The 55,360-nt window shown below is 65.9% G+C and carries 56 protein-coding genes (2 of these 56 cut by a window edge); 14 read left to right on the forward strand and 42 right to left on the reverse strand.

From position 1 onward, the window contains the following. The 3 genes from nadA to J7I79_RS10345 all read right to left on the reverse strand — a co-directional run. A protein-coding gene (gene nadA / locus J7I79_RS10335; protein ID WP_214952889.1) for a quinolinate synthase NadA crosses the window boundary here: on the reverse strand, positions 1 to 264 show its start. Its footprint begins 1,053 nt before the window's first position; 264 of the gene's 1,317 nt are visible here — the first part of the coding sequence; its start codon is at positions 262 to 264; its stop codon lies off the left edge, out of view. Further along, entirely contained in the window at positions 261 to 971 is a 711-nt protein-coding gene (locus J7I79_RS10340; protein ID WP_214952891.1) for an NrtR DNA-binding winged helix domain-containing protein, read from the reverse strand. Before J7I79_RS10340 ends, nadA begins: the two co-directional genes overlap by 4 nt. Before the next feature lie 143 nt (positions 972 to 1,114). Continuing rightward, a complete protein-coding gene (locus J7I79_RS10345) occupies positions 1,115 to 1,585 on the reverse strand; it encodes an Lrp/AsnC family transcriptional regulator (protein ID WP_104175344.1) in 471 nt (156 codons plus the stop codon). A gap of 172 nt (positions 1,586 to 1,757) precedes the next feature. Between J7I79_RS10345 and J7I79_RS10350 the strand changes: the two genes are divergently transcribed. From J7I79_RS10350 to J7I79_RS10370, 5 genes are all read left to right on the forward strand, one after another. Beyond that, the gene (locus J7I79_RS10350) at positions 1,758 to 3,143 is read left to right on the forward strand and encodes an amino acid permease (protein WP_214952893.1); all 1,386 of its coding nucleotides are present in this window, start codon (positions 1,758 to 1,760) and stop codon (positions 3,141 to 3,143) included. Between the two features lie 358 nt (positions 3,144 to 3,501). Next, complete coding sequence (locus J7I79_RS10355) at positions 3,502 to 4,470, forward strand: thiamine pyrophosphate-dependent enzyme (protein ID WP_251042667.1); 969 nt, start codon at positions 3,502 to 3,504, stop codon at positions 4,468 to 4,470. Further along, complete coding sequence (locus tag J7I79_RS10360; protein ID WP_214952897.1) at positions 4,463 to 5,512, forward strand: alpha-ketoacid dehydrogenase subunit beta; 1,050 nt, start codon at positions 4,463 to 4,465, stop codon at positions 5,510 to 5,512. Before J7I79_RS10355 ends, J7I79_RS10360 begins: the two co-directional genes overlap by 8 nt. Continuing rightward, the gene (locus tag J7I79_RS10365) at positions 5,505 to 5,834 is read left to right on the forward strand and encodes a biotin/lipoyl-containing protein (protein WP_043482513.1); all 330 of its coding nucleotides are present in this window, start codon (positions 5,505 to 5,507) and stop codon (positions 5,832 to 5,834) included. The genes J7I79_RS10360 and J7I79_RS10365 overlap by 8 nt, the downstream gene beginning before the upstream one ends. A gap of 4 nt (positions 5,835 to 5,838) precedes the next feature. Next, positions 5,839 to 6,666 carry an alpha/beta fold hydrolase gene (locus J7I79_RS10370; RefSeq protein ID WP_214952900.1) on the forward strand — a complete coding sequence of 276 codons (828 nt, stop codon included), beginning with the start codon at positions 5,839 to 5,841 and terminating at the stop codon, positions 6,664 to 6,666. A gap of 28 nt (positions 6,667 to 6,694) precedes the next feature. On the opposite strand, the gene J7I79_RS10375 is transcribed toward J7I79_RS10370, so the two are convergent. From J7I79_RS10375 to J7I79_RS10385, 3 genes are read right to left on the reverse strand one after another with little or no spacing between them, the layout of a single operon-like run. Continuing rightward, the gene (locus tag J7I79_RS10375; RefSeq protein ID WP_214952902.1) at positions 6,695 to 6,985 is read right to left on the reverse strand and encodes a hypothetical protein; all 291 of its coding nucleotides are present in this window, start codon (positions 6,983 to 6,985) and stop codon (positions 6,695 to 6,697) included. 8 nt (positions 6,986 to 6,993) lie between these two features. After that, positions 6,994 to 7,299, reverse strand: a complete 306-nt coding sequence (locus tag J7I79_RS10380) for a hypothetical protein (protein WP_214952905.1) — start codon at positions 7,297 to 7,299, stop codon at positions 6,994 to 6,996. Then, positions 7,281 to 8,012 carry a C2 family cysteine protease gene (locus tag J7I79_RS10385; protein WP_214952907.1) on the reverse strand — a complete coding sequence of 244 codons (732 nt, stop codon included), beginning with the start codon at positions 8,010 to 8,012 and terminating at the stop codon, positions 7,281 to 7,283. The genes J7I79_RS10380 and J7I79_RS10385 overlap by 19 nt, the downstream gene beginning before the upstream one ends. 152 nt (positions 8,013 to 8,164) lie before the next feature. Here J7I79_RS10385 and J7I79_RS10390 point away from each other — a divergent pair, with 152 nt between their 5' ends. Continuing rightward, the gene (locus J7I79_RS10390) at positions 8,165 to 8,662 is read left to right on the forward strand and encodes a hypothetical protein (protein WP_214952909.1); all 498 of its coding nucleotides are present in this window, start codon (positions 8,165 to 8,167) and stop codon (positions 8,660 to 8,662) included. An 80-nt stretch (positions 8,663 to 8,742) separates the two neighbouring features. Here J7I79_RS10390 and J7I79_RS10395 read toward each other — a convergent pair whose 3' ends face one another. The 3 genes from J7I79_RS10395 to J7I79_RS10405 form a co-directional block, all read right to left on the reverse strand. After that, positions 8,743 to 10,077: an MFS transporter gene (locus J7I79_RS10395; RefSeq protein ID WP_214952911.1), complete on the reverse strand. Its 1,335-nt coding sequence runs from the start codon at positions 10,075 to 10,077 to the stop codon at positions 8,743 to 8,745. Between the two features lie 180 nt (positions 10,078 to 10,257). Beyond that, positions 10,258 to 11,712, reverse strand: a complete 1,455-nt coding sequence (gene hpaB, locus J7I79_RS10400; RefSeq protein WP_214952913.1) for a 4-hydroxyphenylacetate 3-monooxygenase, oxygenase component — start codon at positions 11,710 to 11,712, stop codon at positions 10,258 to 10,260. 72 nt (positions 11,713 to 11,784) lie between these two features. Further along, a complete protein-coding gene (locus J7I79_RS10405; RefSeq protein ID WP_214952915.1) occupies positions 11,785 to 12,324 on the reverse strand; it encodes a flavin reductase family protein in 540 nt (179 codons plus the stop codon). Positions 12,325 to 12,466: 142 nt separating this feature from the next. On the opposite strand from J7I79_RS10405, the gene J7I79_RS10410 reads away from it, so the two are divergent. After that, on the forward strand, positions 12,467 to 13,201 hold the full coding sequence (locus J7I79_RS10410; RefSeq protein WP_214952917.1) for an IclR family transcriptional regulator: 735 nt from the start codon (positions 12,467 to 12,469) through the stop codon (positions 13,199 to 13,201). 17 nt (positions 13,202 to 13,218) lie between these two features. Here the strand turns inward: J7I79_RS10410 and J7I79_RS10415 are convergent, their stop codons facing one another. From J7I79_RS10415 to J7I79_RS10430, 4 genes are all read right to left on the reverse strand, one after another. Next, a complete protein-coding gene (locus J7I79_RS10415) occupies positions 13,219 to 14,616 on the reverse strand; it encodes an MFS transporter (protein WP_251042642.1) in 1,398 nt (465 codons plus the stop codon). 120 nt (positions 14,617 to 14,736) lie between these two features. Beyond that, a complete protein-coding gene (locus J7I79_RS10420; protein WP_214952919.1) occupies positions 14,737 to 17,805 on the reverse strand; it encodes an AAA family ATPase in 3,069 nt (1,022 codons plus the stop codon). Continuing rightward, entirely contained in the window at positions 17,802 to 18,974 is a 1,173-nt protein-coding gene (locus J7I79_RS10425; protein ID WP_214952921.1) for an exonuclease SbcCD subunit D, read from the reverse strand. The genes J7I79_RS10420 and J7I79_RS10425 overlap by 4 nt, the downstream gene beginning before the upstream one ends. A 60-nt stretch (positions 18,975 to 19,034) precedes the next feature. Beyond that, positions 19,035 to 20,063, reverse strand: a complete 1,029-nt coding sequence (locus tag J7I79_RS10430; protein ID WP_214952923.1) for an MIP/aquaporin family protein — start codon at positions 20,061 to 20,063, stop codon at positions 19,035 to 19,037. Between the two features lie 208 nt (positions 20,064 to 20,271). Here J7I79_RS10430 and J7I79_RS10435 point away from each other — a divergent pair, with 208 nt between their 5' ends. After that, positions 20,272 to 21,393: an ADP-ribosylglycohydrolase family protein gene (locus tag J7I79_RS10435; RefSeq protein WP_214952925.1), complete on the forward strand. Its 1,122-nt coding sequence runs from the start codon at positions 20,272 to 20,274 to the stop codon at positions 21,391 to 21,393. On the opposite strand, the gene J7I79_RS10440 is transcribed toward J7I79_RS10435, so the two are convergent. Beyond that, positions 21,383 to 21,964 carry a DUF4395 domain-containing protein gene (locus J7I79_RS10440; protein WP_214952927.1) on the reverse strand — a complete coding sequence of 194 codons (582 nt, stop codon included), beginning with the start codon at positions 21,962 to 21,964 and terminating at the stop codon, positions 21,383 to 21,385. The genes J7I79_RS10435 and J7I79_RS10440 overlap by 11 nt on opposite strands. Before the next feature lie 102 nt (positions 21,965 to 22,066). Then, complete coding sequence (locus tag J7I79_RS10445) at positions 22,067 to 23,083, reverse strand: exonuclease domain-containing protein (RefSeq protein WP_214952929.1); 1,017 nt, start codon at positions 23,081 to 23,083, stop codon at positions 22,067 to 22,069. 139 nt (positions 23,084 to 23,222) lie between these two features. On the opposite strand from J7I79_RS10445, the gene J7I79_RS10450 reads away from it, so the two are divergent. Beyond that, positions 23,223 to 23,993, forward strand: a complete 771-nt coding sequence (locus tag J7I79_RS10450; RefSeq protein WP_214952931.1) for a VTT domain-containing protein — start codon at positions 23,223 to 23,225, stop codon at positions 23,991 to 23,993. A 100-nt stretch (positions 23,994 to 24,093) separates the two neighbouring features. Here the strand turns inward: J7I79_RS10450 and rdgB are convergent, their stop codons facing one another. The 6 genes from rdgB to clpS form a co-directional block, all read right to left on the reverse strand. Further along, entirely contained in the window at positions 24,094 to 24,768 is a 675-nt protein-coding gene (gene rdgB / locus J7I79_RS10455) for an RdgB/HAM1 family non-canonical purine NTP pyrophosphatase (protein WP_214952933.1), read from the reverse strand. After that, positions 24,765 to 25,523, reverse strand: coding sequence for a ribonuclease PH (rph, locus tag J7I79_RS10460; protein ID WP_104172370.1), 759 nt, complete (start codon positions 25,521 to 25,523; stop codon positions 24,765 to 24,767). Before rph ends, rdgB begins: the two co-directional genes overlap by 4 nt. Positions 25,524 to 25,608: 85 nt before the next feature. After that, positions 25,609 to 26,406, reverse strand: coding sequence for an MBL fold metallo-hydrolase (locus J7I79_RS10465; protein ID WP_104172369.1), 798 nt, complete (start codon positions 26,404 to 26,406; stop codon positions 25,609 to 25,611). Continuing rightward, positions 26,403 to 27,419 carry a glutamate racemase gene (gene murI, locus J7I79_RS10470; protein ID WP_396020188.1) on the reverse strand — a complete coding sequence of 339 codons (1,017 nt, stop codon included), beginning with the start codon at positions 27,417 to 27,419 and terminating at the stop codon, positions 26,403 to 26,405. Before murI ends, J7I79_RS10465 begins: the two co-directional genes overlap by 4 nt. A 112-nt stretch (positions 27,420 to 27,531) precedes the next feature. Continuing rightward, positions 27,532 to 28,098 (reverse strand): DUF2017 domain-containing protein, encoded by a 567-nt coding sequence (locus J7I79_RS10475; protein ID WP_104172367.1) that lies wholly within the window; start codon positions 28,096 to 28,098, stop codon positions 27,532 to 27,534. Next, positions 28,091 to 28,459: an ATP-dependent Clp protease adapter ClpS gene (clpS, locus tag J7I79_RS10480; RefSeq protein WP_028270073.1), complete on the reverse strand. Its 369-nt coding sequence runs from the start codon at positions 28,457 to 28,459 to the stop codon at positions 28,091 to 28,093. Before clpS ends, J7I79_RS10475 begins: the two co-directional genes overlap by 8 nt. Positions 28,460 to 28,496: 37 nt before the next feature. On the opposite strand from clpS, the gene J7I79_RS10485 reads away from it, so the two are divergent. Both J7I79_RS10485 and J7I79_RS10490 read left to right on the forward strand, forming a co-directional pair. Next, positions 28,497 to 29,825: a nicotinate phosphoribosyltransferase gene (locus tag J7I79_RS10485; RefSeq protein ID WP_311380560.1), complete on the forward strand. Its 1,329-nt coding sequence runs from the start codon at positions 28,497 to 28,499 to the stop codon at positions 29,823 to 29,825. Further along, positions 29,825 to 30,475, forward strand: coding sequence for an isochorismatase family protein (locus tag J7I79_RS10490; RefSeq protein ID WP_104172364.1), 651 nt, complete (start codon positions 29,825 to 29,827; stop codon positions 30,473 to 30,475). The genes J7I79_RS10485 and J7I79_RS10490 overlap by 1 nt, the downstream gene beginning before the upstream one ends. A 25-nt stretch (positions 30,476 to 30,500) precedes the next feature. Here J7I79_RS10490 and J7I79_RS10495 read toward each other — a convergent pair whose 3' ends face one another. The 8 genes from J7I79_RS10495 to J7I79_RS10530 all read right to left on the reverse strand — a co-directional run bounded on the left by J7I79_RS10495 (position 30,501) and on the right by J7I79_RS10530 (position 40,062). Next, the gene (locus J7I79_RS10495; protein ID WP_104172363.1) at positions 30,501 to 32,276 is read right to left on the reverse strand and encodes a DEAD/DEAH box helicase; all 1,776 of its coding nucleotides are present in this window, start codon (positions 32,274 to 32,276) and stop codon (positions 30,501 to 30,503) included. 207 nt (positions 32,277 to 32,483) lie between these two features. Beyond that, positions 32,484 to 32,819 (reverse strand): DUF3039 domain-containing protein, encoded by a 336-nt coding sequence (locus J7I79_RS10500; protein ID WP_214952937.1) that lies wholly within the window; start codon positions 32,817 to 32,819, stop codon positions 32,484 to 32,486. Positions 32,820 to 32,858: 39 nt separating this feature from the next. Further along, the gene (gene nagB, locus J7I79_RS10505) at positions 32,859 to 33,641 is read right to left on the reverse strand and encodes a glucosamine-6-phosphate deaminase (RefSeq protein WP_214952939.1); all 783 of its coding nucleotides are present in this window, start codon (positions 33,639 to 33,641) and stop codon (positions 32,859 to 32,861) included. Positions 33,642 to 33,691: 50 nt separating this feature from the next. Beyond that, a complete protein-coding gene (locus J7I79_RS10510; RefSeq protein WP_214952940.1) occupies positions 33,692 to 35,263 on the reverse strand; it encodes a transporter in 1,572 nt (523 codons plus the stop codon). After that, complete coding sequence (locus J7I79_RS10515) at positions 35,245 to 36,051, reverse strand: ABC transporter ATP-binding protein (protein WP_214952942.1); 807 nt, start codon at positions 36,049 to 36,051, stop codon at positions 35,245 to 35,247. The genes J7I79_RS10510 and J7I79_RS10515 overlap by 19 nt, the downstream gene beginning before the upstream one ends. Before the next feature lie 55 nt (positions 36,052 to 36,106). After that, a complete protein-coding gene (locus tag J7I79_RS10520) occupies positions 36,107 to 37,207 on the reverse strand; it encodes an NADH:flavin oxidoreductase/NADH oxidase (RefSeq protein WP_214952944.1) in 1,101 nt (366 codons plus the stop codon). Further along, positions 37,207 to 38,223 (reverse strand): tetratricopeptide repeat protein, encoded by a 1,017-nt coding sequence (locus J7I79_RS10525; protein WP_214952946.1) that lies wholly within the window; start codon positions 38,221 to 38,223, stop codon positions 37,207 to 37,209. The genes J7I79_RS10520 and J7I79_RS10525 overlap by 1 nt, the downstream gene beginning before the upstream one ends. Positions 38,224 to 38,274: 51 nt before the next feature. Then, a complete protein-coding gene (locus J7I79_RS10530; protein WP_214952948.1) occupies positions 38,275 to 40,062 on the reverse strand; it encodes a hypothetical protein in 1,788 nt (595 codons plus the stop codon). Positions 40,063 to 40,359: 297 nt separating this feature from the next. Here J7I79_RS10530 and J7I79_RS10535 point away from each other — a divergent pair, with 297 nt between their 5' ends. Further along, complete coding sequence (locus J7I79_RS10535) at positions 40,360 to 41,553, forward strand: AI-2E family transporter (protein ID WP_251042674.1); 1,194 nt, start codon at positions 40,360 to 40,362, stop codon at positions 41,551 to 41,553. A gap of 78 nt (positions 41,554 to 41,631) precedes the next feature. On the opposite strand, the gene J7I79_RS10540 is transcribed toward J7I79_RS10535, so the two are convergent. Beyond that, positions 41,632 to 42,432, reverse strand: a complete 801-nt coding sequence (locus J7I79_RS10540; RefSeq protein WP_214952952.1) for an alpha/beta hydrolase — start codon at positions 42,430 to 42,432, stop codon at positions 41,632 to 41,634. A 10-nt stretch (positions 42,433 to 42,442) separates the two neighbouring features. Continuing rightward, entirely contained in the window at positions 42,443 to 42,787 is a 345-nt protein-coding gene (locus J7I79_RS10545) for an ATP/GTP-binding protein (protein WP_214952954.1), read from the reverse strand. Between the two features lie 70 nt (positions 42,788 to 42,857). Between J7I79_RS10545 and nucS the strand changes: the two genes are divergently transcribed. Then, entirely contained in the window at positions 42,858 to 43,553 is a 696-nt protein-coding gene (gene nucS, locus J7I79_RS10550) for an endonuclease NucS (protein ID WP_214952956.1), read from the forward strand. Between the two features lie 300 nt (positions 43,554 to 43,853). Next, entirely contained in the window at positions 43,854 to 44,057 is a 204-nt protein-coding gene (locus J7I79_RS10555; RefSeq protein ID WP_011692441.1) for a cold-shock protein, read from the forward strand. Between the two features lie 177 nt (positions 44,058 to 44,234). Here J7I79_RS10555 and J7I79_RS10560 read toward each other — a convergent pair whose 3' ends face one another. The 11 genes from J7I79_RS10560 to atpB form a co-directional block, all read right to left on the reverse strand. After that, entirely contained in the window at positions 44,235 to 46,739 is a 2,505-nt protein-coding gene (locus J7I79_RS10560) for a phosphatidylglycerol lysyltransferase domain-containing protein (protein ID WP_251042675.1), read from the reverse strand. Between the two features lie 113 nt (positions 46,740 to 46,852). Next, on the reverse strand, positions 46,853 to 48,181 hold the full coding sequence (locus J7I79_RS10565) for an alpha/beta hydrolase family protein (protein ID WP_214952960.1): 1,329 nt from the start codon (positions 48,179 to 48,181) through the stop codon (positions 46,853 to 46,855). Between the two features lie 5 nt (positions 48,182 to 48,186). Beyond that, positions 48,187 to 48,618, reverse strand: a complete 432-nt coding sequence (locus J7I79_RS10570) for a DUF2550 domain-containing protein (protein WP_214952962.1) — start codon at positions 48,616 to 48,618, stop codon at positions 48,187 to 48,189. A 10-nt stretch (positions 48,619 to 48,628) separates the two neighbouring features. Continuing rightward, positions 48,629 to 48,913, reverse strand: coding sequence for a F0F1 ATP synthase subunit epsilon (locus tag J7I79_RS10575; RefSeq protein WP_104172348.1), 285 nt, complete (start codon positions 48,911 to 48,913; stop codon positions 48,629 to 48,631). 1 nt (position 48,914) lies between these two features. Next, a complete protein-coding gene (atpD, locus tag J7I79_RS10580) occupies positions 48,915 to 50,369 on the reverse strand; it encodes a F0F1 ATP synthase subunit beta (protein WP_214952964.1) in 1,455 nt (484 codons plus the stop codon). 81 nt (positions 50,370 to 50,450) lie between these two features. Further along, a complete protein-coding gene (locus J7I79_RS10585; RefSeq protein ID WP_214952966.1) occupies positions 50,451 to 51,344 on the reverse strand; it encodes a F0F1 ATP synthase subunit gamma in 894 nt (297 codons plus the stop codon). 76 nt (positions 51,345 to 51,420) lie between these two features. Next, positions 51,421 to 53,058, reverse strand: coding sequence for a F0F1 ATP synthase subunit alpha (atpA, locus tag J7I79_RS10590; RefSeq protein ID WP_214953126.1), 1,638 nt, complete (start codon positions 53,056 to 53,058; stop codon positions 51,421 to 51,423). A gap of 82 nt (positions 53,059 to 53,140) precedes the next feature. Further along, on the reverse strand, positions 53,141 to 53,968 hold the full coding sequence (locus J7I79_RS10595) for a F0F1 ATP synthase subunit delta (protein WP_214952967.1): 828 nt from the start codon (positions 53,966 to 53,968) through the stop codon (positions 53,141 to 53,143). Continuing rightward, positions 53,968 to 54,525 carry a F0F1 ATP synthase subunit B gene (locus tag J7I79_RS10600; RefSeq protein WP_104172343.1) on the reverse strand — a complete coding sequence of 186 codons (558 nt, stop codon included), beginning with the start codon at positions 54,523 to 54,525 and terminating at the stop codon, positions 53,968 to 53,970. Before J7I79_RS10600 ends, J7I79_RS10595 begins: the two co-directional genes overlap by 1 nt. Before the next feature lie 51 nt (positions 54,526 to 54,576). Continuing rightward, positions 54,577 to 54,795 carry an ATP synthase F0 subunit C gene (gene atpE / locus J7I79_RS10605; protein ID WP_011692451.1) on the reverse strand — a complete coding sequence of 73 codons (219 nt, stop codon included), beginning with the start codon at positions 54,793 to 54,795 and terminating at the stop codon, positions 54,577 to 54,579. 80 nt (positions 54,796 to 54,875) lie between these two features. Further along, on the reverse strand, positions 54,876 to 55,360 hold the 3' portion of the coding sequence (atpB, locus tag J7I79_RS10610; protein ID WP_104172342.1) for a F0F1 ATP synthase subunit A. Its footprint extends 316 nt past the window's final position; only the last 485 of its 801 coding nucleotides appear in the window; its start codon lies off the right edge, out of view — the gene reads right to left on this strand; its stop codon occupies positions 54,876 to 54,878.

Below are 55,360 nucleotides of genomic sequence, written 5' to 3' on the forward strand. Positions count from 1 at the left end.
TGCGTCCAGTTCGGCGTCGCTGGCCCTTTTGTATTCCTCGGGCAGCTGGCCCTGGCGCGGGGTGGCGGCAGGGGCAACATCGGTGCTCGAGGCACCCGGGCCGTATGCGGGCACACCGGCGAGGGCCTCGGCAAGATCGTAGTCCCATGGTCCGCGGGCCAGTGCCGGGCTGCAGGTGGCGGCGGCTCCGGTCGCCAGACCCAGAGCTTTCTGTTCGGCCTGTTCGCGAGTGATCAACTGGATTGCTGTGTTGACGCTGCTCATGGTGTGCTCCTGTTATCTGGGTCAAGGCCGGGGCGGCCGGTAAAGCGGTAGAGGCGGGGAGGGCGGTGCTTGCCGCCCTGCAGGTATTCGCCGGTTTCTTCGATCTCCGGCGTGGACTTGAGCTGCCGGCGGAAATTGGCGGGGTCCAGTTCGCGGTCCAGGACCGCTTCGTAGACTTCCCGGACCTGGGCGAGGGTGAAGTACTCCCCCAGCAGGTGGTAGGCAACGGAGCCGTAGGCCAGCTTGTTCCGCAGGCGCCAGAGGGCGTAGTCCACGATCGCGTTGTGGTCGAACGCCAGGTCTCCCAGGCGGTCCGCACGGAACCACCTGACGTTTTCGGACTCGTCGGCGAGCGCTGCTTCCGTAGGCTGCACCAGGGCCCAGTACACGATGGACACCACGCGCTGCGTCGGAGAGCGGTGGAGCCCGCCGAAGGCGTAAAGCTGCTCAAGGTAGCTGGGCGCCAGACCGGTGGTTTCCCGCAGGTTCCGCGATGCCGCGTCCTGCAGGGATTCGGCGTGGGTCAGCGGGCCTCCGGGCAGTGCCCACAGTCCCTTGAACGGCTCACGGATCCGGCGCACCAACGGAATCCACAGGGTGGGGCGGCCGGACTTCTCGCTGGGGCGGAGGGCGAAGATCACCGTGGAAATAGCCAGCGACGGCGGTGCGGCCTGCCGCTCGGCAACATTGGCTGAGCTTGTGTACACGGCGGTTCACCCGCTTTCCTCGCGCCCGGCGGCGCCTCTGGGCTTCGTCAGGCACCCGCCCGCCGGGCGCCTTAGGTTAGTTATAGTCAAACTGACTAGAACTAATGGTACGACTGCCGGGCCCGTAGGCAAAATGTTTCAGGTCACATTGCGGCGGCCGCTTCGAGCAGCGGCAGCGTCCGGCCCTCGAAATGCGTGTTCAGGACAATCACGGACGAGGACCTCAACACCGTCCTGGTGGCGATCATGGCATCCAGGACGCGCTGCAGGTCGGGGTTGGACCTGGCCGCGATCCGGGCCATCAGGTCCGAACTGCCGGACACGGTATGGATCTCGATCAGTTCGGGGATGCGGGCCAACGCTTCGACCACCGCATCATGCCCCAGGTCCTGGTTGATGGTGAGGGAACAGAACGCCACCACCGGGTAGCCGAAGTGGGCCGGATCCGGCTGGGGCACCCACGACCCGATGACCCCGCCCGCGGTCATCCGGTCCAGCCGCGACTGGACGGTGGCACGGGCGATCTTCAAAACCCGCGAGGCTTCAAGCACCGAGGCCCTGGGCGAATCCGTGAAGAACCGGACAATTTTGGCGTCCACCGCGTCCACATTCATCGAATTTCCTTCCAAGCTGGCCGGCCAGGTCACAAATCACCGAATAAAACGACGACGTACCTGCAAACTGCCACCATGCTCTCATGAACGGCGAGCGAAGAGACGTGCGGGGGCGGTAAATTCAAGTTGTCCCAAAAGGACCACACCACCGACCACAAGAAGGTTCGCAAGCATGACAATGAAGTCCACCGCAGTGCGCCCCACCACAAGTCTCGGGCACAGCATGAAACCCCGCCAGCTCACCATGATGGGGCTGGGAAGCGCCATTGGCGCCGGCCTCTTCCTCGGCTCGGGAGCAGGCATCCAGGCTGCGGGGCCTGCCGTGCTGATTTCCTACCTCGTAGCCGGCACACTGATCATCCTGGTGATGTGGGCCCTGGGCGAAATGGCCGCCGCCAACCCGAACAGTGGCGCCTTTTCCGTCTACGCCGAGAAGGCCATGGGCCGGACCGCAGGGGCCACAGTGGGCTGGCTCTGGTGGCTGCAGCTGGTAGTGGTGATCGCGGCCGAGGCCCTCGGCGCGGCCGGCCTGCTTTTCACCGTGTGGCCGGTTATTCCCATTTGGGTCCTGGCCCTGGCGTTTATGGCCCTCTTCACCGCCATCAACCTGGCGGGAGTGAGCAACTTCGGCGAATTTGAGTTCTGGTTCGCGATCCTCAAGGTGACCGCGATCCTGCTGTTCCTGGGTGTCGGCACCGCGCTGCTCCTGGGCCTGCTTCCGGACGTGGCGAGTCCGGGCCTGGCCAACATCACCGGAAACTTCGCCCCCGAAGGCCTCGGCGGAATTGCCGCTGCGCTGTTCGTTGTGATCTTCGCCTTCGGCGGCACGGAGATCGTGAGCGTCGCGGCCGCTGAAACCGAGAACCCGCGCCACAGCGTGGGCCAGGCCATCCGCACGGTGGTGTGGAGGATCCTCGTGTTCTACATCGGCTCCGTTTTTGTCATCGCGGCCGTCCTGCCCGCCACGTCCGATTCCCTGGCGTCGCCGTTCGCCGGCGTCCTCGATGCAGCCCGGATCCCCGGCGCCGGCACAGCCATCACCCTCGTGGCCGTCATCGCGCTGCTGTCCGCACTCAACGCGAACCTCTACGGCGCCTCCCGGATGATCTATTCCCTGTCCGAACGCGGCGAAGCCCCGCGCTTCCTTTCGAAGCTGAACAAGGCCGGGGTGCCGATGGTCGCTGTCGGCGTGTCCGTGGCCTTCGGCTTCATTGCCGCCGTGCTGGAGCTCCTTTTCCCGGAGCAGATCCTGCCGGCACTATTCCAGCTCGTGGGCTCCACCTGCCTCATGGTCTGGGGCTCCGCCCTCGTCTCGCAGCTGATCCTGCGCCGCCGGGCCGACCGCGACGGCACTGAACTTCCGCTTCGCATGAAGGGCTTCCCGGGCCTCACGATCTTCGGGCTGGTCCTGCTGGCCCTGATCTTCGCCGTCGGGTTCAGCAACGCCGATAGCAGCCGTCAGCTGGTGAGCACCATCATCCTGATCGCCGCGATCGCCGCAGCGTGCCGGATAGGTGCCAAGGTCGCCGCATCGCGCCAGGACAGCCCAACCCCGTAACTGCACCCCGGCCACGTCGAAGCCCAACTAGGTCGCAGTTAATGTCGTTATGAGCGCTCAAAACGACATTAACTGCTACCTAGTTGGGTGACACGGCCCGCGGACCGATCCCGATTCCATTAGGCAAATTGCTATCCGGTTCGGCTCCACTGCTGGCAGCTTTCGGCAATTTGGTCAATGATCCCTGAGCTGATTGCCCAGCCCTACGCGGGTGACTAGGGTCACAGCTATGGATACCCCGCTTTCCCCGACCGCCGGCAACCACGCCGTCCCGCCGTCGGAACCACACTCCGAGCAACCGCTCGGCCTTCCGACCGAGCCGCTGACCGCCGGCCAGCTCCGCGAACTGTATTCGCTGATGGCGGCCGTCCGGCACCTGGATACCTCGGCCATCGCCTGGCAGCGTCAGGGGCTCATCCCCGGCTACGCGCCCGAACTCGGCCAGGAGGCCGCGCAGGTGGGAAGCGGCTACGCCGTGGACACCACCCGCGACTTCGTCTTTCCCACTTACCGCGAAATGGGCGTGGCCCGGGCCATGGGAGTGGACATGGTGGCGTATATGTCCACGCACAAGGCCACCTGGCACGGCGGGCTCTACGATCCGCAGGAATCCCGGCTGGCGCCGATCCAGGCCGTAGTGGGCGGTTCCGTGCTCCACGCCGTGGGCTGGGCCCACGGCCAGACGCTGTCCGTCACCGCCGACGCCACGCTCGGCGTGGCCATGACCTACTTCGGCGACGGCGCCTCCTCCCAGGGCGATATCCATGAAGCCATGAACTTCGCGGCAGTCATGAAGTCTCCCGTGGTCTTCTTCGTCCAGAACAACGGCTGGGCTATCTCGGTCCCCACCGAACGCCAGGTGGCTGGCGGCTCCGTCGCCGCCCGCGCAGCCGGGTACGGCATTCCGGCGCTGCGGATTGACGGGAACGACGTCGTCGCGGTCGTCGAAGCGACCCGGAGCGCCTTCGCTCACTGCCGGGCAGGCAACGGCCCCGTGCTGATCGAGGCCATGACCTACCGGCGCGGCCCACACTCCACCTCTGATGATCCGGGCCGCTACCGCTCCCTCAACGAGGAGCGCGACGGCGCCGGGGAGGACCCGCTGGAACGGTTCCGGAAGCGGCTGCTCGCCGACGGCGTCGCCGACGAGGCCTTCTTCGCCGAAGCCCTCGCAGCAGCCAAGGCCGAAGAGGAAGAAATCCGTGCCGGCATCCAGGCACTCGGCTCCCGACCCGGCAGCGAAATGTTCGACCTGGTCTTCCAGGAAACCACACCTGCACTGCAGGCCCAGACAGCCAACTGGCGCGAGGAGTCCGACCATGTCTAACGCCATCCTTGAAAGCGAGGCCGCCATGGCCGATGGACCTCCACGCCGCGGAGTCGAACAGCTTTCCATGCAGCAGGCGCTGAACCGCGCCCTCGACGAGGTCCTGGCCGGGAATCCGAAAACGCTGATCTTCGGTGAGGACTGCGGGCGGCTGGGCGGCGTGTTCCGCATTACGGACGGGCTCCAGGCGAAGTACGGAAGCGGCCGGGTGTTTGACACCCCACTCGCCGAGTCCGGCATCCTCGGCATGTCCGTGGGACTTGCGATGGCCGGCTTTCACCCGATCCCCGAGGTCCAGTTCGACGGCTTCGCCTATCCGGCGATCAACCAGATCGTCTGCCAGATCGCCCGGATGAACTACCGCAGCCGGGGCACCATGCCGATGCCCATCACCCTGCGCGTGCCCAGCTTCGGCGGCATCCGCGCCCCCGAACACCACGGCGAAAGCCTCGAGGCACTCTTCGCCCACGTTCCGGGCCTCAAGGTGGTTTCGCCGTCGAACCCGCACGAGGCCTACCACCTGCTTAAGTACGCGGCCACCCGGCCGGACCCGGTGATCTTCATGGAGCCGAAGTCCCGCTACTGGCAGAAGGGCGAGGTCAACTTCGACTCAGCGGACCCGTCCGGCTCCCCCACCGGCGCCAAGGTCATGCGCGAGGGCCGGCACCTGACCCTCGTCGCCTGGGGTGCCATGGTGGCCCGCTGCCTGCAGGTGGCCGAGCTCGCCGCCGAGGACGGGATCGACATTGAAATCCTGGACCTTCGCTGGCTGAAGCCCATCGACGAAGCGGCGCTGACGGCGTCCGTGCGGAAGACGAGGCGCGCCGTCGTCGTCCATGAAGCGCCGCTGACCTCGGGGCTGGGCGCCGAAGTGGCCCAGCTGATCACGCAGGGCTGCTTCGACACGCTCAAGGCTCCCGTGGAGCGAATCACCGGCTTCGACGTTCCGTATCCCTCCGGCGACCTGGAAGACGAATACATCCCGAACATTGACCGGATCCTCTTTGGCATCCAGCGAGTATTGGAGTACCGCCGTGGCTGAAATTTCCTTCCCGCTTCCCGACCTCGGCGAAGGCCTGATAGAGGCGACAGTACTGGAATGGCTGGTTTCACCGGGTGACCAGGTGGAACGGAACCAGCCGCTCGTCGAGGTGGAAACCACCAAATCGGCTGTTGAACTGCCCAGTCCGCAGGCAGGTAAAGTGGTGCGTATCCACGGCGGGCCCGGCGACAAGATCAATGTCGGCGAGCCCCTGATTGTGTTTGAAGTGCCGGACAACACCGCCGGCATCGTGGGCACGGTCCCGAAGGAAGAGGCACCGAAGCGCCGGGTCCGCCTGAGCGCCGTACTTGATGAGGACTGACACCATGAGCGGCAGGCACACCGGCGAGCAGCACCACCACACCGTGGAGGGCACCGACCCCCAGCTTTACGTGGAGGTGCACGAGCCGGAGACCGACGCCGGGCTGCGCCCTGTCCTGCTGCTGCACGGATTTTCATCCTCCACCAGGCTCAACTGGCAGGACACCGGCTGGCTGTCCGCCCTGCTGGAAGCCGGCCGCCGCGTCATCACCGTGGACCTGCCCGGCCACGGCCGCAGCGGAGCCCCGGAGGACATGGACTCGTACAGCCCGAGCAGGATCCGGGCGGACCTCCTGCAGGTGGCGTTCGACGCCGGCGCCCGTCCTTTGCGGGACGGTGACCCGGTCAGCGGTGTCGACGTGATCGGCTACTCCCTGGGGTCCCGGCTCGCGTGGGAATTCGGCGCCACCCAGCCGGAACTGGTTCACCGGCTGGTGCTTGGGGGCCCCAACATCGCGGACCCGCTGGCCGCCTTTGACCTGCTGGCCGCGCAGCGTTACCTGGCCGACGGCACACCCATCGCGGACGAGTCCACTGCCGGGCTGCTGAAGATGGCCCAGGGGCTGCCCAGCAACAACATCTTTGCGCTGCTGTCCCTCGTGGAAGCGATCAAGGGCGAGCCCTTCGACCCGGCCGAAGCCATCCCGCACATGCCCATGCTGCTCGTGGCCGGCGAAAAGGACGACCGCGCCGCCACCATGCCCGAGCTCGCCGACCTGGGCGCCAAGTCAGGGGCCCTCGTGGAGCAGCTGCTGATTCCGGGCCGGAACCACAGCAACGTGATCACCAGCAGGGCGTTCAAGCAGGGCGCTATCGACTTCCTGAGCGTCTAGTTCACGGATGGTTCGCCGGCGTATGCCGTCAGAATGCTGGACCAGAAGGCGAAGGTTCGAACGACAGGACGACGACGTCCCGGCCGGAACCTGATTCCCCGCCCAGCCGGATTTCCTCCACCGTCAGGACGCCTTGGCCGAAAAGATCCACGGCGCCACCCGGTACGACATCGACATAGCGGTTTTCACTCTCGTTCCTGAGCAGGAGCCGGACGGTCAGCACACCGTCCGGCTGGCCGGCCTGGAAGATTCCCACGTGGACCCCCGCGAACGTCGGCTGGGACCCTTGGCTTGCGGTGATTTGCTGTACGGCATTCATGGCGCGCACTAGTCCTTCGTTGATGGAGCCGAGTAGACGGTGGCAAAGTTCTCTTTGTATTCATCTTCAGTCAGCCAGAGGTCCCCCGCCCGCTGGTGCCCGTCGTACTTCCCGCCGTCCGGCCCCCATGGGTTGAGCACATGGATCATGGTCTGCCCCTTCCTTTCTTCGACCCGGTCCACGATGTAGGCGTGATTGGGAACGATCCGGTTGTCATCAACCTCGTCGTCCAGGGGCCACCAGGTTCCGCTGACTTCCGTACCCAGCGCCACCGGACCATCAGCCAGCCTGTCCCTCAGCTCGTCGAGGCCCACGTCGCCGGTCTTGTCTGCACCTTTGCCGGTGATGGCCTCGAATAGGATCCGCCGTAGTACTCGGTTGCCGCCTTCTCGTAGACGGAAAGCCAGTTGGCGGTCCCGTCAGCGTCCTTGGCACCGAGTTTCACCACGCTGGGCTCCACCTGAATGTAGACGGGCTCACCATCTTTGTACATTTTGACCGTCCACGTGCCGTCGGGGTTCTCCCACATGTGATCGCGGATGAATCCGGGATCGTCCTTTGCGACGGCCCCAAGCGCCGCCAGCAGCCAGCAGTCCCCGATGGATCCCTGCGCCATATTGGTCGGATCCAACGCGTCATCGTCGAGCGGGATGTCGTCGGGCAGCGGCTCGTAGCCATTGAGGCCGTCCGGATCCGGAGATCCTGGCCGGTCGCTGTCGACAGTGGAGCGCTCACCGCCGGACGCGCCCGGGCCGCCGCCCGACGCCCGACTGGCGGTTTCCTGCTCCTGGGCGTTGGCCAACAGGACTTTCGCCTTGAGTTCCAGGCTGGAGATCGCGGAGGCGAGCACCTGGCTGTGCCCGGACCGCCAGTCCTCCCTGAACGATTGGGCGTCAGGACCACGCCACGGGGACTGCGCCACGGCCGTTCCGAGCTGGCTCTTCACGGCGGCCAGCCGTTCGCTCCCCCGCAGCATCGCCTTGGCCAGTTCGCGCAGCTGCGCTGTGTCTGCACCGTAGATCCCCATTGCGGTCCCTTTCCGTAAGTCTCGACGGTCCAGCCGGCGAACCTCCAGTATGGATGTGCTACCGGCGGCTCGCCATGGGTGGCCTGCCCATGGCACCGGCACTCCGGGCACAGTAGGTTGATGGGACCGACGTCAGCCAGGAGGCGCTATCGATGCAGGCACTACGACCATGGGCAGCTGCTGCCGCAACCCTTGTGTTGCTGCTTTCCGGCTGCACGGCCGCAGAGCCGCTGTCCATCGATGAGGGCGTGCCCCATTACCGGTCCCTGACCCGTGAGTTGACGGCGGCCCTCTCGGCAAAGTTCCCATCCGTTGAATGGAGCAGGGAGTCAACGGAAAGCCTGGAACTCGACAAAGACGGACGAGTTTGTGATTTTTATCCGGCGTCCTACAAATCCAAACAGAGCCTCGAGGCGGTCTCCCCCGCCTTCACAGAGGTCATGGCTACCGTGAATCCCGTACTTGAAAAGTTCCACTTCACCAAGGTGGAGAAGCTTTCGGATGTTCCCGGCGGCTGGACAACCGTCAAGTCAAAGGACCGGCATGGCGCCGAGGTAAACCTCTCAGCCAAGGGCAACACTCTGCTCGTGCTTGAGGCGCCGTTGAAGGCCGGGGACTGCGACGCGGACCTTCCGCCCTACGGGCCCTGAAGCACGGGAGCCGCAATAACCGAGAACGGCGGGCACGGACCGCATTCGGTCCGTGCCCGCCGTCGACTGTTCAGCGTGGCCTAGTGGTGGCTGCTGACGCCCAACGGGCGTCCCTTGGTCTCCTTGGCGAGGATGACACCCACAGCCGAGATGACGCACAGGATCATGATGTAGATGCCGATGGACCCGGTCCACTTGGTGCTCTGCATCAGGGCTTCGGCGATGGTAGCGGCGAAGGCGCCGCCCAGGATCGCACCGAAGGCGTAGCCGATCGAGATCCCGGAGTAGCGGACGTTGGCCGGGAACATCTCGGCATACATGGCCGACATCGGGCCGTACGACAGGCCAAGGCCAATGGTCAGGACGAACAGGGCCAGGCCGTACAGCATGATGTTCTTGGTATCGATCAGGGCGAACATCGGGATCATCCAGGCGAACACGATGCCATAGCCGATGAGGAACGTCTTGACCCGGCCGATCTTGTCGGAGAGCCAGCCGCCCACGAGCGTGAAGATCAGCCAGCCGAAGGACGCCAGGGTAGTGGCCAGCAGGATCTCCGCTACCGGCATCTTGAGCGTTTTGGTGGCGTAGGAGATGAAGAACGCGATCAGCAGGTAGCCCGCAGCGTTGTTGCCGATAAAGATCATGGTGGAGTAGAGCACGGACTTCTTGTGGTGTTTGATCAGCTGGCCGAGCGGGGCCTTGGCCTTCTCCTTGCGCTCGATCATTTCCTTGAAGACGGGGCTCTCGGCCACTGCGCGGCGGATCAGGTACCCGACCACGATCAGGACGATGGAGAGCAGGAAGGGCACGCGCCAGCCCCACGCGGCGAAGTCTTCCTTGGACATGCTCGTGTTGAGGAAGAACAGCAGGCCCGTGGCCAGGATCATGCCGACGGGAACCCCGATCTGCGGGTAGGCACCGAACAGGCCGCGCTTACTCATGGGTGCGTGCTCGACTGCCATCAGGGCAGCACCGCCCCATTCGCCGCCGGCGGAGAAGCCCTGGATGATACGGAGGGTGATCAGCAGGATCGGAGCCCAGACACCGATCTGGGCGTAGGTCGGCAGCATGCCGATCAGCGCCGTCGCCGCACCCATCATGATGAGCGTGAAGACCAGCATCGCCTTTCGGCCCAGGCGGTCTCCAAGATGACCGGCAATGATCGCGCCGAGCGGGCGGAACAGGAAGCTGATGCCGATCAGCGCAAAGGACAGGATCTGCGCCAGGCCGGGGTTGGAGTCGTTCAGCGGCGCAAGGAACAGCGGCGACAGCAGCGTTGCTGTCAGCTGGGCGAAGATGAAGAAGTCGTACCACTCGATGGTGGTGCCGACCAGCGTGCCCGCGAGGACTTTGCGTTCCTCATGCTTGCTGCTGGGGCCCGCCTCTGAATCGACGTGTGAAGTTGCGGTCATTGGAACTCCGTGGCTGGGGGCAGTGACACTGCCTGAGGTGGTTTGGGCCGTGCGATTTACTGATCGAACGGTCAGTTGGTATGAGGATACTCGAATATGTGACAAAGCGCACTCAATTCTTTGCGGAACCCCCGTCGCCGCCCTCAGCGGCGGCGTCCGGGCACGCACAATACCGTCCTCTCAGTCCTCCCTGTTGAGGAATTCCCGGACCCGGGCACGGACGGGCTCCCGGTCATAGGTATTGACGAGGGCGCCGGCCATCCGGACGGGATCCCCGAAGAAGAAGTACTCGTAGAGGGACTGCCGACCCGAGAACCCTGAGATGGACGCGTCGAACGCCAGCTTGAACAGGCGGACGCGCTCAGGGCCGGTGAGCGTCTTGCCCTGCAGGTACGTGTCGATGTCCGCCCTGGCCTCGCTGTTGACATCAGCCTCACCGGGCAGCGCCATGAGCCCCGACGCCGAGAACTTCCGGATGATCTGCGGGAAGCGCTGGGCGATCTTGGGGTACCAGTTCCTGGCTGCGTTCAGGGTGGACCACTTGGGCAGCATCATGCCGGCCTCGTTGAGTTGGGCGTCCGCCTCGGACGCCCGGACCAGCGCCTTGCCGATTTCGACGTCGATGATGAGTTCCGCGATGTCCTCCTGGATGTGCTGGAAGCCGTCGATGCCGATCGAATCGGCGAGCTCGGACGCCAGCCCGAGGAAGAACTCGCTCTTGGCGATAGTCCGGGTGACCACTTGGTGCGTCATCAGGGCACCCGCGCCGGTCTCCGTATAGAAGGCATTGCAGAGCTGCGGGTTGCCGAGCATGAAGATCCGCTCGCTTGGCACGAACACGTTGTCGAAGATTGCGACGGCGTCCATCTCCTCATAGCGCGAGGCCAGCGGTTCGTCGTGGGTGCTGCCGCCGTTGTACAGCGAGGTGCGGCAGAGGTAGCGCAAGCCCGGCACATCGTTGGGGATGGCGAACGCGAAGGAATAGGGGGCATCCTCTGGGGTGCCTCGCAGCACAGTGGACGGGAAGACGAGGAGTTCATCGGCTATCGGGGCGATGGTGGCCAGCATGCGGGCGCCGCTGACCACGATGCCGTCATCCCGCTCCTCGACGATGTGCGCCGTCAGCTGCCCGCCCATCTGTTCGGAGCCCGAGACGGAGCGGTTGACCTGCGGCGGGATCAGCGTATGCGTGGCCAGGACGTCATTCTCACGCGCCCACTCGTAGTACTTCCGGATATTTTCGCCGAATTTGGGGTCGGCCTGCGCGAACCATTTCTCTGCGGTACTGAGTGCCGTCAGGGCAGAGTTCATATAGTCTCCCGAGCGGCCGAGGAAACCGTTGGACGATTCGGCCCACGTGGAAATTGCCCTCCGCCGGCGCTGGAGGTCCTCAACCGTCCTGGGCACCAGGAAGGATGCGTTCACCAGATCGCCAGTGGAGGGCGAGGCGTACGTCAGGGCTTCCTGGTATGCGGGGTCGTGCTGCATGTCGAACAGCTTCGCGTAGGACTTGGCCACGTTGCGGAACGCGGGGTGCTCGGCGATTTTCTCGCTGACCACTTCCCCGTCGATCACCACATGGGGCGTCAAGGCGTTGAGCTTGTCCAGGTACTGCTGGCCGGTGCGGATGCCCATTGTTGTTCCTCCAGTCGTCGTTGAGCTGTAGTGGGGTTAGTCAGTGGCCCACAAGGTTCGGGGATGGCAGCGCTACAGAAGGTCCTCCATGCCCAGCTGGCTCTCCGGGATGGTGGTGAAGGCGCTGTTGGCGAAAGCCAGGGCGTCTCCGTTGCGGTAATTGAAATCCACCACCTCGCCGAGATACAGGGTGTGGTCGCCTCCGTCGTACTCCGCCCATGGCGTGCACTCGAAGTAGGCGAGGACGCTGGACAGCCGCGGCGCTGTCCCACCTTCCACCCACCGGGGTTCGGGCCCCGGGCGGCCGGCGAAGTGCATGGCCAACTGCCGTTGTTCGGCGCCCAGGATGTTCACGGTAAACGGACGGCCGGCCAGCTCATCGTGGGCCTTGGCGGTCCGCGCAATACTGACCAGGACCAGGGGCGGCTCCATGGACACGGACATGAACGAATTGACGGTGATGCCGTGGCGCTTGGCGGCGCCGTCGAACGTCACGATCGCGACTCCGGTGGCAAACCTGCCGAGGCTCCCGCGGAAATGGTGGGACCGCGGGGCCGATGTCCTGCCCATGACTTCGGGAGCCTCTCCCGGGCGGGGCCTGGCAATCATCATTGATTCCTTGATTTGGCTGTTCTATATTTGAATTGTTCTATAGTTGAACATATAGTTCCCATATGGAACGCTAGCCCAAAGTGAGGCGCAACACAAGACCCTCCGGGCAGGGCGCCACAGTTCCCGGCCTAGGATGGACAACATGACTCAGACCGCAGGCGCCGGCGCACAGGCTGCGCCCGCGCCGGCTTCCCCGTCCCAGACTCTTTCGCGTGGCATCCGCGCACTGGAAATCCTGGCGGAAGCCGAGCAGCCACTCACCATCGCGGAGCTCGCGGACGCCATGGGTGTCCACCGTTCCGTGGCGTACCGGATCCTGCGCACGCTGGAGGACCATTCACTCCTGGTCCGGGACGACGCCGGCAGGGTCCAGCCCGGCCCGGGCCTGGCCGTCCTGGCGAGGGGGGTTTCACGCACGTTGCAGTCGGCGGCATTGCCTGAGCTGACCCAGCTTGCCAACAGCCTGAACATGACCGCCTTTATCGCGGTGTGGGACCACCAGGATTGCATCACCCTCGTGACGGTGGAGCCTAGGCACTCGGCCGCGACAGTGGTCCAGCACCCCGGCTCGCGGCACCCGATCAGCGCCGGAGCCCCGGGCATCGCCATCCAGTCGGCGCTCACGGAACAGGACTGGAAGCTGTTGGCACCGGACATTCCCTACCGGGCCGAGGCGGCGGAAGCACGAAAACGCGGCTATGCGGCAAGCCACGACGAAGTCATTGCCGGGGTTTCATCGCTGGCGTCCCCCATCAACGTGCCGGGCGGCCGCCCCGCATCGGTCGCCGTCGTCTATATCCGCTCAACGCAGGATCCTGCTGTGGTGGCGGCCGCCCTGACAGCAAGCGCCGCCCGCATCGAGAAGCAACTGCTGTAAGGCGCCGGGCCGGCGCCTTACTCAGCGGCTGCCGGCGTCGCCTTCCTGCGCTGGCGGATTACGACGGCGGCGGCCGCCCCGAGCAGGAACAGCGCCGCTGCGGCGCACACCGGTACGAGGAAAGCTGCGGAATACCCCTGGTGTTGCGCCAGCTGCCCGGCAATGGAGGACCCCAGGGCCGTGCCGGCGACAATGCCGCTGGCGAGGGCTGTCATGACCGTTCCCAGGCGCCCGGCAGGAGCCACCACCCCGCCGATGGCGAACACGGTGACCATCAGCGGACCCACCGGCAGTCCCAGTACAAGCAGAACCAGAACCATCGGGAGCGCCGAGGCCGGGAGCAGCAGGAGCACGGCGAGGCCGGCCATCAGCACGGCGCTGACCATCCAGCGTGCTGACAGCGTGAAGCGCTGGGGCCAGTAGGCAACGCTCAGTGCGGCCGCGGCGGAGCTCAGTCCCATGACGGCGTACAGGAGCCCCGCGATTTCGGCGGTGGCGAAGCCAGCGGAGAAGGCGCTCAGCCCGGTCTGGGTGGAACCGAAAAATGTTCCCATGCACACCATGGCCAGGACGGGCAGGGCTACGGCCGCCATGCCCGCGCCCCGGCTGCCAGCAGCCGGGGAACCGGCGGCGGCGGGGCCAGCAGCTGGGGAAGTGCCACGCCGGCGGCGCACGCTCAGGGGTACGGCGCGGTGCGTGCGGTGGACGGCGAACGCGGGAACCAGGGTGATGGTCAGGGCCGCGGCGAGGGCAAGCGGGAGCCACGGGGCGATCAGGCTGGCAAGGATGCCCACCAACGCAGGGCCGAGGACGAAGGTCAGTTCATCCGCCGTGCTTTCGTAGGACAGGGCGGCGTCCAGGTCCTGTGCGTTCCCCGCCTTGCTGCCCCGGGCGGTCAGGGCCATCCACCGGACTCGGGCAAGGGGACCCACCTGGGGACAGCTCGCTCCGGCCACGAAACCCGCTGCAAGGACGGGTACCGCATCCGCCAGGTCCCGGCCTGACGGGACGAGATAGGCCGTGAGGATCAGGGCCGCCACGGCGGCGGTATTGAAAATCGCGGCGAACAGCAGCACAGGCCGCTGGCCCATCCGGTCCGCCCACGCACCGAGGACAGGGGCCCCCAGCGCCGAGCCGATGCCGACGGCCCCGGCTGCTGCTCCGCCGACGGCGTACGAGCCCGTGACCGCGGTAACCAGGGTCAGCGCGCCCACTGTCAGCATGGCCAGGGGAAGACGGGCGAAGAGTCCCAGCGGGATGAATCCCCTGCCAGCCAGCAAAGGGAGCCGGGCGTAGCGGCCACCCGTCCGCGAAGGCAGGCTCGGGAAATCCTGCTCAGAATGAGCGGCGGGGCGTGCGGTGTCCGCGGCCGATGATGTTGCGGCGGATGCCTGCAAAGACGTTGAAGTGGTCATTATTCCGGGTTCGTTCAAGAGTGCGCATCGTCCCTCCTCCCGATGCGCGCGACCCGGTAACTCTTCAATTGTAGCCGAGGCCTCCGCGCGGCGAACGAGGACCCGGCGTGTGCCTGCGAGTCATGCCACGGCGTCGTCCGAAATGTGAAGGGTGGAACCGTTGCGACCCTTGACCACCTGCAGCTGGGTGTTGATGCGTTGCTTCATTTCCGGCACGTGGCTCACAAGCCCGACCACGCGGCCGCCGTCCCGGAGCCCCTCGAGGGCGTCCATCACCTGTTCAAGGGCCTGCTCGTCGAGGCTGCCGAAACCTTCGTCGACGAAGAGTGTCTCGATGTCGACTCCGCCGGACTCCTGCTGCACCACATCGGCGAGACCCAGGGCCAGGGCCAACGAGGCCATGAACGATTCGCCGCCGGACAGCGTGGCGGTGTCCCTGCGGTGGCCGGTCCACTGGTCCACGACCTCCAGTCCCAGGCCGGATTTGGCTCCGCGGGCCGCTTTGGCGTCCGTGTGCTGCAGGGTATAGCGGCCGTCGCTCATGCCGACCAGCCGCTCCGAGGCGGCGATGGCCACCTGCTCAAGCCTGGCCGCGAGCACGTAGCTGTTCAGGCTCATGCGGTAGGTGTTGTCCCCGGCGCCGCGGGCTGCTTCGGACACGGCGGTCAGCAGCGCTGCACGTTTCCTGGGTCCCTGGCCCGAAGCTGCGAGCCGGGCGTAGTCCGCCGCGATCCGCCGGACGGTCAGCACTGACTTGTCCGCGAGGCCTGCGCCCACGACGGCTTGCCTGGCGGTTCGTTCAGCGACGGCACCCTCGGCACGGAGCAGTTCGAGCTCCGCGGCCTCCACCGGGCCGTCCGATTCCAGCTCCCGGGCGGCCAAGGTGAGCTCCTCACCGGCGAAGAGTTCCGCGACGCGCGCGGCCTCGTCCTGGCCGGCGCGGATGGCGGCTTCGAGCGCAGCCGCGTCCGGGGCCGGCAGCAGGACGGACCGCACCGCATCCACGGATTCGAAGCCGGAGTCCGGGAGCGCCTGCTCCAGCTGCTGGCCGGCGTCCGCGGCCCGCAGCCGGGCCTGTTCGAGACTGGTCCGGGCCGCATCTGTCCGTTCCAGGAGCGCCGTTGTTCCACTCAGGGATGTGATGCGGCCGCCAAGGGTCGGGTAGCCGGCACGCAGTTTGCGCAGTGCCCCGTCCAGGGCGTCGGCCTGTTCCAGGACCTCCAGAAGGGTGGAATCCGTTTTCGCGACGCGGGACTCAGTGGCCGCCTGCGTCGATTCGGCAGCAGAGATCTGGTCGCCCAGTTCCATTTGCCGTTCCCGGCCCGCAGCGAGTTCCGTGGCCGCCAGGACGGCCTGGTCCGCCCGTTCCTTCGCCAGGGCGGCGTCGGCGCGGGCTTCCTCCGGCGGAGTGTCGCCGCCTTGGGCAGCCAGGACGGCGACCTGCTGCCGCACCTCGGCAAGTTCCGTTTCCAGTGACGCAAGGACCGCTTCTGCTGCCTCGCAGGCCTCCTGGGCGACCCGTTCCGCTTCAGCGACGGCCAACGCCGCCGTGGCCGCGGGCGCGGGAGACGGATGCTCGGGGCTCCCGCACACCGGGCAGGGCTCGGCCGGCAGCAGCTGGGAAGCGAGTTCCGCAGCGGCATTGGCGAGCCGCTCTTCCCGCAGATCCAGCCAGCGCTGACGGTGGTTCTGGTGGTCATCCCGGGCCAGGCGGTGCCGTTCTGTAACGCCGGAACATACCTGGACCGCTGCGGTGTGCCGGCTGACCATGGCCACGAGTTCTTCTGCGGCCGCGGCTTCCTTGGTCCGCAGCTGGGCCTCCGCAGCGAGCTCCTCGAGGGGCTGCACCCGCGCCAGCAGCACGGCAGCCTCGTCGCGCAGTGCATCAAGGGCAGCCGCGCCGGCCCGGCTTGCCTGCCCCAGCTGCTTCAACGTCGTCTGAAGTTCGGTCCTGCGGGCCACCATCCCGTCCAGCCTGGCCTCGTCAGGCAGGCGTTCCTCGAGCACAGCGCGGAGGGACCTCAGGCGGCTGAGCTCGCTGCGCAGTACTTCAGCCTCGAAGAATGGTTCGCCCGGGCCGCCGTTGCCTTGGCCGGCGGCGGACAGGGCAACAAGCTCCGGGTCCAGAAGTACCGCCGCGTGCAGTTTGTCGGCCGCCTCGGCCATCGCCCTGGCAGCCCGCTCTTCGGCGTCCCCGGCCCTGTCCATGGCGTGAAGTTGGCCACCAAGCACTTCGGCCTTGCGGTGCAGGCCAAGGCGCTCAGATTTTCCCTCGAGCTCGGGGGCTGCGGCGTCTGCGGCGGCCCGCCGCCGTTCTGCTGCCGAGAGTTTCGCCTGGCGGGCGGTGCGAGCGGCGGCAGCCTCGAGGCGTCTGGCGCTCCCGGTGCGCTGCGCTTCCGCCTGCTCCGCTGCGGATTGCAGAGCCGCTGCCCTGGCCGCAACGGCCTCCTGCAGCCAGTCAAGGAGTTCCTCCGGGCCCTCCGGCTGAGGGAGGGCGCCCGGCAGGTCCTGTTCCGGCGGCGCCGCTTCGGACCGGGCCTGTGCCAGCAGGAGGTCCAACTGGTTGTTCAGGCCGGCGACCTCCGCACGGGAATCGGCGGCCCGGCGGGCAAGTTCCTGTTCCACGGCTTCGAACCGTTGCGTACCAAAGAGGCTTTGGAGCAGGTCGAGCCGGTCCGCGGGTTTCGACCGGAGAAAGGCGGCGAAGTCGCCCTGCGGCAGCATGACCACCCGGGTGAACTGGTCCCGGTCCATGCCCAGCACCGAACTAATTTCCGCTCCGGCTTCATCGTTCCGGCCGGACTTCTCGATCCACTGCCCGTCCACGCGTTCGCGCAGGAGGGTGTTGGCCTTCTGCTCCGTAAATCCGTTCCTGCCCCGTGCACTGGGCCTGTTCCAGGCCGGGATCCGTGACACTTCAAAGTGCCTGCCCTTGGCGGAGAACTCACATGTGACCCGTGGTTCGGCAGAGGCATCGGCGTGGTCGCTGCGGAGGCGCTTGCCTTCCTGGCGTGCGCCCGGCACGGATCCGTAGAGGGCAAAGCAGATGGCATCGAGCACGCTGGTCTTGCCGGCGCCGGTGGGCCCGTTCAGCAGGAAGAGTCCGTGCGCGCTGAGCCGGTCAAAGTCGATGTGCTCGGTGCCTGCGAAGGGGCCGAACGCGGAAATTTCGAGGCGGTGGATCCTCATCGTGACATCTCCTCCAGGCGTACGGCTTCGAGGGCTTCCCCCAGGACGGCAGCTTCGGCGTCGTCGGTGCTTCGGCCGCGAACGTGTTCGAGGAAGCCGCAGCAGATGGAAAGATCGTCCTCCGCTGCGGCGAGCCTGCTGCTGTAACTCGTCCTGGCGTCGGCAACCGCGCCTTCGGGATCGAAGCCCAGAACCAGTGTGTCCGGAAAGCGGGCCCGCAGTTTGTCCATGGCCTGGGCGGGACGCTGGGCATCCGTCAGGGTGATCTGGCAATAGGCGGCTTCGGCCCAGGAATGCTCCTCTGCTGAGAGCAGGTGGTCCAGCGTGCCCCGCAGTACGGCCAGGGAGCGCGGGGCGTCCCACAGGACCTCACTGACTTCGGTGATGCCCGTGGCATCCGCTTCGATCAGCCAGCCACCCTTGCGGTGCTTCGCCTCGGAGAACGAGTAGGCGAGCGGCGATCCGGAATACCGGACAGTCGGCGCGAGCGACTGCCTGCCGTGGAGGTGGCCCAGCGCGGTGTAACCGAAGCCGTCGAACAGGTCCAGCGGAACGGCGCCGACTCCGCCGATGCTCAGGTCCCGTTCGCTGTCCGAGCTGATGCCGCCGCTCGCGAAAGTGTGGGCCAGCACCACGGAATGGACCGGCCTGCTCGTGGCCCGGGCGCCCACATCGGCCCGGATTTTCCCGGTGGCCGCGCGCGTCACTTCGAAGTGGCTCGCGGGCTCAACGCCCAACTGCTCGGCGACCAGCCGGGGCTCGAGCCACGGAATGCCGTAGATGGCCAGCACGGGACCGTCAACCGTGGAGTCCAGCGGCAGCAGCACCGGGACGTCCAGTTCGGCCAGCCGGGTCCGCAGGTGCACTCCCCCGCGTTCCAGCAGCCTGGAGGCGAAGCCGAGGCGGATGGCGGAATCGTGGTTGCCGCTGGTGAGGACCACCTGCGCTCCTGCGTCCGTCAGCCGCACCAGGGCATCGTCGAGGAGGCGGACCACGTCAACCCCCGGGAGGGCACGGTCGTAGACATCACCGGCAATCAGGACGACGTCCACCTGTTCCGCGCGGACGAATTCGACCAGCTGGTCGATGAAGCCCTGCTGGGCGTCCAGCATGCCGACGCCGTGGAACGACCTGCCCAGGTGCCAATCGGAAGTGTGCAATAACCGCATGTTCTTAAGCTATCCGCGGGTACCGACAGTATTGCGGATCAGACACGGCAGGGCGGGCAACTACTGTCCGCGCTTGCCGTCGAAGAAGTCGCGGGCGTCGTCGTTGACGGCGTCGCCGCCGTCCGACTTCGGCTGTGCCGCCGGCGTACGCGGGTCAGCTGCACGGGCCGAAGGCTGCTGCGCGGAGTCCAGGTCGTCGGAGTCCAGGTCGTCGGCGCCAAGGTCGTCGTCGTCAAGACCGTCGTCGTCAAGACCGTCGTCGTCAAGACCGTCGTCGTCGGAGTCCAGTGCGGAGTCGTCCCCGGCGTGCGTTCGGGCCGGTACCGCCGGCGTCTCGGCAAAGCCGCGGAACACGAGGCCGGCGATCGCGGCGCCCACCAGCGGCGCCACCCAGAAGAGCCACAGCTGCTCGAGGGACCAGGTGTTGCTGAAGATGGCTGACGCGGTTGCCCGGGCGGGGTTGAAGGGGGTGTTGCCCACTGCCTGGCCAAGCTGCAGCAGGACGGCCAGCGTGAGTCCCACGGCGAAGGGTGCGGCGGCTTTGTTGGTGTTGCGCGCGGCGGTGGTGCCAAGGAAGACAGCGACCAGCAGGGCGGCGCCCAGGACCTCGACGAGAAGGACGCCGGCCATGGGCGCCTGGATGATGGAATGCTCGCCGAAGCCTGCGGTCACGGTGTCAAAAGCGGCGCGGGTGTCCTCGATCTTGGGGACAGTCCGCAGGACGCCGAACAGTGCCAGGGTTCCGGCGACGGCGCCAACAAGCTGTGCGCCGAGGTACGCCGCAGCTTCCGGCAGCCTGATGCGGCCGGCGATGGCGTTGCCCAGTGTCACGGCCGGGTTGAAGTGGCCGCCGGAAATGTACGCGAAGGCGAGCATGGCCGCGGTGACGGCCAGTCCCGTGGCAAGGGAGGCGGGCAGCGGGTTGGACTGCGGAATCGTGAACAGCGGGACGCCCAGCCCTGCGATCACCAGGAACAGGGTTCCAAAGGCCTCGGCTGACAAGCGGGCCACAAGCCCCGGTTTGAAGGCCTCCGGAGCGGCGTGCAAATCGGGACTTGAGGTCTGGTGTGCAGGCACAGGGGAGGTCATGTTTTGAAAAATCCTTTGCTTCGTTGCCCAGCCGGTGATTCCGGTGCGCGTGCGGGCGGCGGTGCACCCGGCATGTACTGTCCGACGTATTCTGCCAATTGAGTCTGGACGCTTGCTGGATCCGAGCTTAGCGGGCGGGCGCCTGTCGTTGCGACTGCGCGCCTGTCCGCGCACCGGGGCGTGACCCGCCCGGGGTAAATTTACTGACATGAGCACTGAACCTTTCCGCCGGACGGCGCCGACGCCCGAGTCCCGGATCCACGGCTGCCTGCTGGGCGGCGCCCTGGGCGATTCCCTTGGCTACGCCGTGGAATTCGATGATATTTCCACCATCCGGAGCCGCTTCGGTCCCGCAGGGCTCCAGGATTTTTCAGCGCTCGACGGCGGCAGCCACTTCTCGGACGACACGCAGATGACGCTGTACACAGTTGACGGCCTCGTAGAGGCGCTGGAGTGGGCCAACGACGGGACGGCCGCCGACGCCAACGCCTGCGTGTGGCTTGCCTACCTGCGCTGGCTTGCGACGCAGGGGGTGCCAGTCCCGCCGTCTGCACCGGTCCCGCAACCGCGCTGGATTGACGCTCAGGCAGCCCTGAAGCACCGGCGCGCACCCGGAAACGCCTGCCTCAGCGGTCTGGCCACCGGCGAAATGGGCACCGTGTACCGACCGGTGAATCCTGATTCAAAAGGATGCGGCACCGTGATGCGCTCGGCGCCGTTCGGGCTCATTCCGCATGTTCCTGCCGAGGCGGTCTACAAGCTGAGCTCGGACGCGGCGTCATTGACCCACGGGCACCGTTCGGCCCGGCAGAGCGCCGGAGCGTTCAGCCTCCTGATCCACGCCCTCATGAGTGGCCAAAGTCTCCCTGAAGCGGCCAAATTCGCCCTCAACCATGCGCGTGGCCAGGCCGACGCCGAACCGGCGCTCCTTGGCCGGCTGGAGCGGGCCCTTCAGCTCGCGGAAAGGTCGGGGGCAGGGGGGGCCACCGACCAACTGCTCAGTCCGGAAGACCTGGTGCGCGAGCTGGGAGAGGGCTGGGTGGCCGAGGAGGCCCTCGCCGTCGCGCTTTACGCGGTTTTGGCCACTGCGCCCGAAGGGGAGGTGACACCGGAGACAGCCGGCATTGAACCCGAGGCGCATTTCCGTGACGCCATTGCGCTGGCCGTGAACCACAGCGGTGACAGCGACTCCACCGGCTCCATTGCCGGGAACATCCTGGGTGCCTTCTACGGCGAGGAATGCCTTCCGGCCGAGTGGCTGGCAGCCCTGGAAGCCCCGGAGGTCATCCGGGGAATGGCCGGGCAGCTGATCACGGTTACTATCGGTTGAAATTGACGTTGTTGCAGGCTTCGCAGATTTCCGCCGGAATGAGTCCGCGGCGCTGAAGGAAACCGAAGATCGCGCAGCCCAGGCAGAACCCCGCGAACGCTTCCAGCGAGGCTGCCAGCACCAGCACGGCCAGGAGAATCCAGGCGCCGGGGGCCAGCCCTGCCGCGAACAGCAGTGCCGCGGCTGTTGAAATCGCCGCCCCGATGCCCTGCGCGAAGCGCTTGGGCGGGCCGGGGACCAGCTTTGCCCGGCCCAGGCGCGGTGCCAGGACCTTGACGGAGAGCTGTGCCAGGGGCGAAATCCTGGGGCCGAACAGCACGCGCATCCAGAAACCGGCGGCGATGACGGCCAGTCCCCATCCCCAGCCCGTCAGGAGTGTGACGGCGGCCAGCAGCACCACCAGGCCGGCAGTGATCCGGGCGGCGTACTCGTTGACCGGATTGGGGAATTCGAACACCATGCGCCAGTCGACGCCGGCGCGCCGGCTTCCCGCCGCAACCACGCCGCCGTTGCCCGGGGTCGCGTCAGCGGTAGTGTCAGCGGCAGTGTCGGTGACTCGGAGTTTGACCATGGTGCAAGGCTAGGAGGCGCCCTCCGGTACCGGAAGCATTGTTGCGCCGTATGACCCGCTGCAGCTTCGTGCGGCAGCCGGCACCCGGAGCCAACGCCCCGGCTAGAGCAGCGCTGCGGTTGCAGGAACCTGGCCGCCCACCATCTGCAGGAATTCGCCTTCGGACAGCACCTCGATGCGCTGGCCACGCTCGTGGAGCTCCAGGACGCGCCTGGCTTTGCCTGTCAGGCGGCCGGAGCGAAGGTCTGACGCCACAAAGCCGTCGCCGACCACCAGCACCGTGGTCCGGCCGGTCACCCTGCTTTCGGGTTGCGCGCCAAACTCCGCCGACAGGACCTTGGCGTCGGGCCGGCGCATGGCGAGTTCGCCCGTGAACACCACCGTCTGCCCGAACAGCGGATGACCGGGCTCGGCGTCGGTGTTCGGCACCGGGTTGGCCCCTTCTTCGGGCCATCCCGGTTTGAACGCCCGCACCGGCGCGGCTCCGCTGCCGCCGGCCGCCCCCAGGGCGGTGAGCGTTGCCTTGGAGAGGCCGTCGCGGGCGGGATCGAACGCCTGCTGATGCGGGAGCGCAAGTCCAAGTGACATGAAGAGTTCGGCGATGCTGCCGGCGCCGTTCCGCCGCGCGATGTCGATCAGGATGCCCGCGCACGCCCTGGCGTCCTCTGCCGCGTCGTGATGGTTGAGCAGCGGGACGCCGGCTTCCTCGGCTGCGTAGGGCAGCGAGTTGGAGACGAGCGAATAGCACCGGCGTGAGAGCATCACCGTGCAGGCGTAGTCGTAGGCAGGGCCCGGCAGGCCGGACACTTCCAGCGCGGAGCGGATCACGCCCAGGTCGAATGCGGCGTTGTGCGCCGCCAGCACGTCTCCCCCGATGAATGCGCCGATTTCGGGGAAGAGCTCGCCGAAGCGCGGCAGGCCGGCAACGTCTTCGGGCCGTATGCCGTGGATACGCACATTGTGGTAGTCGAACCGGTCATGGTTTTCGGGCGGCCGCATCAGCCAGGAGGCTTCCTCCACCACCACCCCGCCGCGGACCTTGCTGAGCCCAACGGCACACGGCGAACCGCGGAAGCCGTTGGCTGTCTCGAAGTCGATCGCCGTAAAGTCCAAACCCACGGCTCCACTTTAGCGTCGGCCCGTGCGGGCCCCGGTACCGTTGCCCCGTCTGTCGTGCGTGTCGATGGTCACGCCGCGGGCCACCGGGCAAAGTCCGGCGCCGGAGGTCCAGTAACCTTGAGGGGTGAACCTACATGCGATGAGTGACTTTGCCGTGTCCACCCTCGGGGGTGCGGGACCCGTGCAGCCGCACCTGGCCTCGTTCCTCCCTGACTGGCTCAACCCCCAGATTTTCCTGGCCGACCCGGCACTTGCCCCCTGGGTTGTGCTGCTGGTCTGCGGCATCATCTTCGCGGAGACGGGTTTGCTGATCGGATTCTTCCTGCCCGGAGATTCCATGCTTTTCACGGCAGGCCTCCTGGTTGCCACGGACACCATCAAGTTCAACATCTGGCTCTTTGCCGCGCTGATCATCGTCTCGGCCATCGTGGGAAACCAGACCGGTTACCTCATCGGTTCCAAGGCCGGCCCGGCGATCTTCAACAAGCCGGATTCGAAGCTGTTCAAACGCGAGAACGTGGAAAGCGCGCACGCCTTCTTTGAAAAGCACGGCGGCAAGGCGCTGATCCTCGCGCGTTTCGTCCCCATCATCCGCACCTTCGTTCCGGTGATCGTGGGCGTCGCGCAGATGAGCAAGCGGAAGTTCTTCCTCTTTAACGTCATCGGCGCCGTGCTGTGGGGCGGCGGAGTCACGCTCCTCGGTTACCTGCTGGGCGACCGGGTGCCGTGGGTGCGCGACAACCTGGACATCATCTTCATCGTCATTGTGCTGGTCTCCGTGATCCCCATCGGCATCGAAGTCCTGCGCGGGCTGTCCGCCAAGCGCCAGGCCGCCCACTTCGGCACGGACGCCGTGGACGAGTTCATCGAGGAGCACGCTCCGGAAGAAGATCGCAAGACGAACATGTAGGTCCGGCTTGCGGAAAGCCAGGCAACACGGATAAGGACGAAGGCGCCCCACAGTGTGGGGCGCCTTCGTCGTTGTTCCTGAAGCGTCGTTGTTCTTGAGGCTAGGCCTGCTCCCGCCAGCGATGCTCCGCCAGTGCCTCGACGATGGCCGGGAGCAACGCCCTGAATGCCTGGCCGCGGTGGCTGATGGCGTTCTTTTCCTCCGGGCTCAGTTCGGCGCAGCTGCGGTCAAGGCCGCTCGGCTGCAGCACCGGATCATAGCCAAAGCCGCCTTCCCCCCGCGGTTCGCGCAGCAGCGAGCCCTCAAGCTGGCCGTACTCCACCACCTCGTGTCCGCCGCCATCCGCTGCCTGGCCCGGCACGGCGAGAGCCGCCGCGCAGACGAAGGCGGCCCCGCGGTATTCATCCGGAACATCCGCGAGCTGGGCGAGGAGGAGCCGCAGGTTGGCGGCGTCGTCTCCGTGCCGGCCGCTCCACCGCGCCGAAAAGATTCCCGGTGCGCCGCCCAGCACGTCCACTGCAAGTCCTGAGTCATCGGCTATGGCCACCAGGCCGGTTGCCTCGGCGACTGCGCGGGCCTTCAGCAGGGAGTTCTCGGCAAACGTCACGCCCGTCTCGGCGACGTCCGGCGCGCCGACGGCACCGGCGTCCACCACCTGCGTGTCGACGTCGAGCCCTGGAACCTGCCCGCGCAGCAGCTCCCGGAGTTCGCGGAGCTTGCCTTTGTTGTGCGTGGCGAGGACCAGCACGGGAGCCGGGCCAGCCGCGTGGGTCACGGGGCTTCCGCCAGCGTTTCGCGCTGGATGGCCGCGAGCTGTTCGGTGCCCAGCAGGGCCAGGTCCAGCAGCTGGTTGAGCTCATCGCGGTCGAAGGGGGCTCCTTCGGCTGTCCCCTGGACCTCCACGAACTTGCCGGACCCGGTGACCACGACGTTCATGTCGGTCTCCGCGCGGACGTCCTCGACGTACGGCAGGTCCAGCATGGGGATGCCGTCGATGATGCCGACGGACACGGCGGCGATGGTGTCAATGAGGGGCTGCGCGTTCTTGGAGATCATCTTGTTTTCGCGGGCGAAGCGGATGGCCTCGGCAAGCGCCACGTAGGCGCCGGTGATGGCGGCGGTGCGGGTGCCACCGTCGGCCTGCAGGACGTCGCAGTCCAGCACAATGGTGTTCTCGCCGAGGGCCTTCGTGTCGATGATTGAACGGAGCGAGCGGCCGATCAGGCGGGAAATCTCGTGGGTGCGGCCGCCGATCTTGCCCTTGACGGACTCGCGGTCGGAGCGGGTGTTGGTGGCACGGGGCAGCATGGCGTACTCGGCCGTGACCCAGCCGCGGCCTTCCCCCTTGAGCCAGCGCGGCACGCCTTCGGTCAGGGAAGCCGTGCACAGCACCCGGGTGTTGCCGAATTCGATCAGGGCCGAGCCTTCGGCCTGCTTGGACCAGCCGCGGGTAATGCTGATCGGGCGGAGCTGATCAGGGGTACGGCCATCGGCACGAATGACGGGGGTGGCAATTGCTTCAGAAGTCATGCCTTTAGCTTATCGACCCGCGCGGTCCCGCCGGACACCTGTCAAAACACATTGGCGACCGACACACTCCAACCGGCCGGAAGCTTTAGACCGTGTAGTGCACTCCGGCCACGGCAACCGCGACGTCGCCGTTGAACACCGGCTTGGCCTCGGCCATGACTTTGGTCTGCGACGTCCACACCGGAATATGGGTGAGGAGGAGCCGGCGCGCCCCCGCGGCGGCTGCGGCCTCGCCGGCGCGTTTGCCGGTCAGGTGCACGTCCTTGATATCGTCGTCCCGGCCTTCCTCGAAGGCGGCCTCGCACAGGAACAGGTCCGCGTCCTTCGCGGCCTCTTCCAGCCCGGCGCAGGAGTCCGTGTCCCCCGAATAGGTAAGCACCCGGGTGACCGGAACGCCGTTGGCGGACGGTTCGGTGACCTCCACCCGAAGGGCGTAGGCCTCCTCAACGGGGTGGTTCACTGCGAACGGCGTCACGGTGTACGGACCGACTGTGACGGACTGCCGTTCAGTCCAGTTGGTGAAGTCGAATTCCTCGTGCATGCCGGGGTCAAGCTCCAGCCCATACGCCGTGGCCATCCGGTCCGCCGTGGCGGCAGGGCCCCAGACCGGAATCCGGTCACGCCCCCAGCCGCCTGGCTTCCACCGCACAGCCACATGGAGGCCGCACAGGTCCATGCAGTGGTCCGGATGGAGGTGCGTGAGGAAGATCGCGTCGATGTCCTCCAGGTCCGTGTACCGCTGGATTGCACCGAGGGCGCCGCTGCCGAGGTCCATCACGATCTTCCAGGTCCGCTCGCCGTCGTGGGCGGTCAGCAGGTAGCACGACGCCGGGGAGCCGGGTCCCGGGAAGGACCCGGTGCAGCCAACAATGGTCAGCTTCACAGGCGGAAACCTCCGGCCGCGGATCCGCTGACGAAGTTGGAGAGCCGTGGCCGGGCGGCTCCGGCCTGGGCGGCCGCGATCATCTCCGGCGTTATTCTTGCCAGGCTACCCGTGGGGTACTGTGCGGCGACATGGTCCACGTGCCGCACACTGAGCACTTCCGGGCCCAGGAAGCGCCTGGCCAGGGTTTCGAACTGGCCTGCTTCGCCGGTGGCGATGAAGTGGTGCTGCGGCGGGGCCTCGAGTGTCCGCTGCAGATCGTGCGAGACGAGTGCCCGGTAAACGTCCTTGGCTGTTTCCTCCGCGCTGGAGACCAGCGTGACGTCCTCGCCCATGACGTACGAGATCACTCCGGTGAGCAGCGGGTAATGCGTGCAGCCGAGGACGACGGTATCCACGCCGGCCGCGCGGAGCGGTTCAAGGTACTCCCGGGCGACGGCCAGCAGTTCCGGGCCGGTGGTAACGCCGGCTTCCACGTAGCTGACGAAAGCCGGGCAGGCCACGGACGTGATGTGCAGGTCCGGGGCGGCGGCGAAGGTGTCCTCGTAGGCGCGGGAGCCAACGGTCGCGGACGTCCCGATCACGCCCACCCGCCCGCTCCGGGTGGCGGCCACGGCCCGGCGCACGGCCGGCTGGATCACTTCGATGACCGGGATCCCGTAACGCGCCGTGTACCGTTCACGGGCATCCCGCAGCACGGCGGCGGAGGCGGAGTTGCACGCGATGGTCAGCAGCTTGACGCCGGAATCGACCAGCTCATCCATCACGCCCAGAGCGTTGGCCCGGACCTCGGCGATGGGCAGCGGTCCGTACGGGCCGTTGGCGGTGTCGCCCACATAGAGGATCGACTCGTTGGGCAGCTGGTCGATGATGGACCGCGCCACAGTCAGCCCTCCGACTCCGGAGTCGAAGATGCCGATGGGCCGCGAGCCCATGGGGCTGTTGTCCGTGCTGATCGCTGGGGAATCCGCCGCAGCTCCCGCTGCCGGATCCGTGCTCGAGGCTGTTGTCATGATTATTCGAGGATAGGGCTTCCCTGTTGGTGCGGCCATCACATTGTGTCGTCCGACTCATGTCGGATGGGTCACACTTGCGTGACGGGCCGCCGGGGGCACACGCTTCCGGTCAGCCGCGCGATTCCATGGACTGGAGCATGGCCTGCACCAGCGATTCCTGCAGCCACGTGGTGAAGTTATACACCAGCGCCAGGTAGCTTTCCACGTCTTCGGCCTGGGACCAGTCCTGCATGGTGTGGACGTGGTCGGCGTCGGCGTCGTCCCGGATGTCCAGCCGTTCGGCCAGGACAAGCCGGACGTCGTTGAGCGCCTGGGACCAGAGCCTGGCATCGGCGGGTGAAAGAACCACGTCATTGGTGTCCAGCCCCAGCGCTGCCGCCCGCAGGGCGCCGATCTTGTTTTCCCGCAGTGAGCGTTCGGTGAGCTGGCGGAACTCCAGGGAGGCGGCGTCGTCGTTCTTCGTGACGTTGGGTAGCAGCCGCCGCAGCGCGCGGTCCGACGGTTCCTGGACATTCATGTCCAGGCCGATCAGGGCGGTCAGCGGATCTTCGCTGGCACTTTCCGCCGGCTCGAGCATGGAGATGACGTCGTCAATCAGGCTGCGCAGCAGTTCCCGTTCCGCGGGTTCCAGGTACCCGGTAATGCCTTTGAGTCCGTATTTGAATGCCTTAGCCACGTTTGCCTTTACCCTTGCCGGATCCGCCGTCTTTGCCGCCGCCGGTGGCTTTCTCCACCGTTGCCCACAGGCCGAAGCCATGCATGGCGACGGCGTGCTGCTCCACCTGTTCCTTGCTGCCGTGCGCCACGATGGAGCGTCCCTTCTTGTGGACCTCCATCATGAGCTTGTTGGCCTTGGGCTCCGAATAGCCGAAGTAGCTCTGGAAGACGTAGCTCACGTAGCTCATCAAATTGACGGGATCATTCCAGATCACCAGGTTCCAGGGAATGTCCGGGGCCGTCAGGGCGTCGGTGGACGTCACTGTTCCGGTCTGGGTGCTCTCCTGGGTGTCAGGGCCGAGCGCAACGCTTAGGGTCATCTGTCCATTCTAGGGCGATGCGCACTAGAGTGAATTCGTGAGTACCTCTGCTGGCTGGGACCATCCCCGCACGTCTTTGTACACCGACCACTACGAGCTGACCATGCTCCAGGCGGCCCTGTACTCCGGCGCCGCGCACCGGAAGTCGGTGTTTGAGGCGTTCGCCCGCCGGCTCCCGGACGGCCGCCGCTACGGGATCGTGGCCGGAACGGGCAGGTTGCTGGAGGGCATCGCGGACTTCCGCTTCGGCGGCCCTGAGCTGGATTTCCTCCGGAGCACCGGAGTGGTCAACGCCGAAACCCTGGACTACCTGGCCGGGTTCCGTTTCACCGGCGACATCTGGGGTTATGCGGAGGGCGAAGCATATTTCCCCCACTCCCCCATCCTGATTGTGGAATCCACGTTCGCTGAGGCCTGCATCCTGGAGACGTACATTCTCTCGGTGCTCAACCACGACAGCGCCATCGCCTCGGCAGCGTCCCGGATGATCACTGCAGCAGGCACCCGCCCCTGCATCGAAATGGGCTCCCGGCGGACCCAGGAGGAATCCGCGGCCGCAGCCGCCCGCGCAGCCGTCATCGCCGGCTTCGACAGCACTTCCAACCTGGAAGCCGGGCGGCGCTACGGCATCAAGACCGTGGGCACCGCCGCCCACTCCTTCACGCTCCTCCACGACACCGAACGGGAAGCGTTCGAGGCGCAGATCGCCTCGCTCGGCAGCGGAACCTCGCTGCTAGTGGACACGTACGACGTCGAAACGGCCGTCCGCACGGCCGTTGACCTTGCGGGCCCCAAGCTGGGGGCAGTCCGGCTGGACTCCGGGGACCTCGTGGCGCAGGCCCAGTGGGTCCGGCAGTTGCTGGACGACCTTGGCAACGAGAACACCAAGATTGTGGTCACCTCGGACCTGGATGAATACGCCATCGCAGCACTGCAGTCTGCACCGGTTGATTCCTACGGCGTCGGCACCTCGCTGGTTACCGGTTCCGGTGCCCCGACTGCGAGCATGGTGTACAAACTCGTCAGCCGCACGGATGACGCCGGGGAATTCGTTTCGGTGGCCAAGGCCGCCAAGAACAAGGCGAGCAAGGGCGGCAGGAAGTACGCGCTGCGTCGGCTCAACGAGCGGGGCGTCGCCACCCAGGAGATCGTCGGGGTGGGACACCGGCCCGACGACGACGGCAACGACCGCCAGCTGCTGCAGCAGTTCATCAAGAACGGCGAGCTGCTCCCCGGCTGGACCGGAACGGAGGGCGTGTTCCGCGCCCGGCAGCGGCACGTGGACTCCATGGCAGAACTGCCCGCAGTGGTCAACCGGCTGCAGCGCGGCGAACCGGCTATCCCTACTCTCTACGAGGAGAACTGATGTCCCGCGCCCTGATCATTGTTGACGTCCAGAACGATTTCTGCGAAGGGGGCTCCCTCGCCGTCAAGGGCGGTGCTGAGGTTGCCGGGGCAATCAGCGAGTACGTCGATGCCCATCACGGCCAGTTCGACCACATCGTGGCGACCCAAGACTGGCACATCGAACCCGGCCTGCACTTCGCGGAGAAACCCGACTTTATTGACACCTGGCCACCGCACTGCGTCGCCGGCACTAAGGGCGCGGAACTGCATCCGGACCTGGATACCGAGTACATCCAGGCCTATTTCCAGAAGGGCCAGTTCACGGCCGCCTACTCCGGTTTCGAGGGCATCCTTGCCCCCGAGGACGCCGTCCCGACAGGTGACCGCAAGCCCGGCGCCCTGCCGTTGCCGGACGACGCGGTGGCGTTCACCGCCAGTTCATTCGCCGACGAGGATGCGATCGGCCTGGACGACTGGCTGCAGAGCCATGACGTGGAAGACGTCGTGATCGTGGGCCTCGCCACCGACTACTGCGTGATGGCCACGTCCCTGGATGCCGTCCAGGCGGGCTACTCCGTGACGGTGATCCGGGACCTGACGGCCGGGATCGCCGACGACCTCGACGACGCCTACGCCGAAATGGAACTGGGCGGCGTGGACCTGGCCTGAGCCGGCCCTTCGTTGATGGCCGGCCCTACTTGCGGCCGATGAACCAGTCCTGAAGCTTCCGCAGCCTGGCCTGCAGCTGTTCCTCGTTGGCCTGCGCCACCGGCGGGCCGCCGCAGACGGTGCGGAGCTTAGTGTGCACCACGCCGTGCGGCGTTCCGGTCCGGGCGGACCAGGCAGCCACGTTCTTTGCCAGTTCGTTGCGGAGGTCCATCAGCATCCGGTGGTCCGGCACGGCAGGCGCGGCAACCGGCTCCGTGGACCTGAGCTTCTTGCGGCTCTGCTGTTCGTGCTGGCGCTGGCGTAGCAGGGTACCCACCTGCTCGGCGTCCAGGAGCCCCGGGATGCCGAGGAAGTCCAGTTCATCATCTGATCCGATGTCGCCGCCGGTGCCGAACTCGCCGCCGTCGAACAGCACCCGGTCGAACAGTGCCTGCGAGTCCAGGGCCTCGAACTTGCCTTTGGTGAGGCTGTCGGAGGCTTTGTCCTCCCGGTTGGCCTCCTCCATCAGCGAGTCCTCCGGATTGAACAGGCCGTCGCCGTCCTCTTTCTCCGGCCGGTCCAGGGCGTGGTCCCGTTCGGCCTCCATCGAGTTCGCTAGCGCGGTCAGCTGCGGAACGGAGGGCAGGAACACGGAGGCCGTCTCGCCCCGCTTCCGGGCACGCACGAATCGGCCCACGGCCTGGGCGAAGAAGAGCGGCGTGGACGTGGAAGTCGCGTAGACGCCCACCGAAAGCCGGGGCACGTCCACACCTTCGGACACCATGCGGACCGCAACCATCCAGCGCTTTTCGCTGGCGGTGAATTCCTCGATCTTGCTGGATGCCTTGGCGTCGTCGGAAAGGATCACGGTGGGCGATTCGCCGGTGATCTTCTTCAGCTGGCCGGCGTAGGCGCGGGCGTCGTCGTGGTCGGTGGCGATCACCAGGCCGCCGGCGTCTGGCACGGTCCGGCGGACCTCGCTCAGGCGCTTGTCCGCCCCGGCCAGCACGGCCGGGATCCATTCGCCTGCCGGGTTGAGGGCGGTGCGCCAGGCCTGCGAAATGATGTCCTTGGTCACGGCCGTCTCGCCCAGGGAAGCGGCCATCTCCTCGCCGCCGCTGGTGCGCCAGCGCATCTGTCCGGAGTAGGCCATGAACATGACCGGACGGACCACGTGGTCACGGAGGGCGTTCCCGTAGCCGTAGGTGTAGTCGGCTTTGGAGCGGCGGATGCCGTCCCGGTCCTCGGCGTATTCCACGAACGGAATGGGCGAAGTGTCCGAGCGGAACGGCGTTCCCGTCAGCGAAAGGCGGCGTGCTGCCGGATCAAAGGCTTCACGGAGGCCGTCACCCCAGGACAGGGCTTCGCCGCCGTGGTGGATCTCGTCCAGGATCACCAGGGTCCGGGCAGCCTCAGTCTTCGCGCGGTGCAGCATGGGCTTGCTGGCCACCTGGGCGTAGGTGACCGCCACACCGATGAAGCCGCGGCCGTGCTGCCCGTCAGAGTTCTTGAAGTTGGGGTCGATCGCGATCCCCACCCGGGCCGCCGCATCAGCCCATTGGCGTTTCAGGTGGTCCGTGGGCGCCACGATGGTCACGCGGTTCACGGTGCCGGCTTCGATCAGCATCGAGGCCACACGGAGGGCGAAGGTGGTCTTTCCTGCTCCGGGTGTTGCGACGGCCAGGAAGTCCCTGGGGCCGGTCGCAAAGTACCGGTCGAGCGCCTCCTGTTGCCAGGCACGGAGTTTCTGCGCGGTTCCCCACGCTGCCCGTTCGGGGTAGGCCGGTGGCAGCGTTGGCCCGCCAAAGAGTGTCTCCGTCACGCAGAGCCCTCAATTCCCCGCGTTGCGGCAGCCGTCAGCGAAAGACACATAAACATAAACACCAATCTGTTCCGGAAGAGCCGCACTGGTCCGGTAACCACGATCATCACGTCACGGGACGCGCGCAGCAGGGAATAGCGCACCGTGATTTGTTGCCCTGGCCGGGCACGGTCACCTCAAGGAATGGGTGACCGCAGGAAGGGCCGGCTACTTGCCGGAATCGCCGCCCGAGCCTTTGCCGCCGTCGTTGCCGGGACGCAGGCCTTCGTAGACCTCTTTGCATTCGGGGCAGACCGGGAACTTCTGGGGATCGCGGCCGGGGGTCCACACCTTGCCGCACAGCGCGATGACCGGGTCGCCCGTCACGGCCGATTCCATGATCTTCTCTTTGCGCACGTAGTGGGAGAACCGTTCCCGGTCACCGGGCTCCACTTCCTGGCGCAGTTCCTCGCGCTCGATAGTGGCAGTGGACGTTCCTGCTCCGGAAAGCTCACGCATCGGGTCGTTTTCGAGGGGATCCGTCATGCTAGTCATGGCATCCATCTTAGCCGTTGTCCCGGACAAAAAAACTGAACCCCGGGGCTACAGGCCCTGCCACCCGGGCTTGTTGTCATAGGTGTGGCGGTAGTAGTCCGCCAGCCGGAGCGACGACGCAGCGGCCTCATCCACCAGGATTGTGGCATGCGGGTGCATCTGGAGCACGGACGCGGCGCAGATGGCGGCGACCGGACCCTCCACGAGGTCCCGGACAGCCTGTGCTTTCTGGGCGCCGGTTGCAATGAGGATCACGTGGCGGGCGTCCAGTATGGTGCCCAGCCCCTGGGTGAGCACATGGTGGGGAACATCATGAATGCTCTTGAAGAACCGGGAATTGTCCCGGCGCGTCTGTTCGATCAGGCTCTTGATCCGGGTCCTCGACAGCAGGGACGAGCCCGGCTCGTTGAACCCGATATGGCCGTCGGTCCCCACCCCCAGCAGCTGCAGATCCACGCCTCCGGCCGCCTTGATGGCTTCTTCATACGCCTCGCAGGCGGCCGGGATATCAGCCGCCGAGCCATCGGGGCTGTGGACGTTCTCCGGAGCAATGTTCACCCGGTCCGTGAACTCGCGCCGGATCACCTCCCGGTAGGACTGCGGATGCCCCGGCTCAAGGCCCACGTACTCGTCCAGGGCAAAGCCGTGTGCCCGGCTGAAGTCGAGGCCATCCTGTTCGTGCCTGCGGGCAAGTTCGTCGTAGACCGGCAACGGGGAGGACCCGGTGGCAAGGCCCAGGACAGCTTCCGGTTTCCGGCGCAGCAGGTCCTCGACGGCGTCCGCCGCCAGGGCTCCGATCTGCTTGCTCCCGGGAAGAATCACGATTTCCATGGCCAACCGCCTTTCCGCGTCCCTATTACTACATCATGCCCGTGGCCGGCCTATCGGTTGACTGCGAGCTGGGCCAGCAGTTCCGGGCCGCGCGCGTCAAGCCACTTGCCGCCGAGGCCGACGCCTGCCACGAAGAGGGCCAGTCCGAGGACCGGGCCCAGCACAAGGTTGATCCATCCGGGCACCATGCTGCCCATGATTGACTGGGCGATGAACAGCGCCACTTCCGGCAGCACCAGCACCAGCAGCACGCCCATCCCGCCGAACTGCACGGCCATGGTCTGGGCGACATTTCCCGGGGGCTTCTTGAACGGGCTGTCGCCCGGGAGCGGAACCGCAACGGTGTACCGCGCCGAAATAACGGACGCCAGGCCCAGCCCGGTGAACAGGACGCCAAGGGACAGACCGAGCAGCGACGGAAGCCATTCCCAGTCCCCGGTGAAGAAGAACGGGCCGATGCTGAAGACCAGCACGATCGGGAGTGCGAACGCCAGGCAGGCGAGGGCCCGCCCCAGCCTGTCGTGGACACCACGGACGCCGCTGGACAGATGGAGGGCGAACGCGGTGTTGTCGTACGAGACATCCGCGGAAATCGACCAGGCCAGCAGGAACGCCGCCAGCGGGCCGGTAATCGCGAGCACTCCGTAGTCACCGGTCTGGCTCGCCTGGAAGAACAGCAGGACGGGCAGCAGCGGAATGACCACCAGTGAACCTGAATACCGGGGATCGCGGAGCCAATAGGTAAGCGCCCGCGCCGCAATCGCACCCGTGGGCGTCGCGGGCATCACTCCGAACAGCCCCATCCTTCCGGCGCGCTTCTTGCCGCCGGCCGTGTAGGGCGGGGTGACGAGGGCATGCTGCAGGAGCACCTTCCAGCACCAGGCCAGGCCGGCCAGGGTTGCCAGCGCGATGAGGAGTTTCAGGACGGCCGGTCCGTAGTTGCCCGCGGCGGCGTCTCCGCCGAGCGACCACGCTGCGCCTGCCGGTGTCCATGCCAGAACCCGTGCGAGATCGGCCAGGAACCCGGCGGAGCCTGAAGCTCCCTGGGCAACAAATGCCGCCAGCGGCCCCATAAACATCAGCGGAACCATAAAGGCGAGGGCGCTGACATCCTTGAACCGCCGGGAGGACGCCAGGCCCGCCGTCGCCGTTGTCACCACTTTGGAGAGGACAACGCATGTCATCACACCCAGGACGGCACCCAACATGGCAGCCAGAACAGCAGGCACTCCCCTGCTCCAGGTGCCCACGGTGGCCAGCGCGACGAGGGCGGTGGCGATGCCGGGGATCCCGATCAGTCCGCCGAGGGCAAGCCCGGCCAGCAGCTGCGGCATGGGCACTGCCGCGGTGGTGAAGCGTGCCGGGTCCAGTGTCATGTCGGCGGAGGAGGCAACAACAGGGACGATGGCCCAGCCCAGGAAGGCGGCGGAACCGCCCAGCACCACGACAGTCTGGGCAAGCTCCAGCTCAGCCGTCCGGAGCAGTACCAGTGCCACGCCGAAGAAACCGGCGATCCCGACGGCATACAGCCCGCCGATGATCAGTCCCAGCAGCTGCCAGGGGCTGCGCCGGAGGCTGTTGCGCAGGAGCGTGATTTTCAGCCTTAGAAGGTGCGCAACCATTCCAGGCCCTCCGTCTGGCTCCGGCCGCCCACCAGCTGGACAAACCGGTCTTCAAGGGAGGCGCCGGCCCGGACTTCCTCCACCGTGCCGGCCGCGAGCACCCGGCCCGCGGCAACCACGGCCACGTGGTCGCACATCCGCTGGACCAGGTCCATGACATGGCTGGAGACGATCACCGTCCCGCCGGATTCAACGTAGCGGTCCAGGATGTCCCGGATGTTCGCGGCGGAGACCGGGTCCACCGATTCAAACGGTTCATCGAGCACCAGCAGCCTGGGGGCGTGGATGAGGGCGGAGGCCAGGGCGATCTTCTTGGTCATGCCGGCCGAGTAGTCCACCACCAGGGTTCCGGCGTCGGCGCTAAGGTCAAGCGCGGCCAGGAGTTCCGCCACCCTGGCGGACACCACGTCCTTGTCCATCCCGCGGAGCAGCCCCGCATAGCTCACAAGTTGTTCCCCCGTGAGCCGGTCAAACAGCCGCACGCCGTCGGTAAGGATCCCCATGAGCTTCTTGGCTTCGAGCGGCCTAGCCCAGACGTCGACGCCGTGCACCAGGGCGGTGCCGAAGTCGGGCCGGAGGAGCCCCGTGGCCATGGACAGCGTGGTGGTCTTGCCGGCACCGTTGGGACCCACAATCCCGTAGAAGGACCCTGCCGGCACGTCGAGGCTGATGCCGTCGACTGCGATCTTGCCGCCGAAGCGTTTCGCAAGGCCACGGATGACGAGGGCCGGAACGGGATGCTGCTGAGGGCCGGCGGACGGATCAGGCCCGGGTTGCGGTTCAGTCATGGTGCCAGCGTAGTCTCCCGGATGTGCCGGGAGGATCGTCCGAAAGGGTTACTTCCTAGAAAGAGTGGCGGGGAATGGCCCGTTCATACTGCGGGGCCCACGGGAGCTCGTGGCCGAGCTCGAAGGCTGCGCGCAGCCACCAGTGCGGGTCGCGCAGTGCCGCGCGCGCAATGAAGACACCGTCAGCCTGGCCGGTGGCGACGGCGTGTTCCGCCTGCCCTGCAGAGGTCAGGAGCCCCACGGTGCCGGTGCGGACGCCTGCCTCGCGCCGGATCCGGGCCGAGAAACCTGTCTGGTAGCCGGGACCGGCGGGAATCTGCTGGTGCGCCACGGCTCCCCCGCTGGACACGTCCACCAGGTCCACGCCGTGTTCGGCGGCCGCTCCGGCCAAACGGACCGATGCCGCGGCGTCGATCCCGCCGTCGGCCCAGTCCGATGCGGAGATCCGCAGCAGCAGCGGCATCGAATCGGGAATGGCGTTGCGCACCGCATCCACCACGGCCAGGGTCAGCCGGTTCCGTCCGGACTCGTCGCCGCCCCATTCGTCAGTGCGGTCGTTGATGAGCGGGCTCTGGAACTGATGCAGCAAATAGCCGTGGGCGCCGTGGATTTCGATCGTGTCGAACCCTGCGTCGACGGCCCGGACGGCGGCCGCGGCGAAGTCCCCGATGACGCCGTCAATTTCCGCCGCGGTCATGGCGCCGGGCGCCGCATACCCGTCAAACGCCGAGGTGCCCGGCCCCACGGTCTCCCAGCCGCCGTCGGACGCCGGAACTGAGCCGCGCTTCCCCGAGAAGGGCCAGTAGGTCGAGGCTTTACGGCCCGCGTGCGCCAGCTGGGTGCCGATCTTGGCGTCCGCGGCGCCGTGGCGGTGCACAAACGCCGTGATCCGTTCCCAGCCGGCCGCCTGCTCGTCGTTGTAGATTCCGGCGTCCATGGGGCTGATCCGGCCGGCTGCATTGACTGCCGCAGCCTCAGTGAGGATCAGGGCCGCTCCCCCGGCCGCGAAGGACCCGAGGTGCATGAGATGCCAGTCGTGGGGGACGCCTTCGCCGGTGTCAGGGCCGCAGCTGTACTGGCACATGGGCGAGACCCACCCGCGGTGGCGCAGTGTCAGTGAGCGCAGCTCCAGCGGTGAAAAGAGGGCCGAGGGCATTAGAAGAGCACCCGCGCCAGCCCCTGCCGTGCCTTGGCGACGCGTTCATCGGACGGGCCCACCACCTCGAAGAGATCCAGCAGCCGGACCCGTGCGGTCTCGCGCTCCGGGCCGAAGTTTCGGCCGATGAAACCGACGATCCGGCCCAGTGCGTCGTCGATGTGTCCGCCGGCAATGTCCAGGTCCGCCACGCCCAGCTGGGCATCGAGGTTGTCCGGCTGATCAGCTGCGAGCTGGCGGAGCGCATCGCCGTCCGGACCGGTCAGCGACTGCAGGCGCTCCATCAGTTCCACCTGGGCGAGGCCGGCTTTGGCTTCCGCGTCCGCGGGCATCTCCAGCAGCGCCTGCCGGTAGGAAGCTGCCGCAGCGGCGTAGTCTCCGGCCTCGATGGCGTCGTAGGCTGCCTGGTGCAGCGGGGGCAGCGGGGCAGGTTCGGCGTCGGCGGGTGCGGCTCCGGCGCCGCCGAGGCTGCCGGTGACGCCGTTGGCGGCCGCGACCTTCAGCAGTTCATCCAGCAGGCTCCGCACCTGCTGTTCGTCGGCTCCGCCCTGGAAGAGGGGCACCGGCTGTCCCTTCACCACGGCCACGGCCGTCGGGACTGCCTGGACCTGGAAGGCCTGGGCAAGCTGCGGGAATGCGTCGATGTCTGCGGCACCCAGGACCAGGCGTCCGCCATAGCTGTTGATGATGTCCTCAAGGACGCTGATCAGCTCGCCCGAAGCGGGCGAATAGCTTGCCCAGAGGCCGAACACCACGGGTACCTGCGCGGACAGTTCAACGAGCTGCTGGAAGTTTGCTTCGGTGACGTCGATGCGTAGCGGCTGTCCGCCGGTGTCCGGCGCCGCCCCCTCGGCAGGCGCCGACGGCGGCACGGCCCCCGGTTGCCCGGCGGCGGGCGGCTGCCCTCCCGCCGGTGGCGCAGGGCGCTGTTTCAGGCTGGAAAGGTCGACGGCGCCACGCAGGTTGAGCTGGCTGGCAGCGGCTGGAGGGACTGGACGGGAGGCTGGCGAACTCATAGCCTCCACTCTAGCCACTCCGGCCGCTGCTGGTCATACCCGGAGCGGGCGCTACTTGAAGCTTGCTCCGACGAGTCCGCGGGTGGCGGCCACGAGCTTCATCGGGTCCTTGGATCCGGTCGGCGGGATGTAAACCGCCATGGACTCGGCGAAGTTCAGCACCATGCCGGAGCTCGTTTCCTTGCCCCCGGCCAGGACGGCTGCGTCGTCACCGATCGCCAGCTTGTCCCCTTCGGCCTTGGGCGTTCCGTCGAAGGCGAAGTTCAGGCGGCCAAGTACCAGGGCGCCGCCGTCTGCGGTGCGGAACACCACCGTTTCCTCGGGCGCCACCTTGTGCGTGAAGCTGAAGTTGCCGTCGACGCCGGTCTTGGCGACGTCGGCCTGGTACGCCAGGGTGTCGGCGATATACGGCGAGGACTGACCCTCCACGAGCTTGTCCTTGAACGTTGAATCGGCCTTGGTCAGGCGGTCCCCGAGTCCGGCAAGGGCTTCTTCGCCGCTGTAGAGCAGGCCTGATTTGTCGTCAACGGCCAGGGTTTCCGTGCCGTCCCGTCCGATGGCGGGGAACGTGGTGCCGGGCTGCAGCGGCGTGGTCTCCACGAGCTTGTAGTTCTCGCGCGGGGACTTCTGCACGAGGGTCAGCAGCTGGGGCACAACGTTGCCTTCACCCTGGGTGACGGCCATGACCGAACGGGGCCAGGCACGCTTGCTGGTGACAACGGTGGTCAGCAGCTTGGTGGCGCGGACGGGCATGCGCGCCTCGTAGGCGCCAACCTGCGAGCGGATCTTGTAGTTCTGCGTGCGGACCTCGAGTTCGGTGCGGTCAACGCGGGACTTGAGCTTCGCGGCATCCTTGGCGGCGTCGCCGGCATCCACCGTGCTGGAAACCTGCTCCAGGATCCGGCGGAACTGGGCGTCCAGCAACACCGGCGAGTCCGCGGCGGTGTCCGCCCCGGCGGCTGCACTGGCTGACGGCGACGGGGCCGGGGTGGTGGCCTGGGCGGCTACGCCCGTGCCGGCAACGATCGTGACAGCGAGCGCGGCCATGGCCACGCCTGCGCGCCTCGTGCTGAAGGTGGCGGTGGAGCCAGCGCCGCCGGGCTGCTTTTCAACAGGCGAAGGGGCTGTGGGCGCCGTCTTGTCGGCCGGGCGGACTGCACGGGCACGGCGGACAAGTTTGTCCTTCAGGGATTCGCCGGTGTCGTCCCCGCCAATGTCGGCGGGCTTGCCGCCCTTGGGCTTGAGCACCAGCAGCGCCAGTCCGGCCAGCATCAGGAGGCCGCCGAGGACCATCAACGGCACGGCCCACGGAGTGGACGTGTCATTGGGGAACGTCATGGAGATGGACGACGGCGCCGGCTTGGTGCCGTCCGAGGCCAGCAGGAGCGACCACTCGCCGTCGGCCGGGGCACTCCAGGTGTAGTTCAGCTCACCGCTGGCGTTCTCCGTGGAGACCCACAGATCGGAACCTGCGGGCGACGGTGCGGCGGCTTCGCCGTCCGTGTGGGCCAGCTGGAGGGACTTGTTGTCGTCGGCAACACCGGAGACCGTGTTGTGGGCCGTCTTGCCAACCCAGGCATCCACGTCGTCGGGACGGCCGGCGGCCAGCATGAAGCTGCCTTCGCCCTTGACGTTGATCTTGACCGTTCCCCCGTGCAGGGTCCTCAACTTCTGGTCAATGACGGTAAGTGGTGCGGCGGTGCCGTCGGTGGGCGCCGAGGCTGTAACGGTCTCGGCCGGGGCCCAGATGGTCTTCTGTCCTACGCCGGCCAGCAGTGTTAGGAGGCCGAGCAGCACTAGTGCAACTGCAGTCTTGAAACGCAAAAGGATACCTATCATCAGCGGGGGTTTACTTTCAATAGTAACCGTTTTGTTACCAATGAGTCAGATCGGGGCTTTGTTCCCAGCCTAGGGCAACTGGCCGCGACCGCAGGAAAACGGGGCGCTGACAGGCCTGCTGATAGTGTTTGCGATGATCATCACAAGGCCCGCAAAGGCGGTGCCACAGACGGTAAAGGGCCCCAAAACGCAGTGACTGAACCCACGGATTCGTCCACCCCAGGACAGCAAGACATCACGGGATCCGGTGCCCAGGAAGGTGTAACGGACGGCAGGCAACACGAACGCAGACGGCGGCTGCCGGACCTGGCGGCGGCGGTGGTACGCAGGCTGCGGACGCCCATTCCCGGCGCCCAGCCCCGGCTGCGCTTCGAGATGCCGCCCGAGTCCGCGGAGGACTCCATCACCCCCGAAACCGAGACCGGTACCCGATTCGGCCATCCCGGTCCGCGCATGTCATCCCAGCATCCCCTTTATATGGGATTCATGGGGACCGTCGGCGTCGGCCTGGCCTTGCTCGTCTACTGGATCGGGTCCAACACCACGCAGCTCCTGCTGTGGATTGTGACCGCGCTCTTCATCGCCCTGGGCCTGGACCCGGTAGTGCGCTGGCTGGAAGGGCGCAAGCTGCCGCGGCCCGTCGGCATCCTGGTGTCGGTCACCGTGCTTGTCTCCGCCGTCGTCGGATTCTTTGCCACGCTGATCCCCACCATCGTCCAGCAGGTGACCCAGATTGTGCAGGAAGCGCCGCGCTGGATCCAGGACTTCATCGATTCGGATTTCTTCCGCAGCCTCGACGACCAGTTTGGCGTGCGGGAGCGCATCACGCAGGAGCTGGAAAAGTTCGTTAACAATCCGGATGCCGTGGGTGGCATCTTCGGAGGGGTCGTCGGCTTCGGGTCCACGGTGGCGAACGGGCTCTTCGGAACCCTTATTGTCCTCGTGCTGAGCCTTTATTTCCTTGCTGCCCTTCCCGCCATGAAGAAGTGGGGCTACCGGCTGGCACCCCGCTCCCGCCGGGTACGGGTGGAAGCCCTTTCGGAAGAGATCACCGGTTCCGTGGGCAACTACGTCATCGGCCAGGCCTGCGTTGCCCTGGTCAACGCGACCTTTGCGTTCATCGTGATGTCCATTGTTGGTGTCCCTTTTGCCGTTCTGCTGGCGTTCGTTGTGGCGCTGCTGGCCTTCATCCCCTTGGTCGGCGGAATGATCGCGGGCGTGTTGGTCACGCTGATCGCCCTCACCGCAGGGTGGCAGACCGCCGTTGTCTATGCCATTTGCTACTTTGCCTACCTGCAGTTCGAGGCGTACTTCATCTCCCCCCGCATCATGCAGAAAGCTGTGGCCGTGCCCGGTGCGGTTGCCGTCATCTCCGTGATCGCGGGCGGCAGCCTCCTGGGCGTGCTCGGCGCCCTGATCGCCATTCCCACCGCCGCGGCGGTCATGCTGCTCGTGAAGGAAATCTTCATCGTCCGCCAGGACAAGCACTGACCAGCGATTCCGCCAGGAAACAGGACAGCCGCCCCGTGGGTCCACGGGGCGGCTGTCCTGTTGTGTAGCGGTTTCGTCCTACGGCGCGGCCGTGGCCATGGGCCCGTTCCATTCCTGGGGCAGGCCGTCCGGGCCTGCGCCGCGCTCCGTGACCTCGTCGACGATTTCGTTCAGCACCCGGGCAGCGTACTTCTCCCCCACCCACAGGTGCTTGGCGCCGTCGACCCCCACAACGTCCGCCTGCGGCACCAGGCTGAAGCGCTCGGCGGCGGCGGCCGGCTGGAGGTAGTCGTCGTGTTCGGGAACCAGCACCTTCAGGGGCTTGCCTGCGGCTGCCCACTCCTTCAGGTGGACATCCGTGGCCCGGTGCAGCGGCGGTGAAAGCAGCACGGCGCCTTCCACCTCCGAGGCCACCGGTTCCGTCGCCCCGTACATAAGAGCCAGCTCGGTGCCGAACGACCAGCCCACGAGCCAGCGGTTGGGCAGGTTCCGGCCAGCGGCGAACCTGACGGCCGCCTCGAGGTCGAGCCGTTCGCCGATGCCCTCTTCGAACCGTCCTTCGCTGGTGCCGCGGGGCGAACTGGTTCCCCTGGTGTTGAACCTGAGGACGGCCACACCGGCCAGCGCGGGCAGCCGGTAGGACGCTTTGCGGTACACGTGCGAGTCCATGAACCCGCCGTGGGTGGGCAGCGGATGCAGCGTGATCAGCGTGGCGGTTATGTCGCCGGATTCCGGGACGGCGAGTTCACCGACGAGGACGTGACCGTCTTCGGTGTGTATTTCCACGTTCTCCCGGCGTGCCGGAAGAACTGTCGAAGCCCGGATTGCGGTTGCTTCGGAAGGCTGGCTGAATACGAACGACGCCGGGTCAAAAGTCATGACTAACAGCTTAGCGATAGCGGTACGTGCGTGACGTCCAGCAGTTGGAGTGCCAGTGGCGCCGTTCCGAAAGGCCGGCCGCGGCGCCGAACAGGTGATCCTCGGACCAGACCACCAGGTGCTCCACGCCGGGGAGGACCGCTGTGGAGCAGCCCGGGCAGATGTAGGACTTTTCGGCCCGCTTGGCCGTCATGGTGCGGACCATCCACTCGCCGTCGGGGGCGCTTTCCCGCCGGGCGATGCCGGACCGGGCACGTTCGAGGTCCAGCTCCGGCACGGGGCCGCCGGCGTGTTTGCGGCTGGCTTGTCCCAATTTTCCGGAGGCGGCACGGCGGGGGCGGTTGGAACGGGGCATGCCTCCATTCTGCCCCAGGCTCTGACCCCGCGTTGTTCCTGCCTTGGGCCCAGACGGTAGTGTTTACCGGGTGCGTTTAGTCATAGCCCGTTGTTCTGTTGATTATGTTGGCCGGCTCAAGGCCCATCTCCCCCTTGCCACCAGGCTCCTGCTGGTCAAGGCGGACGGGTCCGTCCTGGTGCACTCCGACGGCGGCTCGTACAAGCCGCTGAACTGGATGAGCCCCCCGGCCAGCCTCCGGGTCTCCACGCCCGACGAGGTGGACCTCGAGCTCGGTGTCACCGAGCAGTGGACCGTCCAGTCCGCCAAGACCGATGACCGGCTCATCATCAATATCCATGAGCAGCTGCACGACACCTCCCATGAGCTGGGCCAGGATCCGGGCCTCATCAAGGACGGCGTCGAAGCTGACCTCCAGCGGTTGCTGGCCGATCAGATCGAACGGCTCGGCACCGGCTTTTCCCTCATCCGGCGCGAATACTTCACGGCCATCGGTCCGGTGGACATCCTGGCCCGGGACGCAGACGGTGCCACGGTGGCCATCGAGCTCAAAAGGCGCGGCGACATCGACGGCGTCGAACAGCTGACCCGTTACCTGGAACTGCTCAACCGGGATCCGCTGCTGGCACCGGTCCGCGGCATATTCGCCGCCCAGCAGATCAAACCGCAGGCCAAGGTGCTCGCCAACGACCGCGGCATCGACTGCGTCACCCTCGACTACGACGTCATGCGCGGCGTTGACGACAGCGAATCCCGCCTCTTCTGAATTGGCGGCCGCCCAATAGCGCGGGCGGCCCACTGTCATAAGGCAGCGGTTCACATGGGCTTTACGCAAAATTTATCGAATTCCCCGTTTTGCCCGTTGACCTGACGCAACCCACATGAAATTCTTATATAAGTCTTTGTGTAGGTGTTTTTCATGCTCGCAAGACATGTTGCGAGCGCGAAGCTTCGTCAGCTAGTGTCCGGTTCCACCGGGCGGCAAGCCAGGATTCTTCTCGCGGAGTGACCAAGTGCGGCACGAAGTGTGCCGGACTTAAGCAAGTTCCACAATGAGGAGAAATAAATGGCACAGGGAACCGTCAAGTGGTTCAACGCTGAAAAGGGCTTCGGCTTCATCACCCCGGACGACTCCGATGGCGATGTCTTCGTTCACTACTCGGAGATACAGACCGGTGGATTCAAGACTCTCGACGAGAACCAGCGCGTTCAGTTCGAGATCGGCCAGGGCGCCAAGGGCCCCCAGGCTACCGGCGTAACGCTGGTCTAGTCCCACGGCGGAGGGCCGCCTGACGGCGGCCTCCAACGAATCAAATGATCCCCGGCATTAGTGCCGGGGATCATTTTTTTGTCATTATCCGATGCCACCCGACGCATTGTTTCTTGTCACAAATGTTTTCAGAATCAGAAAACATGATGCCGAAAACGCTCGGCCGGTGTTACCGAATTAGCCCACCAATGTCCGCAGCAGGCGGGCGCTGTGGCGGACCGAGAGGCCGGGAAGGTAGGCGCGGCTCAGCGCCCGGCCAATGGCAGGCAGCTGCAGGGGGTCCTGGTAGTAGAGGTAGAGCGTACGGTAGTCAGGTTTGAAGCGGGATTTGAAGGTGGCCAGGGAGCGGAAGCCGTACACGGGTTCCAGTGCCCGCCCCACCACATCAAGGATCGCCGCCAGGCCCTCCGGCTCCCGGTCCTTCTCCCGCTTCGGGTCCGGGTCGGGCACCCGGTCCGGGTCCCGCTGCGCGGCGGACGCCGCCGCGGCAGCAGGCTCCTTGGCGAGCGGTGAGCCGGACAGGGAAATGACCCCAACCGAACTCCGCAGTTCGAGGACGGCGGACGCAATCAGGAACTCCATGACGCCGGGGAACCCGTCCTCCCGCCGGCGCATGAAGTCGAGCGTCCAGCTGACCACGCTTCCGTGCTCAAATACCGGGAGCCAGCTGGTCACGCCGTGCACCTTGCCGTCCCCGTCGACGGCGGCGCAGCACAGGACGTCGTCGTCCATCAGTTCGTCCATGCCGCCGAGCGTGAAACCCATCTCCGGGACGGACTTCTGGGCGGCCCATTCCTCGGACACTTCAAGGAGCTGGGCGCGCAGTGCCGCGGGAAACCCGCTGTAGCGTCCCCACACAGCAGTGACCCCGGTTTTCCGGGCGCGGTTCAACGCTGTCCGGACGTTTTGCCATTCCTTGCCTTTGAACTCCAGCTCCCTGACGGCAAGCCGGGTCTCCTGTGCCACGGCCACCCGGCTGAATGCCCGCGATTGGAGCATCGGCCAAAGCCCGTCGGTGCAGGAATAGAAGCAAGGAACCAGGGCATGCTCCGCGCAATATTGCATGAATCCGGCGGCGGCTTCCTCCCGCAGTTCCGGGTCTCCGAACGGACCGCCCAGCGTCAGGGCGACGCTGCCATGCTGCTGGTACGCCACACCGGCGTCGCGGGCGGGAGTGAACCAGTACTTGTTGGGCTCCCACAAGGCCATCCAGGACAGTGAATCACCCCCCCTGCGCACCAGCCGGCGGGCAACGTCCCGCTCCTCGACACCGGTCCCGGCATTGTGATGCCGCCCGAGGAGTGCCACCCACACGCCGGCCAGGGCCACAGCCCAGAAAGCGATGCCTGAGTAGGCAAACAGGAAGGCCTCAACCGAATTCCGGTCCTGGAAGATCCGGTTGTACAGGCTGGGAATGGGCACCGGCAGATACTGGCGGGCGAGTTCGGCCGCGAGCCCGGACGGGCCGCCGTCGCGCTGTAATCCGCCGGCCGCCAGCCAGGCGATGGTGTAAATGCCGGCAAGTGCCATCCAGGTTCCTGCCAGCACCCGGGTCAGGCGCCGCCTGTCCGCTGCCGAGGTTTCCACGCGGAACTGGCGGCGGTTGATCCACAGCAGCACCACCAGCAGCAGCGGAACCGCCACCAGCGGGAGCACATGGACGAACCCGGAACCCATCACAGCCGTATGCGGCCGCGACGGGTAGTGCGGTATCCGCGCAAAGAGCGTGAGGTACACGGCGGACAACGCAATGACGGCCAGCTGGACGCCGAGGGTGATCCGCCAGGCGAGCCGGCGGCCCCGTCTGAGCCCGTCGGCGCAGATCAGCAGGAGCACCACAGGTACCACGGCCAGGGCAAGGCCCAGCGGTCCCGCGAACCCGGCACGGCCGATCTCCAGGCAGTCCACGTCCACAGTCCCGCCGCAGTTCTGCTCCAGTTGGCTGAGGGTGGGCAACGGGTTCAGGACCACGTCCCGCAGCAGCGCCAGCGGGCCGGTGGGACTCCGGACGGCCGCTGTCAGGATGGGTCCGACCGCGAAAATGCCCACGATCAGGGACAGGAGATTCCGCGTCTCGCGGCCGGTGGAGCGGTGCCGGTGGAGGGTCCCGTGGTCGCTCTGGATCCACCACCCGGTGGCCAGCCCGGCCAAGGCACCGAGGAACCCGACCACGGTCTCCGGATGCCCCACGTAGAGGACAAGGAGCAGCGACGCCGACACGATGCCGGTGCGAAGGCGCCGCTGCCACAGGGTGGGCACGAGTCCGCTGGCCCCCAACGTCGCGGCAAGGACCGCGGCGTACGGCCCAATGAGCCGGGCGTCCACCATGAGCCCCATCCAGCCGTCGCCGGCGTAGCGGGCGAGCTGGGTGAAAAGCAGGAACAGCGAAACGGCAGCAAACTGTCCGCCGAAGAAGAACCCCGCCGTCCGCAGCGTGCCCAGCCTGCGCTCGGCGAGTCCCAGCAGCAACAGGATCATGGACGCGGCGGTGAGGTAGGCCGCGGGGTTCGTGGCGAAGAAGAGCGATGTGAACAGGGACCACCACTGCCCGCTTTTCAGGGCCGTCATGCTCACCGAGGCGACGTCGAGAAGGGCTTCCGGAGGACCCGACAGGAAACTGTTGGTGGCCGCGCCCGTTCCAAGGAACAGGCCAAGGACAACCAGGGTAAACGGCACCGCCATGAAGTGGTCCCGCGTACGCCGGAGCGCCCGTAGGATCACAGCGGCCCACGTCACGCCGCCATCGGCTGTGGAACCGTCCTTGGCCTCCGGCCGGCTTGCAACTCGCTCGTTGGTCACGGCAGGATTCCCCATCGCTCCGCCATGAAGTCCAGGGCTGCCGGAAGGCCCCTGGAAGCGGCTTCCCAGGAGTGACCTGTATTGGCCACCGGCTGGGCCTGGACGGTGAAGCCTGCCTGGCGCGCAGCTGCGGAGAGTTCGTCCATGTAGGTCATAAACTCCGGATCCCTGGAACCGGCGCCGAAGTACACGGCATGGCCCTCGAACCGGGTCTTCTGCATGATGTTCAGGGGAGTCTGTGCATCAAAGGCCGCCACGTCGCCGCCGAACGCCGCGTCAACCGTCTTGTGACGTTCCTTGGCAAGCGCCGGTTCACGCTCGCTGGAGAAGGCGAGGACGGAAGCGTAGACGTCGGGATGGCGGGTGCCCATCTGCATGGCACACGTGGCTCCGAAGGAGAATCCGCCGGACGCCCACTGCCGGTGGTCCGGATCGATGTCCAGGTTCTGTTCAATCCACTGTGGCACGTCCCGGGACAGAAACGTGTCGGCCCGGGCGATGCGGCTGTCCATGCAGAGCGTGTTGGCCGACGCCGTTCCGTTGGGATCCACCACGACGACGACCGGCGCGACGCCGTCGTGCTCCGCTGCGAAACGGTCCATCCTGCTGCGCAGCGCCCCTCCGGTGAGCCAGTCCGATGGCCCGCCGGGCTGACCGGAGAAGAGGACAAGGACCGGAAGGGCAGGGCGGGGTGTGGCCTGGTAGGCGGGAGGAAAATAGATGTACGCCTCGCGGCTGCTGAAGCCCGACACGGGGCCGGGGATTACGGCCGTCCGCAGCACACCGCCCGCCGGCAATCCCTCCGGTGCCCGCCAGGTATCCAAGGGAGTGGGGGCGGCGGCCGCGGGCTGGCGCTTCAGTTCGGATTCGAGCGGCTGGATCCTTGCGACAGCTGTGCCCATGACATCACTGACCGTATGGTTGAGGCCGAAGTAGGCATTGATCTGGACGGCGGCGAGCAGGAACACTCCCAGCATGGCAGCTGTCACGGCAGTCCTCCCCCGCCATGCGCCGCGGCTCTTCGGAGGGGAAGGCCGGCGGAGTTTCCAGAGCCGCAGTACCCAAAGGAACAGGGCAAAGACCGCTGCCACAAACCACGCGAGCACTTCGCGCGGGAGTACCTCGGGCAGGGTGGAAAACGCATAGATGAGCAGCCAGTGCACCCCGGCCACGGCGCCGGCGGACAGGAGGAGGGCAGCGCCCGCGCTCAGGGCCCAGCGGCGTCCGCGGGCCCACAGCAGCCAGCCGAGCCCAACGGCTCCGGCTGCCCAGGCAATCCAGAGCACGGGTCCGTCGGTGAGATGGATGTCAGCTACGAAGTCCACCGGCGTTAGCGCCAGGTGCCAACACCGATGACCGGGCCGGCCTCCAGCCACGATGACAGTCCGGTGTAGGCGTCGAACTTCATGGCCAGCAGGACTTCCTGGCCTTCGTAGTGGAGTTCCACGATGACGGAATCGGGCTGCACCTTGACGAGTTCGGCTTCGGTGGGCTTGCGGCGCCCTACGAGTTCCAGCGAGCTGCGCCGGAAAGTGTATTTGGGACGGACACTGAGCGAGAGCAGCTTGAACCACTCCAGGTCGTTGTCCTGATAACGACAAACCCCCATCTGCCAGCTTTTTCCAGCCGTGCAAATGGAGGCGTCCACTGTGCCCAGGGCACGCCGCAGGTTAAAGCGGCGTACCCCGGACAGGCACAGTGCAAAAATCAGCAACGCAAGGGCAGTTGCCAACGCGATGAACGGAAAACCAGGATCGTTCATCAAGGTCGTGCTAGCGGATCCCCGCAGTAGCCGCGTCACCCATTTGGGCGTTGTCAGCAACAATAACAACCCTGTTGTTGTCGACGGAGAAGAATCCGCCGTCGACAACTACAGCAATGCGGTCACCGGAAACAGGCTCAATGGCCAGCTCACCTTCGGCCAGAATCGCCAGCAGGGGCGAGTGGCCGGGCAGGATTCCGATTTCACCATCGCTGGTGCGGGCCTTGACCATCTTGGCCGCTCCGGACCACACGAAGTGATCCGCTGCGACAATCTCAACCTCAAGCTCAGCCATATTACTTGGTCTGTTCCTGGATCTTGGCCCACTGGCGCTCAACGTCATCCAGGCCACCGACGTTGAAGAACGCCTGCTCTGCAACGTGGTCAAGCTCGCCGTCGCAGATAGCGGTGAAGCCTTCAACCGTGTCCTTGATGGTAACGGTGGAGCCTTCGACGCCGGTGAACTGCTTGGCGGTGTAGGTGTTCTGGGAGAGGAACTGCTGGATGCGGCGTGCACGCGACACGACGATCTTGTCCTCTTCAGACAGTTCGTCAACACCGAGGATGGCGATGATGTCCTGGAGTTCCTTGTTCTTCTGCAGGATCTGCTTCACACGGACAGCCGTGTTGTAGTGGTCCTTGCCGATGTACTGGGGGTCCAGGATTCGGGAAGTCGACGTCAGCGGATCCACAGCCGGGTACAGACCACGGGAAGCGATTTCACGGGAAAGTTCCGTGGTCGCGTCGAGGTGCGCGAAGGTGGTGGCCGGTGCCGGGTCGGTGTAGTCATCCGCGGGAACGTAGATGGCCTGCATCGAGGTGATGGAGTGGCCCTTGGTAGACGTGATGCGCTCCTGGAGGAGGCCCATCTCGTCAGCAAGGTTCGGCTGGTAACCCACGGCGGAAGGCATGCGGCCGAGAAGGGTGGAGACCTCGGAACCTGCCTGCGTGAAGCGGAAGATGTTGTCGATGAAGAGCAGCACGTCCTGGTTCTGCACATCGCGGAAGTACTCCGCCATGGTCAGCGCGGACAGTGCAACGCGCAGACGCGTTCCCGGCGGCTCATCCATCTGGCCGAATACAAGGGCGGTGTCCTTGAGGACGCCTGCCTCTTCCATTTCAACCCAGAGGTCGTTACCTTCACGCGTACGCTCGCCGACGCCTGCGAACACCGAGGTGCCGCCGAAGTTGCGGGCAACACGGGTGATCATTTCCTGGATCAAAACGGTCTTGCCGACACCGGCGCCGCCGAACAGGCCGATCTTTCCACCCTTGATGTACGGGGTGAGGAGGTCGATCACCTTGATGCCGGTTTCCAGCATCTCGGTGGAGCCTTCGAGAGTCGCGAAGGCCGGGGCCTTGCGGTGGATGGCCCAGTGGTCCGAAGCCTGGATCTCGGACTCGTCAACATCCAGCGGCTTGCCGAGGACGTTGAAGATGTGGCCCTTGACGCCGTCGCCGACAGGCACGGTGATGGGCGAGCCGGTGTCCACTACGTTGGTGCCGCGGACGAGTCCGTCGGTGGCCTGCAGGGAGATGGCGCGAATGAGGTTGTCACCCAGGTGCAGGGCAACCTCGAACGTGATGGTCTTGGTCTCACCGTTGAGAGTAATCTCCGTGGTGAGTGCGTTGTAAATCGAGGGGATTGCGTCAGCCGGGAATTCGACGTCGACAACCGGGCCAATAACACGTGCAATACGGCCGGTTGCACCGGTCGTTGCGGCTACGTGTTCGGTAGCGGTGGCAGTCATCTCTCTCACTTCACTCAGTAGATGGCGTGGATGTTAAGTTTATCTTTGATGCAGGTACAGCTGGATCCGGAACCGTGCTGGCTAGGACGCATTCAAGGCGTCGGCGCCGGCCACAATTTCGGAAAGCTCCTGCGTAATTTCAGCCTGGCGGGCAGTGTTGCGCAGACGCGTGTACTTCTTGATGAGGTCCGTGGCGTTGTCGCCGGCGGACTTCATCGCGCGCTGACGGGCTGCGAGCTCGGAAGCTGCTGCCTGCAACATTGCGGCGAAGATGCGTGATTCGATGTAGCGCGGCAGCAGGGCATCGAGAACCTGCTCCGCCTCCGGCTCGAATTCGTAAAGCGGCAGGAGGTCCGAATCGGACTGCGCCTGCTCTTCGACGACCTCGAGGGGAAGAAGACGGATGACCGTCGGTTCCTGCGTCACCATGGACTTGAAGCGGGTGTAGACAACGTGGATCTCGTCCACGCCTTCCTCTTCGTACGCGGTGGCAAAATCCTCCAGCAGCGCTGCGCCGATTTCCTGCGCGGTTGCAAACTCCGGCGCGTCCGTGTTTCCGGTCCACACCTGGGCGTAAGGACGGTTGCGGAAGTCGAAGTAAGCCTGGGCCTTGCGGCCGAGAACATACGTCTTGACTTCCTTGCCTTCCTCGCGAAGCAGCTCGCTGAGGCCTTCCGCCTGCTTGAGCACGCTTGCCGAGTAGGAACCTGCGAGGCCACGGTCCGAGGTGATGACCAGGACAGCGGCGCGCCGGATCTGCTCGGGCTCGGTGACCAGCGGGTGGTCGATTTCGCTCTGGCTTGCGACAGCAGAAACGGCACGCGTAATCGCGTTTGCGTAAGGCAGTGAAGCCGCTACGCGTGCGCGGGCCTTGCCGATGCGCGAGGTAGCGATCAGTTCCATCGCCTTGAAGATCTTGCGCATCGACGTTGTCGAGCTGATCTTCTGGCGGTAGACCCGAATCTGGGCTCCCATACTTATCCTTTCCTAAGATCCCGGTGGCCGGGACTGCCGGAACCCGTCGGGGTTCCGGCAGTCCCGGCCAGCGAAACTAGCGCTTCTGCTTGACGATTTTTTCCTGGTCGACCTGCGTCTCGTCGATGGGGGCGTGTTCCTCATGCCCCGCACCAACCAGGAAGTTGTCGCCCTCGCCGAAGAAGCCCTTCTTGAAGGCCACGATCGAGGTCTTCAGTGCTTCCGCAGTGTCATCGTCCATGACGTTGGTCTGTGCCAGCGTCGTCAGGATGGAGGACTTGTGCTTCAGGTGCTCCAGGAACTCGGTCTCGAAGCGGTTGATGTCCTCAACCGGAACGTCGTCCAAGTAGCCGTTGGTACCGGCCCAAATCGACACAACCTGGTTCTCAACCGGGAACGGCGAGTACTGGCCCTGCTTGAGCAGTTCCATCAGGCGTGCACCACGGGTCAGCTGCTGACGCGATGCGGCGTCGAGGTCCGACGCGAACATTGCGAATGCCTGCATGTCGCGGTACTGAGCCAGTTCCAGCTTCAAGGTACCGGAGACCTTCTTCATGGACTTGACCTGTGCTGCACCACCCACGCGGGATACCGAGACACCCACGTCGACGGCGGGACGCTGGTTGGCGTTGAAGAGGTCCGACTGCAGGAAGATCTGGCCATCGGTAATGGAGATCACGTTGGTCGGGATGTAGGCGGAGACGTCGTTTGCCTTGGTCTCGATGAGCGGCAGACCGGTCATCGAGCCGGCACCCAGCTCGTCGGAGAGCTTGGCACAACGCTCCAGCAGGCGGGAGTGCAAGTAGAAGACGTCGCCCGGGTAGGCTTCGCGTCCCGGCGGGCGGCGGAGCAGCAGCGACACTGCACGGTAGGCCTCAGCCTGCTTGGAGAGGTCATCAAACACGATGAGGACGTGCTTGCCGCCGTACATCCAGTGCTGGCCGATAGCTGAACCGGCGTAAGGAGCCAGGTACTTGAAGCCTGCGGGGTCAGACGCGGGGGAAGCCACGATGGTGGTGTATTCCAGTGCGCCGTTGTCCTCGAGCGTCTGGCGGACAGCCGCGATGGTGGACGCCTTCTGGCCGATGGCCACGTAGATGCAGCGCACCTGCTTGGTGACATCCCCGGAAGCCCAGTTGGCCTTCTGGTTGATGATCGTGTCGATGGCAATTGCCGACTTGCCGGTCTGGCGGTCGCCAATGATCAGCTGACGCTGGCCGCGGCCGATCGGGATCATGGCATCGATAGCCTTCAGACCGGTCTGCATCGGCTCGTGAACCGACTTACGCTGGGTCACGCCGGGCGCCTGGAGTTCCAGTGCACGGGTGGTTTCAGCCTTGATTTCACCGAGGTCGTCGATCGGCTGGCCCAGCGGGTCAACCACGCGGCCGAGGAAGGCGTCGCCGACCGGCACGGACAGAACCTGACCGGTGCGGTGGACTTCCTGGCCTTCTTCGACGCCGGTGAAGTCACCGAGGATGATGACACCGATTTCGCGGACGTCGAGGTTCTGGGCCAGGCCCAGCGTGCCGTCTTCGAAACGAAGCAACTCGTTCGCCATGACCGAGGGAAGGCCCTCAACACGGGCGATGCCGTCACCTGCGGTGGTCACACGGCCGACCTCTACGCGCTCTGCGTTTCCGGGTTCGTAGGACGCCGCGAACTCGTTCAACGCAATACGGACGTCGTCGGCGTTGATGGTCAATTCGGCCATCTGCAGTCCCTGCTCTCCTGTTTTCGTGATCATCGTTGTCACGATGACCGGGGTTTCTATCAGTTAAGTTGTGCTTGTCCGGTTAGCCGGCAAGCTGACGCTGGAGCTGGCCCAAGCGGGCGATAACAGAAGCGTCAACCACTTCGTCACCAACCTGGATCCGGATGCCACCGATCAGTGCCGGGTCAACGTTCATGTTGATCTTGAGCTCGCGCCCGTACAGGGCGTTCAGCCCTGCCTGCAGTCGGCTGGCCTGCGTCTCCGTCAGCGGACGGGTGATGCTGACCGTTGCGATCCAGCGCTGCTGGCGCTTGGCTGCAAGCTCTGCGAAACGGCGCACAAGGTTTGTCACCTTGAGGCCACGGGGCTGCGTAACTGCCTGTCCGATAAGGACTTTCGCTTCCTCGCTCGCATTGGGAACGAGCTTTTCGGCGAGGGCAATCTTGGCAGCCGGGCTCGCCTGCGGCTCGGACAGAGCACGCTGTACCTCGTGGCTGGAAATGACGGCCTGGTTGAAGGCGAACAGATCGTTCTCCAGCGCTTCCAGTCCGGTGATTCCTGAGGCAGAGACGGCCGACTTGTTCTCAGCAACGGCAATTACCACCGAAGCGGCAAGAGTCTCGAGTGCATCGCCGATATCCCGAGCCGACGCCCAGCGTGAACCGGCCAGTCCGCTCGCAATTTCCGCAGCATCAGTAGAGACTTTCCCACTGAAGAGCTGCTTGACCAGCGCCGACTTTTCGTCACCGCTGCGGGACGGGTCAGTCAGGGCGCGGCGCAAGCCAGCCGAGCTGTCCACCGTTCCCAGGATTCCGAAGAGTTCCTTAGCCAACTGCAGCGAAGCGAAGGGAAGCTTGGCTTCCAACGCCACCAGCGCCGCGGTCAGCGATTCGCTCGATACACCTGCCATTACTTAGCTGCACCTGCGTTCTGGTTCTCCAGATCTGCCAGGAAGCGGTCAACCACACGGGCTGCACGCGCGTCATCGCTGAGTGACTCGCCGACGATGCGGCTAGCCAGCGTGGTAGCCAGCGTGCCAACCTCCGAGCGCAGCGACACAACGGCCGCCTGGCGCTCGGATTCGATCTGCGCGTGGGCGTGGGCGGTGATGCGGGCAGACTCTGCAGCTGCCTTTTCCTTCAGGTCCGCCAGGATCTGGGCGCCTTCGGCACGGGCTTCCTCGCGGATGCGGTTGGCTTCGGCACGGGCGTCGGTGAGCTGCTGCTTGTACTCTTCGAGTGCGGCAGAAGCCTCTGCCTGGGCCTTTTCAGCCTTGGCGATGCCACCTTCGATAGCCTCGGCACGCTCTGCGAACGTCTTCTCGAACATCGGGACAACGAACTTGACCACGATGTAAAAGAGGACAGCAAAGCCGGCCAGGACTACGCCCATTTCCCATACGTTGGGAATGAGCGGATTAGTCGGCTCGGCGCCTTCGGTGGCGGCTGAGATGATCATCTGATTCATATTTCACCCGTCCTTATCTACTCGGTTCTGGATGTTCGATAGTTCTAACGCTTAGGAAAGAACGAAAGCGAAGACCAGGCCGAGGATGGCGAGTGCTTCAGTCAGCGCAAGGCCGAGGAACGCGATCGGCTGCAGGACGCGCTGGGCTTCCGGCTGACGTGCCACACCATTGATGTAAGCCGCGAAGACGAGACCCACACCGATACCACCGCCGATAGCGGAGAGGCCGTAGCCGATGAGGTTGAGGGAGCCGTTGATGGAGCCTTCCATTTTTCTTCCTTTCAAGATGCCACCCGTGTGGCAGGTTGTTTGGGTTGCTTCATCCCCGCGAAGGGGAAGTTTGTGGGAGCCTAGTGGCTGTCCGCGTGCAGTGCGCCTTCAATGTAGATGGCAGTCAGCAGCGTGAAGACGTAAGCCTGCAGCGCCATGATCAGCGCTTCCAGCATGTACATGGCGATGGCGCCGGCGAGGACCAGTACGGAGGTGCCCTTGAGGAGGATGTTCTCCTGCATGACGAGGTACTCGATGCCGGATCCGGCAATCATCACGATGAGGTGTCCGGCCAGCATGGTGGCAAACAGACGGAGGCTGTGCGTGACGGGCCGAACCAGGAAGTTGGAGATGATCTCGATCGGAATAACGATCGGGAGGATGTACACCGGCACGCCCGAAGGAACGGTGGCCAGCTTGAAGTACTTGAGCCCGTTCTTCTTGACGCCGATGGCGATCCAGGTGAAGTAAACGATGCCTGCCAGGACGTAGGCGCCGCCAACGTGTGAGAAGCTCGGAAGCTGGACCACCGGGATGGCGCCGTAGATGTTGTTCACCAAGATGA

It is taken from the genome of Arthrobacter sp. ISL-69, assembly GCF_018613775.1.
Taxonomy (GTDB): Bacteria; Actinomycetota; Actinomycetes; order Actinomycetales; family Micrococcaceae; genus Arthrobacter.

What these genes read in the sequence shown, in the direction of transcription:
- J7I79_RS10345 (WP_104175344.1), bottom strand. Translation starts at nt 1,585, where the DNA reads ATGAATGTGGACGCGGTGGACGCCAAAATTGTCCGGTTCTTCACGGAT.
- J7I79_RS10350 (WP_214952893.1), top strand. Translation starts at nt 1,758, where the DNA reads ATGACAATGAAGTCCACCGCAGTGCGCCCCACCACAAGTCTCGGGCAC.
- J7I79_RS10355 (WP_251042667.1), top strand. Translation starts at nt 3,502, where the DNA reads ATGGCGGCCGTCCGGCACCTGGATACCTCGGCCATCGCCTGGCAGCGT.
- J7I79_RS10360 (WP_214952897.1), top strand. Translation starts at nt 4,463, where the DNA reads ATGTCTAACGCCATCCTTGAAAGCGAGGCCGCCATGGCCGATGGACCT.
- J7I79_RS10370 (WP_214952900.1), top strand. Translation starts at nt 5,839, where the DNA reads ATGAGCGGCAGGCACACCGGCGAGCAGCACCACCACACCGTGGAGGGC.
- J7I79_RS10375 (WP_214952902.1), bottom strand. Translation starts at nt 6,985, where the DNA reads ATGAATGCCGTACAGCAAATCACCGCAAGCCAAGGGTCCCAGCCGACG.
- J7I79_RS10385 (WP_214952907.1), bottom strand. Translation starts at nt 8,012, where the DNA reads ATGGGGATCTACGGTGCAGACACAGCGCAGCTGCGCGAACTGGCCAAG.
- J7I79_RS10390 (WP_214952909.1), top strand. Translation starts at nt 8,165, where the DNA reads ATGCAGGCACTACGACCATGGGCAGCTGCTGCCGCAACCCTTGTGTTG.
- J7I79_RS10395 (WP_214952911.1), bottom strand. Translation starts at nt 10,077, where the DNA reads ATGACCGCAACTTCACACGTCGATTCAGAGGCGGGCCCCAGCAGCAAG.
- hpaB (WP_214952913.1), bottom strand. Translation starts at nt 11,712, where the DNA reads ATGGGCATCCGCACCGGCCAGCAGTACCTGGACAAGCTCAACGCCTTG.
- J7I79_RS10405 (WP_214952915.1), bottom strand. Translation starts at nt 12,324, where the DNA reads ATGATGATTGCCAGGCCCCGCCCGGGAGAGGCTCCCGAAGTCATGGGC.
- J7I79_RS10410 (WP_214952917.1), top strand. Translation starts at nt 12,467, where the DNA reads ATGACTCAGACCGCAGGCGCCGGCGCACAGGCTGCGCCCGCGCCGGCT.
- J7I79_RS10415 (WP_251042642.1), bottom strand. Translation starts at nt 14,616, where the DNA reads ATGACCACTTCAACGTCTTTGCAGGCATCCGCCGCAACATCATCGGCC.
- J7I79_RS10420 (WP_214952919.1), bottom strand. Translation starts at nt 17,805, where the DNA reads ATGAGGATCCACCGCCTCGAAATTTCCGCGTTCGGCCCCTTCGCAGGC.
- J7I79_RS10425 (WP_214952921.1), bottom strand. Translation starts at nt 18,974, where the DNA reads ATGCGGTTATTGCACACTTCCGATTGGCACCTGGGCAGGTCGTTCCAC.
- J7I79_RS10430 (WP_214952923.1), bottom strand. Translation starts at nt 20,063, where the DNA reads ATGACCTCCCCTGTGCCTGCACACCAGACCTCAAGTCCCGATTTGCAC.
- J7I79_RS10435 (WP_214952925.1), top strand. Translation starts at nt 20,272, where the DNA reads ATGAGCACTGAACCTTTCCGCCGGACGGCGCCGACGCCCGAGTCCCGG.
- J7I79_RS10440 (WP_214952927.1), bottom strand. Translation starts at nt 21,964, where the DNA reads ATGGTCAAACTCCGAGTCACCGACACTGCCGCTGACACTACCGCTGAC.
- J7I79_RS10450 (WP_214952931.1), top strand. Translation starts at nt 23,223, where the DNA reads ATGAGTGACTTTGCCGTGTCCACCCTCGGGGGTGCGGGACCCGTGCAG.
- rph (WP_104172370.1), bottom strand. Translation starts at nt 25,523, where the DNA reads ATGACTTCTGAAGCAATTGCCACCCCCGTCATTCGTGCCGATGGCCGT.
- murI (WP_396020188.1), bottom strand. Translation starts at nt 27,419, where the DNA reads ATGACAACAGCCTCGAGCACGGATCCGGCAGCGGGAGCTGCGGCGGAT.
- clpS (WP_028270073.1), bottom strand. Translation starts at nt 28,459, where the DNA reads ATGACCCTAAGCGTTGCGCTCGGCCCTGACACCCAGGAGAGCACCCAG.
- J7I79_RS10490 (WP_104172364.1), top strand. Translation starts at nt 29,825, where the DNA reads ATGTCCCGCGCCCTGATCATTGTTGACGTCCAGAACGATTTCTGCGAA.
- J7I79_RS10500 (WP_214952937.1), bottom strand. Translation starts at nt 32,819, where the DNA reads ATGGATGCCATGACTAGCATGACGGATCCCCTCGAAAACGACCCGATG.
- nagB (WP_214952939.1), bottom strand. Translation starts at nt 33,641, where the DNA reads ATGGAAATCGTGATTCTTCCCGGGAGCAAGCAGATCGGAGCCCTGGCG.
- J7I79_RS10510 (WP_214952940.1), bottom strand. Translation starts at nt 35,263, where the DNA reads ATGGTTGCGCACCTTCTAAGGCTGAAAATCACGCTCCTGCGCAACAGC.
- J7I79_RS10515 (WP_214952942.1), bottom strand. Translation starts at nt 36,051, where the DNA reads ATGACTGAACCGCAACCCGGGCCTGATCCGTCCGCCGGCCCTCAGCAG.
- J7I79_RS10520 (WP_214952944.1), bottom strand. Translation starts at nt 37,207, where the DNA reads ATGCCCTCGGCCCTCTTTTCACCGCTGGAGCTGCGCTCACTGACACTG.
- J7I79_RS10525 (WP_214952946.1), bottom strand. Translation starts at nt 38,223, where the DNA reads ATGAGTTCGCCAGCCTCCCGTCCAGTCCCTCCAGCCGCTGCCAGCCAG.
- J7I79_RS10530 (WP_214952948.1), bottom strand. Translation starts at nt 40,062, where the DNA reads ATGATAGGTATCCTTTTGCGTTTCAAGACTGCAGTTGCACTAGTGCTG.
- J7I79_RS10540 (WP_214952952.1), bottom strand. Translation starts at nt 42,432, where the DNA reads ATGACTTTTGACCCGGCGTCGTTCGTATTCAGCCAGCCTTCCGAAGCA.
- J7I79_RS10545 (WP_214952954.1), bottom strand. Translation starts at nt 42,787, where the DNA reads ATGCCCCGTTCCAACCGCCCCCGCCGTGCCGCCTCCGGAAAATTGGGA.
- J7I79_RS10555 (WP_011692441.1), top strand. Translation starts at nt 43,854, where the DNA reads ATGGCACAGGGAACCGTCAAGTGGTTCAACGCTGAAAAGGGCTTCGGC.
- J7I79_RS10560 (WP_251042675.1), bottom strand. Translation starts at nt 46,739, where the DNA reads ATGGCGGTGCCGTTTACCCTGGTTGTCCTTGGCCTGTTCCTTGGAACG.
- J7I79_RS10570 (WP_214952962.1), bottom strand. Translation starts at nt 48,618, where the DNA reads ATGAACGATCCTGGTTTTCCGTTCATCGCGTTGGCAACTGCCCTTGCG.
- J7I79_RS10575 (WP_104172348.1), bottom strand. Translation starts at nt 48,913, where the DNA reads ATGGCTGAGCTTGAGGTTGAGATTGTCGCAGCGGATCACTTCGTGTGG.
- atpD (WP_214952964.1), bottom strand. Translation starts at nt 50,369, where the DNA reads ATGACTGCCACCGCTACCGAACACGTAGCCGCAACGACCGGTGCAACC.
- J7I79_RS10585 (WP_214952966.1), bottom strand. Translation starts at nt 51,344, where the DNA reads ATGGGAGCCCAGATTCGGGTCTACCGCCAGAAGATCAGCTCGACAACG.
- atpA (WP_214953126.1), bottom strand. Translation starts at nt 53,058, where the DNA reads ATGGCCGAATTGACCATCAACGCCGACGACGTCCGTATTGCGTTGAAC.
- J7I79_RS10595 (WP_214952967.1), bottom strand. Translation starts at nt 53,968, where the DNA reads ATGGCAGGTGTATCGAGCGAATCGCTGACCGCGGCGCTGGTGGCGTTG.
- J7I79_RS10600 (WP_104172343.1), bottom strand. Translation starts at nt 54,525, where the DNA reads ATGAATCAGATGATCATCTCAGCCGCCACCGAAGGCGCCGAGCCGACT.
- atpE (WP_011692451.1), bottom strand. Translation starts at nt 54,795, where the DNA reads ATGGAAGGCTCCATCAACGGCTCCCTCAACCTCATCGGCTACGGCCTC.